The organism is Stenotrophomonas sp. 109824_Sma, assembly GCF_056480025.1.
Genome location: NZ_CM151078.1, coordinates 4,168,919 through 4,222,499, shown reverse-complemented (window position 1 = coordinate 4,222,499; position 53,581 = coordinate 4,168,919). Strand labels below are relative to the sequence as shown.

Below are 53,581 nucleotides of genomic sequence, written 5' to 3'. Positions count from 1 at the left end.
GGCCATCGCCCGGTCCAGCACCAGCTCGCGCTGATCGGCGTCGAGGATGCCGTGCTGTTCCAGGTACAGCAGGAAGCCGCGGCATTCCACGTCCAGCTTGTCCAGCTCGGGGCCATGGTAGATGCGCACGGGGCCATCGACCCGCGCCTGGGCCACGCTCGGCCGCTGCGCAGCCAGGGCATCGAGCCAGTCGAACGCCTTGTTGATCTCGGTGGGGCTGAAACCGGCCTGGATCAGGCCGTTCTGGAGCGAATCGCGGTCACGGATCAGGTCCGCATCTTCGCTGAAATAGTGTTCAAACAGGTACAGCAGTACGTCCAGGATGCTCTCTTTCATTGCCCCTCGGCCTGCGTCGCGCGACGCTGTGGAGGTGAAGAAACTAGGGAGTTCGACAGTAGCGGCCGTGTACGCACACCACGATTCCCGCCAGTTCCATGGCCAGCAGCATGGAGGACACCTGTGACGCCGTCAATCCACAGCGCGTGATCAGTGAATCCATACCGCTTGGGTTGTGGTCCAGGGCCCGCCACAAGCACTGGTAGTCAGGGTCGTCGGCCCAGCGCGCCGGCAGGAGCGCCGGCGGTGCCTGTTCAGTGGGGGTGGCCGACCGCGATTGCAAGCCCGGCAGTTGCTGGCGAAGGGCGGGGGCGAGCAGTTCCAGGACCTCCTCGGGACGCTCGACCAGCGCCGCGCCCTCACGGATCAGGCGGTGGCAGCCGGCCGCACGTGGGTTGAGCACCGACCCGGGCAGGGCACAGACCTCGCGGCCCGCCTCGGCGGCCAGGCGCGCGGTGATCAGCGCGCCCGAGCGCTGGGCGGCCTCGACTACCACCGTGGCCAGCGCCAGCCCGGCCACCAGCCGGTTGCGCGCGGGGAAGTGGCCGGGGCGGGCAGCCGTGCCCGGCAGGTACTCGCTGAGCACCACGCCTTCGGCGGCGATCCGCGCCTGCAGCCGGGCGTGGCTGTCCGGATAGGCCCGGTCAGGGCCGGTGCCGATCACCGCCACGGTGCAGCCGCCGGCCTCCAGCGTGGCCTGGTGCGCGGCCGCATCGATGCCTGCGGCCAGGCCACTGGTCACCGCCAGGCCCGCCTCGACGAAGCAGCCGGCAAAACGTGCGGCCAGTGCGCGCCCGCCCGGGGTGGGTGAGCGGCTGCCGACCAGCGCCACCGAGGGGCGCCAGGCCAGGCTGGGGTCGCCGGCCACGAACAGGGCCAGCGGCGGATTGGGTACCTCCAGCAGTGATGGCGGAAAGGCCGGATCGGTGCAGGGCAGCAGGTGATGGTTGTCCTGTTCCAGCCAGCGCCGGGCGGCTGTCCAGGCCCGGGTATCGGGGCGGTCCAGCGCGGCGCACTGCTCCGGCGTGCAACCGTGCGCGCGCCAGGTCGCAGTGCCTTGCGCGATGGCGGCTTCCGCATCGCCCGCGGCCTGCAGCAGGGCCCGTCGGGGCGCCAGTGCGCCTCCCGCCATCAGCAGGCGCAGCAGCGCCTCATATGCATGCGTGGTCATCCCCCACTATCGGCCGCACGCAACAAAGGCGCCCTAGGGCGCCTTCGCGTGTGGCTGTCAGGTTTTGCCGGAGGTGCCTGCCGGTCCGCGGCCGGCACTCCCTGCGGTGGCCGGGGCAGCCCGGCAACCGTTACTTCGCGTCCGGGTGCAGCGCGTTGTAGCCCACCCGCACCGGCTTCACGCCCTGCATCACCAGCGCGTAGCTGACGTTGTCGAAGGTGCGGAACACCATCGCATGCGCGGCGTATTCGTCCGGCAGCGAGACCCGGCCCGCGCCGGTGCTGAGCGAGTCGTCCATGCGCGAGGAGGTCGGATACTTCATGCGGTGCGCCACATGGCGGCCCGGGCGCCACAGCGAGAACACGGTGCCGTTGTCCACGCCCTGGGCGCGGCCGGCCGAGATCGCGATCACGTCGCGCGGGCCACCGGCGGTGAACATGTCGGTGACGGCCAGCACGCGCACGTCCACGCCCTCGACACCCGCGGCGGGCACGTGGGGCACGAACTGCAGGTCGTACGGCTTGGCTTCGACCGGCACCAGGCGGTCGCCGGCGCGCACTTCGCGGCCGCCGACGTTCTTGTCCAGCACCAGCGTGGAGGCCTCGACCTTGCCGCCGGCGACCTGGGTGATGGTGCCGGTGGCGACCTGGGCCAGCTCGTAGCCGAGCACGCCACGGCGGGCGTTCGGTGCGTTGTAGGCCTTCCACAGGTTGCCGCTGCCCGGGGTGACGTCGCCATTGGCGGTCAGGTCCTCGGTCGGCTTGGGCTGGGCGTAACGCACGGTCGGGCGTACCACGGCCCAGCGCTGGCCCACCTGGGCATCAGCCAGGCGCACGTAGACGGTGTCGCCGCCGGACACGCGCAGGCGGCTGTCCTCCAGGCCGACCACGTAGGGCAGCTGCTTGACGCTGTCGACAACGCTCAGCTGCTTCAGGAACGGCTCGACCTGGGCCAGCGGAATGGCGTCGATCGGGGCCTCCTGGCGCGGACCGGCCTGGGACACGGTCACCCGGTCCAGGTAGGCCAGGCTCAGCACGTCACCTGGATAGATCAGGTGCGGGTTGGCGATCTGCGGATTGGCTTGCCAGATCTCCGGCCACAGCCAAGGCTTCTGCAGGAAACGTGCGGCGATATCCCACAACGTATCCCCTTTTCGGACCACATAGGTGTCCGGGTGCCCGCCATTCACTTCCACGGCGGTAGCATAGGCAGCCACGGTCAGCATCGCCGCGGCGACGACCGTACGAAAACGAAGCAACATAGGTGTGAAGCCCTGATTCCCCAACAGGTCCGCGCACTATAGTCCAGAAACCGGGGCGCAAGGCAAGCGTTGGAGCTAGAATCTGCGACGTATGCCGGCGTGCCGGCCCCCTATCCGGAAACAGCCATGGCCCTTCTCCCCATTCTCGAGTTCCCCGATCCGCGCCTGCGTACCAAGGCTGCGTTGATCGAAGCCGCCGAAGTCACCACGCCGGCCTTCCAGGAACTGATCGACAACATGTTCCTGACCATGTACGACGCCCCGGGCATCGGCCTGGCCGCCACCCAGGTGGACGTGCACAAGCGCTTCATGGTCATCGATGTCAGCGAAGAGAAGAATGAACCGCATGTGTTCATCAACCCGGAAATCGTCGCCAAGGACGGGGGGCGGGTGTACCAGGAGGGCTGCCTGTCGGTCCCGGGCATCTTCGCCGACGTGACCCGCGCCGATACCATCACCGTGAAGTACCTGGACCGCAACGGCCAGGAGCAGCAGCTGGAGGCCGGCGAAGTGCTGGCCACCTGCATCCAGCACGAGATGGACCACCTGGACGGCAAGCTGTTCATCGACTATCTGTCGCCGCTCAAGCGCGAGATGGTCCGCAAGAAGCTGGCCAAGCAGCGCAAGCACGTGGCGTGATCGCCAATCCGGGCCGCCCTTCGGGTGGCCCGTGCCTGCGCGACGCGCGCGGGCTGTACGGCGCCGGCCGACGGCGCCGTTTTCTTTCCTGCACGAATCCATCCTGCAAGTGGGGTAGCCATGAGGATTGTCTTTGCCGGTACGCCGGAATTCGCGGTGTCGTCGCTGCGCGCTGCGGCGCGCCACCATGAGGTCGTGGCCGTCTATACCCAGCCTGATCGCCCGGCCGGCCGCGGCCGTGGCCTAGCGCCGTCGCCGGTCAAGCTCGAGGCCGTGGCCCGTGGCATTCCGGTCTACCAGCCCGAATCGCTGAAGGATGAGGCTGCCCAGCAGCAGCTGCGCGACCTGCAGCCGGACCTGATGGTGGTGGTGGCCTACGGTCTGATCCTGCCCAAGGCGGTACTGGCGATCCCGACCCACGGCTGCTGGAACGTGCATGCCTCGCTGCTGCCGCGCTGGCGCGGTGCCGCGCCGATCCAGCGCGCGATCCAGGCCGGTGATGCAAAGACCGGCGTGTGCCTGATGCAGATGGAAGCCGGCCTGGATACCGGCCCGGTGCTGCTGCACCAGGAGCTGCCGATCGCGGCCACCGATACCGGCGGCCAGCTGCATGACAAGCTGGCCGAACTGGGCGCACAGGTGCTGTCCGACGGCCTGGGCCTGCTGCGTGCCGGCATCAAGCCGATCGCGCGGCCGCAGCCCGAGCAGGGCGTGACCTACGCGCACAAGCTGGACAAGGCCGAAGCCCGCCTGGACTGGGCGCAGGACGCCGATGCACTGGCGCGCACCGTGCGTGCCTTCAATCCGTGGCCGATCGCCGAGGCCACGCTGGCCGGCGAGCGCGTGCGCATCCACGGCGCGATCGCCCTTGACCTGGCCCATGGCCAGGCGCCGGGGACGGTGCTGGCGGCCAGCCGCGATGGCATCGACATCGCCTGCGGCCAGGGCGCGCTGCGCCTGCGCACGCTGCAGCGCGAAGGCGGCAAGGCGATCACCGCCGCCGACTACCTCAATGCCCGCCGCGACCTGCACGTGGGGGCATAAGCGGTGTCGAAGCAGAATGATTTCTCCGTCGCCAAGGCGGCGCCGGGCGCGGCCACCCGCATGCTGGCCGCACGCGTGCTGGCGCAGGTGTTCACCCGTGGCCGCTCGCTGAAGGCGGAACTGGCCTGGGCGCTGCCCAAGCTGGCCGACAGCCGCGATCGTGCGCTGCTGGAAGCGCTGTGCTTTGCAGTCCTGCGCCGCCGCAGTACCTATGACGCGGCCTTGCAGTCGTGGATGCAGAAGCCGCTGTCGGCACGCGACGCCGACCTGCGCACCCTGTTGATGGTGGGCTTCGCCCAGCTGGACGTGCTGGAACTGCCGGCGCATGCGGCGCTGTCGGCCACGGTCGACGCCGCCCGCGCGCTGGGCCGTGAGCGCCAGGCCGGCCTGGTCAACGCGATCCTGCGCCGCGCGCAGCGTGAGGGATTCCCGGAACAGCCGGCGCGCGATGCCTTCCCGGAGTGGCTGGCCGATGCCGTCGAGCGCGACTGGCCGGCCCAGACCGAGGCGATCTTCGCCGCCAGCCTGCAGCCGGCGCCGTTGTGGCTGCGGGCCAACCGCCAACAGGGGGGCCGTGACAAGGCGCTGGCCACGCTGGCCGAGGCCGGCATCGCCGCCGAAGCCAGCCCGCTCAGCGCCGACGCGCTGCGCCTGGCGGCGCCCATCGCAGTGAACCAGCTGCCGGGGTTCGCCGACGGTGCGCTGTCGGTGCAGGACCTGTCGGCGCAATGTGCGGCGGACGCGCTGGCCCCGGCGTCCGGCGCCCGCGTGCTGGACGCCTGCGCGGCACCGGGTGGCAAGTCGGCGCACCTGCTGGAACGTGACCCGAGCCTGCGCCTGCTGGCGCTGGATATCGATGCGCGCCGCCTGGCGCGTGCCCGCGATACCTACACCCGCACCGGTGTGGGTGACGGCGCGCAGACCCGGGTGGCCGATGCCAGCGACCCCGGTGCCTGGTGGGATGGCACCCCGTTCGACGCCATCCTGCTGGATGCGCCGTGTTCGGCCACCGGCGTGATCCGCCGCCAGCCGGACGTGATGTTCCACCGCCGCGCCGAGGATATCGATGCGCTGGTCGGTGTGCAGGCCCGCCTGCTGGAGGCCTGCTGGTCGATGCTGCGCCCGGGCGGCGTGCTTTTGTACGCCACCTGTTCGATCCTGCGCGCCGAGAACGTCGATCAGGTGCGGGCCTTCCTGAAGTGGCATCCGGACGCGGTGGCACAGCCTCTGGATGACACATTCGGCCTGGACTGCGAGGGGATCGCGCGCCAGCGACTGCCGGGTGACAGCGATGCTGACGGTTTCTTTTACGCGCGTCTGCTAAAAACAGCCTGACCCCCGCTGACGTTCCGAGTCCCATGCTGAAATCCCGCGCGTCGCGCGAGACGTGGTTGTTCGTGGTGATGGCCCTGCTGGTGCTGGGGGCCGGGCTGGGCCTTCGTGATCCGTGGCCGTCGGACGAACCGCGCTTCGCGCTGGTGGCCAAGCAGATGTTCGACAGCGGCCACTGGCTGTTCCCGCACCGCGGGACCGAGCTGTACTCGGACAAGCCGCCGATGCTGATGTGGTGGCAGGCCACGCTGTACAGCCTGATCGGGCAGTGGCGCGTGGCCTTCCTGCTGCCCTCGCTGCTGGCGGCACTGGGCACGCTGTGGTGCGTGGTCGACCTGGGGCGGCGGCTGTGGACGCGGCGGGTGGGACTGTATGCCGGCTGGGCGCTGCTGTTCGCGCTGCAGTTCACCTTCCAGGCGAAGAAGGCGCAGATCGATCCACTGCTGCTGCTGTTCATCACCCTGGCCAACTACGGCCTGCTGCGTCACCTGCTGCTGGGGCCCGCCTGGCGCTGGTGGTGGCTGGGCTGGTTCTTCGCCGGCATCGGCGTGATCACCAAGGGCGTGGGCATGCTGGCGCTGCTGATGATCGTACCCGCGGCAATCGCCGCGGCACTGCAGTGGCCACGGGTGGGCCTGCACGCGCGCGATGCGCGCTTCTGGCTGGCGCCGCTGGCCTTCCTGCTGGCGGTGTCGTTGTGGCTGGCGCCGATGCTGCTGGCCGGCTTTGCCACCGGCTCGGACGAGTACCGCGCCTACATGGACGACATCCTGTTCCAGCAGACGGCGCAGCGCTACACCCATTCCTGGGACCACCACCAGCCCGCCTGGTACTTCCTGGCGACGATGCCGCTGATGTGGATCCCGGCGTTCCTGGCCCTGCCCTGGGCGATTCCGGCCTGGCGCCGCCGGCTGCAACGCCGCGACCCGCGCTATCTGCTGCCGCTGGCCTGGTGGCTGATGGTGGTGCTGTTCTTCTCGATTCCCGCCGGCAAGCGCGACGTCTACATCCTGCCGGCGCTGCCGATGTTCTGCCTGGTGCTGGCACCGCTGTTGCCGGGGTTGCTGAAGCGGCGCGATGTGCAGGCCGTGGTGGGGCTGTTCACCGGCCTGCTGTCACTGGGCCTGGCGGTGGCCGGCGCGATGGCGGTGCTGGGTGACCCGGCCTTCGAGCTGCGCCTGACCCACAGCCGCGGGCTGGCCCCCGGGGCCGTCGACGCGCTGGCGTGGACGATCCTGGCGATGGGCCTGTGGGGCGGATTGAGTCTGCTGGCCTGCGGCCGTCGCCGACAGCTTGCGCTGGTGTCGACCCTGGCGATGGTCTGGGTGCTGTACAGCCTGGTCGGCTACCCGCTGCTGAACGATTCCAGTTCCGCCCGTGGCCTGATGCGCACGGTCGGTACCCGTCTGGGCCCCGATGCCGAGCTGGGGCTGGTGGCCTGGAAGGAGCAGCACCTGCTGCTGGCCGACCGACCCGCGGCGACCTTCGGTTTCGAGACTGACTGGGACGAGCAGCTGGTGGCGGCCACGCGCTGGCAGCGGCTGGTGCCCGGACGTCGTTGGCTGCTGGTCCACGAGTACGCGATGCTGTCGTGCGTCGACCGCAACCGCTCTGAACTGGCCGGCGTGGCCAACCGGCGGCGCTGGTGGCTGGTGCCGGCGGCGGCGGTGACGGTGCCCTGCGTGGTCACTGCCGAGGAGCGGGAACGTGAACGGCGTTTGCAGGAACATGACTAGCCAGCACGATTTCCGCTTGTCCAGTCTGCCCAAGCGGGCCCAAAGGCAGTAAAACAGCAGGCTGGGACGGCCCCCGTTGGTCCTTCCCGTTCTTCCAGCAGATTGCAGCGATACTTCCCGACGTGCCAGCTTCACCGGACAACCTGAACTTCATGGCCGGCGACCCGCTGGGCGTTCCCGTCGGTGGGCGCCAGGGGGTTGCACACGGGCTGGCCCAGCTGGGCCTGTTCTGCCTGCCGGCACTGGTGCTGACCGTGCCGATCAACCTGTTGCCGTACGGTCTCCTGCTGCTGCTCAGCACCCTGCTGGCGCCGGAGCTGCTGTGGCGCGCGCGCGGCATGGCCGGCCAGCCAGTGAAGGTACTGGCCTGGCTGATGCTGGCGGTGCTGGCGCTCGGCGTACTGTCGGTGGTGCTGTTCGAACAGGGCCTGCGTGACGTCGACAACCGTTCGCGGTTCGTGGTGATCCCATGGATCGCGCTGTGGGTCTGCGCGCTGCGTCCCAACCTGCGGTGGCTCTGGTACGGATCATTGACCGGCCTGCTCGCCACCTTTGCGATGTCGCTGTGGCAGGTGCTGGGCGGCGCCCCGCGCGCGGAGCTGTTCACCAACGCCATCGTGCTGGCCGACATCGTGATGGTGTTGATGGTGCTGCTGGTGTTCTGCCGCCCATCGCGGCGCTGGTCGCTGGTGATCCTCGGCATGGCCGCCGGCTGCGGCACCATCGTGCTGACCGGCAGCCGCGGTGTGTTCGCCGCCTTGCTGGCGCTGCTGGTGGTGCTGGCGCTGAGCCTGCGCTGGCGCACCGGTGCGGCGCGCCTGTCGGTGCTGGCCGGCATGCTGGCGATCGGTGCGACGCTGCTGCTGTCGGTACCGGAGCTGCGCCACCAGGTCCGCCTGAGCGAGCTGCACAGCGACGTGCAGCGGATGGAGCTGGGCGACAGTGATTCTTCCGCCGGCGCCCGCGTCGAGCGCCTGCAGGTGGCCTGGCAGACCTTCCTCGATCATCCGCTGGTGGGTGTTGGCATCGGTCATTTCGACAGTGCGATGCAGCGCGTGCCGGTCTGCCGGGAGAACCCGGCAGAATTGCGCTGCCACCTGGGGCATGCACACAACGACGTGGCCGAATGGGCGGCGACCCAGGGCGTACCGGGCCTGCTGCTGTTGCTGGCGGTGTATGGCATCCCGCTGTGGTTGTTCGTGCGCCTGCATCGCCGCAGTGGACGGGCGACCTTCCGGGGGCCGGCCGCAGCCGGCGTCATGCTGGTGATCACCTACGCGCTGTGCGGGCTGACCCAGTCGATGTTCGCGCACCAGATGACGGCCAGTTTCTACGTGACCCTGGTCGGCCTGCTGACCGGCCTGTCGATCGTCGAAGGCACGCGCCACCGGGCGATCACCGGGTCGTGATGCCGCGTCGCGCCGGGCAGGGCCCGGCGATCAGCGGTTCGGCGGGTCGGCCACGGCCTGGCCGTTGCCCAGCATCCACAGCATGATGGTCTTCTGGCGCACGTAGTTGGCGCGCACATAGGCGTAGACCAGACCGTGCCAGCCGTCGCGGAAGCCACCGCGGAACACGAAGCCGCGCCAGAACCGCCAGGCCGGGGCCAGCACCAGCTTGCCCAGCGTGGCCCGCTTGCCGCGTGCGAACTCGTGCTCGGCCATCATCCGCGCGTACTTCTCGGTCTTGGCCAGCTGCTGCTGCAGGGAGCGGTACGGGTAATGGACCAGATCGCCGCGCAGGGTGCCGACACTGCCGTCGACGCTGGCCGCCTCGTGGATCTCGCGCTTGCCGCGCCAGCCGCCGCGGCGGCGGTCGAACAGGCGCATCACCCGGTCCGGGTAGGCGTTGCCATGGCGCAGGAACTTGCCGAAGTACTCCGACAGGCGCGCGAAGCGATAGCCGGCATGGCCGGCGAAGCCACCGTCGCGGGCCTGTTCGATGGCCGCGCGCAGTTCCGGGCTGATCCGCTCATCGGCATCCAGGCACAGCACCCAGTCGTGGCGGGCCTGCTCCACACAGAATGCCTTCTGGCTGCGGAAACCATCGAACGCGCGCTGCAGCACGCGGGCGCCTGCGGCCTCGGCGATGGCCACGGTGGCATCGGTGGAGCACGAGTCCACGACGATGATCTCGTCGCAGAAGGCCAGCGAGGCCAGGCAGTCGCCGATGCGGCCGGCCTCGTTGAACGCGATAATGCAGGCCGAGATGCGAGGCCGTTCGATGGGAGCGGTCGTGGAGGACATGATGGCCGGGTACCTGTTGTTTGCGACGGAGCGCTATGCGCTGCCTATTCTCGCCCCGTTGGCGCAGGCCTTGCACGCCTCCGGGCAGGAGGTGGCGGCCTGGTTCGAGGACGGCGCGGCCGGCAGCAGCCTGCCGGGTGTGCCCAACATCGGCCTGAAACAGGCCCTGGCGATGCGGCCGCGTGCCGTGTTCAGCGCCGCCAACTGGGTGCCGACCTTCCTGTCCGGCGCCAAGGTGCAGCTGTTCCATGGCTTCAACGTGGAGAAGCGGGACAGTGCGCGCGGCCACTTCCGGGTGCGCGGCATGTTCGACCTGTACTGCACGCAGGGGCCGGCCACCACCGGGCCGTTCCGTGAGATCGCCGCCCTGCAGGGCCACTTCGCGGTGGCCGAGACCGGCTGGCCGAAGCTGGACCCGTTGTTCCGCGACGACGGTGGCGAGAGCGCCGCGTTGCGCGCAGCGGCGGGCGGGCGTCCGGTGATCCTGTTCGGTTCGACCTTCACCGAGCGCCTGAGTGCAGCGCCACACCTGCATGCGCAGATCGCCGCTGACATCGCCGAGGGCAACCGCTACTGGCTGCTGACCCTGCACCCGAAGTGCCCACCGGAACTGTTCGAGCGCTACCGCGCGCTGGCCGGTGCCAATGCCCGCTTCATCGAGCCCGAGCAGGTGATGGCCGCGCAACGCGCCGCCGATGTGCTGGTGTCGGACACCTCGTCGATCGTTTCGGAGTTCATCGTCCAGCACAAGCCGGTGGTGACCTTCCGCAACCGCGTGCCCAAGCCGCACATGATCGACTTCGACGACCCGGCGCAGCTGCCGGTGATGCTGCAGCGTGCGCTGCATCCGGACGCCGCGCTGCAGGCGGAGATCGTGCGCTACGCCGACGCCATCCATCCATACCGCGATGGCCTGTCCAGCGAGCGGGTGATCGCGGCCACCGAGGATTTCCTGTCCGGTGAAATGGGTGTGTTGCGGCGCAAGCCATTCGGCAGCTGGGTGCGCGACCTGCAGATCCGCAAGGACCTGGGGTACTGGGGCCCGTCGCAGCGCTGATCGGGTTGATGTGGATCCACGCCATGCGTGGATGCACGGCCCCGCTCGCGGTAGTGCCGGCCGCTGGCCGGCAACCTCGGGAATGTCTCCGGTTGCCGGCCAGCGGCCGGCACTACCTGTATTGCTTACCAGCGCAGCTTGCGCCGTGCCAGCGCCGCCGCCAGCTGCTCCATCACGTGTTGCGCCTGCGCCTGCGGCAGGTAGTGAAGGGTCAACGCCACATCACCGTGTGCACCGGCGGTATCCAGCTGCAGGCTGCTGGTGCCGAGCAGCTTGTCCAGCGGTGAACGCTGCAGGCGCAGGCCCTGCACCTTGTCCAGCTCGGCCCAGCGCCACCAGCGCTTCCACCAGCCGCCGCGCACGGCCACGTAGTGGTCATCCAGGTACCAGCCCATGCGCGCCATCTGCCGATGTGCCACCAGCAGCGCCACCGGCAGCCATGCGAGCACGACCAGCCCCCACGATCCCCAGCGCCAGTACGCGGCCGCTGCCAGCAACGGCACCAGCACCAGCGCGCCCAGGCACAGCCGCCACCAGCCACGCTGCGGGATGGACTGCCACTGCGCCGGTGGCCACTGCAGTTGTGGCAGCAGGTGCTGCACCAGCTGCGTGCAGCGCTCCTGGGTTGCCAGCGGCGCCAGCTCGCGCAGGGCGCGATCCTCATCGCGCGAAGGGCCGCCGGCAGCGCTGTCGATGCGCAGCTGGCGCAGGCCGAACCAGCGATGCAGGGTGCTTTCGCGCAGCGTCCAGGCCTGGATGCGGCGACGCGCGACACTACTGCGGGTGCGGCTGAGCAGGCCGGCCGACACGGTCAGGCGGCGATCCTGCTCGCTGAGGGTGAAGCCGTGATAGCGCAACAGGGTCAGCACCACCGACAGCGCTCGCAGCGCCAGCCAGCCCAGCAGCAGTGCGGCAGCCAGCAGCAGGAAGGCGCCGGCCACGCCGGGATGCAGGTGGCTGGCATAGCCGAAGGCTTCCTGGCCGCCACGCTGGATGGCTGCGTCCATCACCGGCCGCGGCACGGTCTGGAACAGCACACCGAAGGCGGCGATCGCCAGTGCCCAACCGCGGTTGGAGAGCAGGCCCATGCGCACCACGTCCCAGCTCGACAGGCGCAGCAGCACCTGTTCGGCGTCGGCCCCGGCGAGCGAGGGGGCGGCGACAGCGTCAGCGGCCTGCGGTGCCTGCCCACGCTGGCGCACCAGTCGTTCCAGCGCCAGCGCCTGGTCCAGCTTCAGCACGCGCATCTCCGCTTCCGGGCGCACGCCGCCGGCCGATTCCAGGCGCAGCTCGGCCACGCCGAACAGGCGGTGCAGCGGGTTCTGCCGCACTTCCACGTTGTGGATGCGGGCGAACGGGATCTCGCGGCGGTTGCGCGCCAGCAGCCCGCTGCGCACGGTGATCGCATCGCTGCCGATGCGGTAGCGGTAGCTGAGGTACTGCAGCACCGAGACCAGCACCAGCGCGGCAATCGCAGACAGCGGAATCAGCTGCGCCCACATCGGGTCGCGGTCGCCGCGCTGGCCGAACACCAGCAGCGCCACCAGCGGCAGGAAGTAGTGGCGCAGCTGCATCAGCAGCACGAACAACCACGACCAGGGGTGCAGGCGATGGTCTTCGCCACCGGCAGGCAGCGATGCGGGCAGGGGCGGCGGCAGGCTCACAGGGCGTCGGCGTCCTGGTCGAGCTGATGGGACAGGGTGTCACGCAGGCGCTCGGCGTCGGCCTCGTCCAGGCCGCTCACGGTCACTGCGCTCATGCGGGTCCCGGCGGTGTGCACGATCAGTGTGGCCAGGCCGGCACGGCGTTCCAGCGGGCCGCGACGCAGGTCCAGATGCTGCACGCGCGAAATGGGGATGCGCGTTTCCAGCTGCCACATCAGGTCGCGGCGCAGGCCCAGGCCCTGGGCATCCAGCCGCCAGCGGGTGCGGGTCAAGCGCCGGCGGCCGAGCCAGGCGCCGAAGACGATGCCGATCAGCAGCCCAAGGGCGGCCGTCCACAGGCCGCCGGGCAGATCGAAGAACCACGCGGCCGCGGCCAGCGGCAGTCCCGGCACGAACAGGCCGCCGAAGGCGCCTTCCAGTGCAGCGAGGCGGGCAGCGCGTTGCGGCAGCGACTGCCAGGCATCGGTGGGCGGGGAGGGCAGGGGGACGTCGGTCACGCGGGCTCCGTCAGGCGGCAGGGCGGGCGATGGCGGCCGAGACCGCACCGCGCAGACGGTAGCAGGTCGGCTGCGTTACTGGGCAGCCTGGATCAGCGCATCCACATCCAGCATGTGACCTGCGCGATCAGCCTTGGTGCGCAGGTAATGCTCGTTCTCGGCGGTGATCTCGCCGGTGACCGGAATGCAGTCCAGCACCTCGATGCCAGCATTGCGCAGGCGCTGCGCCTTGGTCGGGTTGTTGCTGAGCAGGGCCACGCGCGAAATGCCCAGGCCATGCAGCATCGCCACCGCACTGCCGTAGCGGCGCTCGTCGGCACCGAAGCCCAGCTGTGCGTCGGCGTCGATGGTGTCCAGGCCGTCGTGCTGGTAGCCATAGGCGCGCATCTTGGCGGCGATGCCGGTGCCGCGGCCTTCCTGGTCCAGGTACAGCAGCACACCGCCGCCCAGTTCCTTCAGCTTGCGCAGGCCGCGCCGCAGCTGGTCGCCGCAGTCGCACTTGAGCGAGCCGAACAGGTCGCCGGTCAGGCACGAGGAGTGCACGCGCACCGGCACCACCGCCGACAGGTCCGGTTCGCCGACGATGATCGCGACCTGGTCGCGCTGGGCCACGCCGCCGCGGAACACCGCGAAGGTTGTCATGCCGACGTCGCGCAGCGGCACCGGCGAGCGCGCCACCAGTTCGTAGTCGTGGGCGGCGTGTGCGGCGCCCTCGGCCAGATCGCAAAGCGCCACTTCAGCAGCGCCATCGAAGGTGCGGTCATCGACGTCCAGGCGCACAGCCACCATCGCCGGCAGCAGCAGGCCCAGGCGGGCCAGCTCCACCGCGCCGGCATCGAAGGCGTCACCAGCGCTCCAGCCGTCCGGCATCGGGCCGGGCTCGCGCAGGTAGCCCAGCGAGGGCAGGGCATCGAAGGCGACACCGGCCAGCGGCAGGCGCGCGCCTTCCGGGGCCTCCACGCCGAGCACGCGGGCGCGGGTGGCGGTCAGGAACAGGTAGTGGCGTTCGCGCGCGGCAGCGGCGAAGGCAGCGAAGCTGCTGGCGGTGGCACTGTCCAGGGCGATCACCGCCAGGCGCTGGCCCTGGCCATCGTGGAGCAGCACCGGGCGGCCGGCACGCAGTTCGGCCACCGCGCGTTCGCAGCGGATCGCGGCGGGATCGCCGAACAGGGAAGAGGCAGCAGGCATGGCAGGACCGGGGGAGGCGGACATCGCAGTCTCTATGGGGGCGCCGGCGTCGTATTCAACGTGGTGCGGCCGCCGGTCGCAGGTGACCGGACAGCCGTCAGTGCGGATGTTCTTCGGTCGCGTACGGGTCTTCCTCGCCGCTGCCCGGTGGCCGCAGCGTATAGCGCTTGTAGGTCCACTGGTACTGCGTCGGGTCGCGGCGGGCGATGCGCTCGATGCCGGCATTGAGGGCGGTCGCCGCCACCTGCGGGTCCGGATCAGCAACAGCCGGGTCGGTCGGCTCGATGTGCAGGGCGAATTCCATGTCCGGCCCGATGCGTTCGCACCAGCCATACAGCACGGTGGCGCCGGTGCGCTCGGCCAGCCGGTTGACCAGGGTCATGGTCAGTGCCTGCACGCCGAAGAACGGCACGAACACGCCGTCGCCGGCCTTGGGCTGCTGGTCGGGCAGGATGCCGGTGGCGCCGCCGTCCTTGAGTACCTTGAACAGCTGGCGTACGGCCGGGCCCTCGGCGCGCACCTGCTGCACGTTCTGGCCGCCGCGCACCAGCTGCAGGAAGGCGTCGCTGGCCTCGTCTTCCGGCGGCTTGTAGACGATGGCGATCTGCCCGCGCGAGGCCAGCCACTGGTTCAGCAGCTCCCAGTTGCCGAAGTGCGGCGCGGCCACGATCACGCCCTTGCCGCTGGCCAGGGCCGCGTCGTACAGGGCTTCGCCGTGGCGCTGCTTCAGGTGCAGGCGCAGGTTGTCGGCCGGTTGCTGGCTCCACAGACGCAGGGTCTCGATGGCCTGCAGCGCGGTGGAGCGCAGCAGTTCGCGGTGCAGGCGGTCGCGCGCCGGACCATCCAGTTCCGGGTAGGCCAGTTCCAGATTGCGCCGGGTGACGCGGCTCTCGCGAGCATTGAGACGGACCCACGTCCACGCCAGGGCGTGCGCGAACCCCCGCAGCAGCGGCCAGGGCAGGCGGGCGAACAGGGTGGTGGCGCGGTAGACCAGCCGGGCTTTGCGTTGCGGATTCATCGGCGCCAGTTTAGCCAAGGGCGCTGCTATCGTGGCCGGCCCCGTTCATTGGAAGCCCACGATGCTCGTCCTGATCCAGCGTGTCAGCCAGGCCGCCGTCCATGTCGACGAGGAGGTGGTGGGGCAGATCGGCCCCGGCCTGCTGGCCCTGGTCGGCATGGAGCCGGGCGATACCGAGGCCCAGTTGCGGCGGATGGCCGAGCGCCTGCTGGGCTACCGGGTGTTCGCCGACGAGGCCGGGAAGATGAACCGGTCGCTGCGCGACACCGGCGGCGGCCTGCTGTTGGTCAGCCAGTTCACCCTGGCGGCCGATACCCGTTCGGGCATGCGGCCCAGCTTCACCAGCGCCGCGCCGCCGGACGAGGCTGAACGCGGGTTCAATCGATTTGTCGACATCTGCCGTGAAAATCACGCACCAGGGGTGGAAACGGGCCGGTTTGGTGCCCATATGGTCGTCAGCCTGGTCAATGACGGTCCCGTGACCTTCCTTCTCAGGCCCTGAGCCTGCGGGACCACCGCCCGGCAGGCAGGGCCCCGGGCTGGTATAATGCTACGTTCCCTATTTCTCCCTAGCCGGTGGCGCGAGCACTACATGGCCAACGAACGTCCTGCCCAATCCGAAATCAAGCAACTGATCAGCAAGGGCCTGGAACAGGGCTACCTGACCTACGCCGAAGTCAATGACCATCTGCCGGACGACATGGTCGACCCGGAACAGATCGAAGACATCATCGGCATGATCAACGGCATGGGCATCGATGTCCATGAAGTTGCGCCGGATGTGGAAACCCTGCTTCTCAACGACGGCAACACCGGTAACCGCGAAGTCGATGACACCGCGGCCGAAGAAGCCGCCGCTGCGCTGAGCGCGCTCGACACCGAAGGTGGCCGTACCACCGACCCGGTGCGCATGTACATGCGCGAAATGGGCACCGTCGAGCTGCTGACCCGCGAAGGCGAAATCGCCATCGCCAAGCGCATCGAGGAAGGCCTTTCGCAGGTCCAGGCCGCCCTCGGCCAGTTCCCGGTCTCGGTCGAGTCGCTGCTGACCGACTACGAAGCCCACAAGGAAGGCAAGAAGCGCCTGGCCGAAGTGATCGTTGGCTTCAACGACCTGGCCGACGAAGAGCCGGCGCCGCCGGCGGCTGCTGCCGATGACAGCAGCGATGCCGACGCCGAAGGCGACGAGGACGAGGACGATGATGTCGAGGGTGGCGAGGAAGAAGCCGCACCGACCGGTCCGGATCCGGAGGAAGTCGCTGCGCGCATGCAGGCGCTGAGCGATGCCTTCAATGCCTTCAAGAAGGCGGCGACCAAGGGCGACAAGAAGAACCTGCCGCGCCTGCGCGAAGAGATGTCCGCGGTGTTCGTCACCCTGAAGCTGCCGCTGCCGCTGACCGACGTGCTGACCAAGCAGCTGCGCGACACCATGGCGTCGATCAAGGCCCATGAGCGCCGCGTGCTGAACCTGGCGACCGTTACTGCCCGCATGCCGCGCAAGGACTTCATCCGCTCCTGGGAAGGCAACCAGACCAACCTGGAGTGGGTGGAAGACGCACTGAAGCGCAAGCAGAAGTGGTCTTCGGCCCTGCGCGAAGTGAAGGACCAGATCATCGCCGAACAGCAGGCGACGATCGACATCGAGAAGCTGACCCAGCTGGACCTGGAAGAGCTGAAGGAAATCAGCCGTGCCATGGCCTACGGTGAAGCCAAGGCGCGCAAGGCCAAGAAGGAAATGGTCGAGGCCAACCTGCGCCTGGTGATCTCGATCGCCAAGAAGTACACCAACCGCGGCCTGCAGTTCCTCGACCTGATCCAGGAAGGCAACATCGGCCTGATGAAGGCCGTGGACAAGTTCGAGTACCGCCGCGGTTACAAGTTCTCGACCTACGCCACCTGGTGGATCCGCCAGGCGATCACCCGCTCGATCGCCGACCAGGCGCGCACCATCCGTATTCCGGTGCACATGATCGAGACGATCAACAAGTTGAACCGCATTTCCCGCCAGATGCTCCAGCAGTACGGCCGCGAGGCTACGCCGGAGGAGCTGGCCAAGGAAATGGACATGCCGGAAGACAAGATCCGCAAGGTGATGAAGATCGCCAAGGAGCCGATCTCGATGGAAACCCCGATCGGCGACGACGAGGATTCCCATCTGGGCGACTTCATCGAGGACACCAACGTGGAGTCCCCGATCGAGAACACCACCAACATCAACCTGTCTGAAACCGTGCGCGACGTGCTGGCCGGCCTCACCCCGAGGGAAGCCAAGGTGCTGCGCATGCGCTTCGGCATCGACATGAACACCGACCACACGCTGGAAGAGGTCGGCAAGCAGTTCGACGTGACCCGCGAGCGCATCCGCCAGATCGAAGCGAAGGCCCTGCGCAAGCTGCGTCACCCGAGCCGCTCGGAGCAGCTGCGCAGCTTCCTGGATATCGATTGACGCGTATCCGCTGCACATGAAGCACCTGACAGACCCCGCGCAAGCGGGGTTTGTTTTTTGCCTGCGATCATCCGCGTTGCAGGCGACGGGATAGGATACGTGTCCTGTTTTCGCCCTGGTCAATGGAATGCCGATGAAACTGCCGATCCTGCTGCTCTCGCTGTCACCGCTGGTTGCCTGGGCGGATACTCCGCAACCACCGCCATGCAATGCCGAGAGTTTCTTCAGCAGCCAGTTCGACTATGCCGTGGGCCGCGTGGTCGACGCCGGGCAGGTGCTGCTGCTGGGCGAGGCAGAAGGCTGCCTGGACGAGGAACGGGACGGGTGCCGCAGTGGCGAGGAGATGGAACCGGGCACCGGCCTGGTGATCGGCGACCGCTGGAACAGCTACTACTGCGTGAAAGCACGTTCGCCGAGCAAGGAAGTGGTGGGCTGGGCGCCGGAATCGCGCGTGATGAAAACCAGCAACTACGTCGAGACCAGCCTGACCGACTGGGTCGCCCATTGGGAACGCAGCGACGGAAATGCCATCGACATCGCAGCCAAGGGCGACGCATTCGAACTGAGCGTGCCCGGTAGCGACGAGGGAGCGGCGCCGCGGGTTCTGGGCCGTGCTGCAGCAGAGGAGGATGAGGACGTGCTGCATCTGCATCAGGGGCGCTGCACGACGCGAGTACTGCTGCGCGGCACCGACCTGGTGGTGGCCGACAACGGACAGTGCGACGAGCGCGAGCGCAGCCTGCGCGGGGAATACCACAACCGTGCGCCGTTGGAGCGGTTGATGCAGCGCCTGGGGCAGTAATGGCGTGAGGGCCTGGGGTGGCGCGCAGTGGAATCCCGATGGCGGCCTCACTACACTGTGAGGCTGCGCAGGGCCTATAGCTCAACGGTTAGAGCAGGGGACTCATAATCCGGTTACGCCGGGATTCCCTTCTTTTCATTAGCGCGCAGAATGCCTCAAAAATACGCTATTTGAAGCGTATTCTCGGGGCTGTCAGTCATCTATGGTCGTTAGAAATTTCCAGGCTTTTCCGGCACTGTTACACCGAACTTACACCGACACCTAGGGGCAACCGATGAGCAACTACGAGCAGAAAGAAGCTGGCGCGATAATGGCAATGAAAGCGCTTCTCGCGGCAATTTTGGCGAAGTCCACCGAGAACGACAGCGACCAGGTAGCATCTATCGCCGCACTCGTTGATTCGTGCTCTCAGAAAATGCAAGAAGGCGCCTCTGCCACGACAGGCAAGACTCCCGATGCGTTTGACATCAATGTCTATCTCCAGGGATCTCAGGAAACGCTTGATTTCATCAAGAAGGCTGCTGGCTACTTCGCAGCGGGCCACTGAGTAAGCGATTCGGAGTCACCCTTGCCGCTAAGGACGGACTGAATGACGCTCATCACGTGTGGAGAATGTGGGAAGTCGGTCAGCGACCAAGCAGAGGCTTGTCCGCATTGCGGTGCACCGACGATCAGTCGCAAGGAGCGCAGGACGCGTCGGGTCATGTGGGGCATTGTCCTGGTGCTGGGCCTGCCGGTAGTGCTGTTCTTCGGGTCAGCTGTGGTCGCCGGCATCGCCGAGGGCGTGAGCGGCGGTCCTTCAGCAGCTGCCGACCGCGCCTACACCGGGAAGCTGCGCGGCAACGGCATCGAATGGGAGCTGACCTATGCCTCATCGCCTGCTGGTGGGCAATGCGACGGCTGGTACGCGGTCTCGGTCCAGAAGCCTGGCGACCCGGCCTCGGGCATGAGGGATCTCATGTGCTGGCGCAGTGCCGGTGACCAGATCGAGATGAACACGGCCACGGGGGAGGGCCGGCGCACGGACCCTCGGTCCAACTACGTGGATTGACGATACCGCCCCTGAGCCAGGGGCGGTACCGGTCGCTTCACGCCAACCACAAAGCGTAGCGACTGCCGATGTTGTTACGGACACCTCCGGCTGGTCCGGCGCGGCCCATCAAACCGCGCGGGGCATTCAGTGGTGCCTGGGCCTACCGGCCGGCGGCATCGGGGTCGGCGGGGCCTCGCGCTTCTCCATCACGCAGATGTCGAAGAGCCCGGACACGTATTCGTCGCATCGACCGTCAGTCCACTCACCGCCCATGACTGCGGTCACTGCACGCCGACGGATACTCTCGGCGCTCTCGTCGTCTTGGATGTCCACGCCCGGCGCCATGCGGGCGGCATCGATGATCAGGCGGGCCCGGCTCAAGCGTGCCACCCTGCGTGTGCGGCAGCTCGTGCTTCATCGAGGTTGACGCCGAGGTTGTCGATGTGGATGTCGGGACGCCCAACGAGCGCGCCCCGGTTCCTTTGGGATCGATGGCTGAGTGCAAGCAGTCGCCTCACCACGTCCGGCTTTGCACCCGCCTTGGGGAGGCCTGCGCTGTGGGCGAGGCCCAAGGCCTGGAATACTTCGACGTATGCCTCTTGAACGCTGTCAAGCGAGCACTCCAGCTCCTGAGCCTTCTCTTCCGCGTGCGTGATGCTGGCCTCCAGCTTCTCCTGCAGGCCCGGCAGCGCCTCGCTGGCTTCCTTGACGGCCATTTCCTGCCGGATCCTGTGCAGGGTGTCGTGGATCGACCTCACGCGGTCCCGATCGACCGAGAGCCGGTCGAATTCTTGCTGCAGCGCGGCCACCTCTTCGTGGGTGCCGCTGGCCAGGGCCTTCTTGTAGACGGGACCATGGTTGCTACTGCGCGGGCCGGCGACAGCGATCTCTGACCAACGTGTATTGATGCTCGCCATCTCTGGCGCAAGCTTCAGCAACAGCAGCTTGGCCTCCGTTGAGGTGAGGGGCGTGCCGCGGTTCATCTCCGCACGGATCTCTTCGATAATGCTCATGTGGTCTCCTGATGGATGATGGGCGCCGAGGGCCCGGCGCCATAAATGGTCTATTAGCGGTACTTCATCGAGCGCAAGACGCCGCCATCGCGCATGTCCTTCAACTGTAGTTCTCGATACTTCGTCTCTGCGATTCGCCCCATCGCTTGCCCAAACTGCTGCAGTGCCGGGCTGTCTGCCTGGACATCGGAGTTGCCATTTCCGTCGATGGTGATCGACACATAGACAGGGGCTGGTACGTTCGATGCGGTCCCGCCACTTGACGCTGCTGGTGCCGCCGGGATGACGTTGCCGTCGTTGCCCGGGATCAAATACGTCCTGCCCCTCTGTTGGAACAACTCCGGCCGGCCACCTTCGCCCACTTCGTAAAGCGTCGAACCACGCACGGGGCCACCATTGGCCCTGCCGCCGCCGAAGTTGGAAAAGTTGTTGCCGAAGCCGCCAATAGAGCCTGCGCCGGTGCCGTTGCCGGTGTAGTTGCCAGCGCCGGCACCGCCACCCCATGCGCCAGCCACCGCATTGATGATGCCCACCGCCGCCTGCTTCGCAGCGATGCGTGCCAGATCCGCAACGATGGCGTTGGCCATGTCGCGGAACGACAGCTTTCCTGTCTGTGCGAACCGCACCCAGGCATCCTCCCAGCCGCTCAGAGCGGTGGTCATCACTGAGCCCGCCTGGTCGTAGGCATTGGCTGCTGCGAAGGCATAGTCCTTCCAGGCGTGGGAGACCCCAAGGCGCCAGTTGGTCAGCGCTGCCATCCGGTACTGCTGGTAGTTGCGTTCGACGTTCAACGAGTCGGCCAGACTGACCTTCAGGGCTGCCGTGTCCTGAGCGTACTGAGCCTGGCGCACCGCCATTGCTTCTGCACTGAGCGTGTTGCGATCTCGGTTATAGGCCTTGTCCAGCTTCTCCTGTTCGTCCAGATACTGGCGCTCGATGTCCAGCTTGCGCTGCATCACTTGGGTCTCATCCGTCCCCAAGCCGAGGCCCATCAGGTCGATGGCCGCTTGCTTCTTCCGCTGGCTCTCCAGCTGCGCCAGGCGCTCCGTGAGGGCGATGCTAGCCTGCATCCCCCGCTGGCGCTCCACCTCGGCCTCTGCCTGAGCGTCGGTCGCCTGCAGTTGCGGCACCAGCGCCTGCAACAGGCTCCGGGATGCCGCTGTCATTGTGTTGGTCTTGTCGGCCAACATCTGCCGCGCCTGGATCACCATGCGATCGCTGGCTGTCACCTTGCTGCCGCTCTCGGCCAGCTGCTGGTTCGCCGAGATCTGGCGCTGGATGTTGGCGATGAAGGCCTGGGTCGAGGTATCGTCGGCGTTCTTCCTGCCGACACCCTCTTGGCGATTGAAGCGCTTGTCCACCTCCGCCTCAGCGTTGGCGATCAGCCGCTGCATCGACCCGTCGAAGTGCCGGGCATCGTTGTCGGCCAGCTTGTTGTAGGCCGCGATGATCTTGTTTCGTGCGAGGAGCTTGGCCGAAACACGGTCCAGGCCGGCGAGCTGCAGGCTGATGGAATCGGAGGCGGCCGCGGCCTCAGCCTTGGCTGCCGCTTGGACGTCGATCACCTCTCGCTCTTGACGCCGCTTGCGCTCTTCAGCCCACTCCTTGTCCTGCATGTTCATTCGCTCGCCGAGCAGGCGGGAAACCTCGGCGCGGGCCTTCATGTAGCGTTCGGACTGCAGCGGATCACCGAACGTGGTGGCACGGACGTTGTGCAGGTTCCAGATGGCCTCTTGAAGGCGCTGCTCGATGTCGGTGCGTCCGATGTTCTTGAATGCCTGGATCGTGTCGAGGATCTCCCCCTTGACCCCTCGCCACGCTCTCTCCAGCGTGCCGGCGGATTCCCGCATGCTGCGCACGCGGTCGTTCTGGGCACGCTCCAGCTCCACCAGTGCGAGCTGCAGTGCGGCCGTTTCGCCCTTCTCGCTTCGCACCGCCTCAATGTGGTTGAAGCTGGCGACGGTCAGGAATCCGTATTGCCGATTGAGCTTTGCCAGCGCATCCGTGCCGCCGTCAGCGAGGTCCATGATGCTGGAGGTGACGCTGGCGATCGACTGCCCAGTGAGGGACGCGATGCTGGTAGCCGCGGAGGCAATGCTGGCGGCATTGTCGCTGAGTACCCTCCCGCTCTGGATCACCTGGTTGATGGCCGAGGACGCGCCTTGGTAGTCCCCGGTCATCCGGCCAATCTCGTTCCTGGCATTGGAGAGGCTGCCGGTCAGTGCCCCGGCGGATCCACCCATGCCGATGAGGAGGCGGTCCAGGTCGCGCATCTCCATGTAGCCCTTGGCAGCTGCCACGCCGATTGCGGCGATTGCGGCTACCGTGCCACCGACCGCAACGCCGGTCGCGGTGAACGCACCCCCCAGTGCCCCCGTTCGGGCGGTGAGCGAGGTGATTGATGACTGAGCGCTCATCACGTCGCCGCTGGCCAGGCTGCGGAGCAGCGTGGCGATGCTCTGCTGGGTCTCGATGGTGTGGAGGTTGAGCCTCCCGAGGGATCCACCCAGTACGCCGGACGACCGCGAAACCTCGAGTGTCTTCGCGCGGGTCATATCCAACATGTTCTGGTACTGCTGCCACACCTGCGGCTGCAGCAGCCCAAGATCGCGCGCGCGGGCTAGGCGGTCCTCCTGTTCCGCAAGCTTGTTCAGGGCCGCGACCGTCGGATTGATCTGCCCCAGCAACTTCTGCAGGTTCAGTTCGTGCGCCTCCGTGGCAGTGGCAGCTTGGCGCGTGGCCACCGCAGCCCTCTGCTCGATCCGCTCCATCTCCTGCACGCGGGCGTTGATCTTGGCCTGCTCGTTGGCCCAGTAGGACGCCGTCTTGCTGGCACCCTTCTGCGATTTTTCCAAGCGCTCGGCAGCGGTGCCGGCCTTCTCAGCGGCTGCCGCGTTGTCGTCCAGCGCCTTCGTGCCTTCGACCAGACCGCTCGAGTCCACGCGATAGCCAAGTTCGGCGATATCAACCATGGCGATCTCCTGTTATCGGGCGCCGCCGTGCTGCAGCTGCGCGCACATCTCGTTGTAGGCAGCAGCGGCAGGGTTTGCTGCAGCGTCGATGACGCTGCGGGTGCTGTAGCGCTGGGCGTGGTCTCGGGCTGCCGCAGCGTCTTGCGAGGCATTCGCCAGCATGCGCTGGCCGGCAGCAGCATTGGCTGCAAGCTGGATCGCCAGCGGTTCGGCCTCTGCTGCGCTCAGCCCGCCGTCCGTCAGCTGCTTCAGGAAGGTCGCCGCCTGGTCGGGCGCAGAATCGATCTGGAGCTGGCTGCCTCCCCGTGCCACGTCGACCAGCGAGAGGTGGTTGTTGGAGATTTTCCGCTGTACCGCGTCGTATACCTGGCCATCTGGCGTGGTGCCGCTCTCGAAGTGGATCTCGGCGTTGTAGCCCATCGACAGCTGGCGCTTGCCGGTTTCCCAGGCTGCGATGGTGGCCTTGTCCATCAGTACCAGCTGGACGCGGACGAACTCGCCATCGCGGACCACCTCGGCACCGGTCTGGCCCACCGCGTACTTCTTCCAGTTGTCTGCGGTGACGTGCTCCGGCGGATGATCGTTGGTCATGGGGCGGTGCGCGAAGCTCTTCATGGTCGCGTCCGAGAAGACTTCCTCGGCCGGGCGGTAGACCCGCACCACTGCCATGTCAGGCCGGCCCACCTCGCTGCCCAGGTACTCCTGAACGCCGGTGCGGGCCACCTTGGCATCGGCCACGAGGTAGCCATCGGCGGTTCTGCGTGCTGCTCCCACGGTGACTCGGTCGGTAAATGCGGTGGATGTGCTCACTGGTATCTCCTTCGGGTGCCGCTGAGTGCGGCGGTGGTGCTGGTGATCCAGGCCAGCGGGGTTAAGCGCGTCGGCGCGAGGTGGCCGGTCGGGTGGCGCCATCGCGCTCTGCCCAGAACTCGGAGGCGCGCCAGAATTCGGCAGCTGCATCCGGGTCCACGGCTTCGATGGCCTCCAGGAAGTCCACGACCACGCCTGCGGCTTCTCTCGCCGTGGTGGCGTCGCGGATGCAGCCATCGCCGATCTGCTCCTTAAAGCGGGAATCCACCAGGTGACCGTGAGAATCCATCAGCAGCTCGATGGCGGCCCAGGTGGCGATGTCTCCGGCGGTGGGCGTCGCAGTCACCACACGGGCCTCCAGCATCGCCAAGCGGCGGGAGCGATCAGCTCGCATGCTTGCCCTCCAGGGCGCGCAGGCGCGCATCGAAGTCGGCCAGTTCGTGGGCACGCGCGAAGGTCTCTACGCAGCGGCCCAGCTTCTCCGCCTCGGTGGCAGTGATCGTTCCGTCGGCAGCGGCGGCCAGAATGGCGCGCATGGTGGCCGGCACATCGGCGGGAGTCTCAGGGATCGGCAGTTCCACCTGGATCACGCGCTCGCGCGTGGGAGGGACCAATCGCTCCATGCACAGACGCATCGCCGCTGCATCGCCGGCCAGTGCCATCTGGATGGCCTTCTGCGTGAGGCGCTTGGAATCCTTGTCCAGCAAGGCCATTGCCGCCAGCGTGGTCTTGTTGCGGGAGCCAGGCCGGCGGCCTGCGTTGCCCTGTCCGAAGCGCCCACGGCTATCGCGGGGTGCCGTAGCGGCACCGTTGTTACGGTCAGTGTTGGTCGGTGCGGTTCCGTTGTCCATGCGGGCATTGGACCGGAGCAAAGTTCCATGTGCTTACTTCATGGAACTGGCGGCTATTCGATCAGTCCGTGCTTCCTCAGAACGCGCCGAGCCGTGCTCTTCGAAACACCCTTCCCCAGATAGGAGAAGCCTCCGCAGATGATGCCGACCAACTCCCTCTTGTCCCTCCCGTTTCTGAGAGCGGTCTGGGCCACGGCGATCATGCGGCGATCTCGATCGGCACAATCCTCCCGAACATGCTTTGCCCGCTGCCGACCTCCCTTAGATTGCCCCTTTGCCCATGCACACCCTGCGGCGAGTCGCGGTGCGAGCTGCGCGCGTTCCAACACCACGGCCGCGGACTGCCGGTGCAATAACCATGTTGGGTCATCGCCGGTGGCCACCTGATTGCCGATGGAGAGTTCCAGCGCATCCATGGATTCGACGTGTCGCTGCAGGTCTCGGCGATAGGCTTCCAGTACAGCAGGATCCAGGTGCCACGCACGCTCCACCTCCGCAAACTCCCGCCAGAGCACGGCAGACAGCAGTTCGCCTGGCTGGTAGCAATGCACCCGTTCCCACCGAGCCTGGTCACTGGCATCGGTCAGGTTGTAGGTGGTGGCCGGCGCGTGCCTTCTCATGGACGCGGAAAGCCTTGGCGAAAGCCTTCCGGGAAGCCTTCGGCGGAGCCCCTTCGAAGGGGTGGGGTAGGGGGCAGTGAGGCCTCAGTGATTCCGCAGTGAGCGGGCCTGCTACTAGCAGAGTATCCGGTGCTACTAGCACTGCATAGCACCTCTGGCAGCGTGCTCAGTATCGTCGCGGCACCTGCCGATCCGGTGGCGAGCGCTCGGCGAGGCCTCGGCGAATGCGAACCGCCGAGCGCCGGAATCGGGTTTTCGCCATTTGCAGTGCAGGTGCCCAGGAAGCGGTGATGCACGGCAGCAGCAGACGCCCGTGCGCTGCCGCTTGGTAGATATATATAAGGGACCACCCTGAGGGGGGTAAAAGGACACTGCGAAATAGCCCAGATACCCCCTTGAGGGGTGTAAAAGCATGCCGTCATGCTGCCTTTACCTCCCTGAGGGGGGTAATGAGCCCCCCTGAGGGGGGTAATGGATCTGTTTTTCGCCAGTCGTTGCGGGCTGGGCCGGGCCCTATTTCAAGCCCTTTGCCCGGGCATTCATCGATCCCATACCAGGTGAGCGCGTAGAGACTGCACATCCGTTTGATACCGTGCCGGGTCTTGACGATGAAGCCAGCGTCTTCCAGCTCTTGTAGTAGGGCATGCACCTTGCTGGGCGTGCAGACTCCAGCTGTCCGAACCATGCTCTCGGTAGCGCTCAGGTCGCCGTTGTTCTTGCCGTTGTACTGCCCGGCCAGGAACAGCAGCAGCTTCACCGCGGCGCCGCCTAGCCTGTAGAACTGCTGCGACTGAATCATGTGGTGCGGCATCTGGACGAAGGAATGCCCCTTGCCGCGCCCAGTGTGCTTGGCGCGCTTCCGCTCGGGGATTCTGTAGGACATCGAGATCCGCCCTTCAGGCCAGTACGCGGGACAGCTGCTTGGTCAGCAACTTGCGGTTGTGCTCGCAGACGGCGCGATCGTTGGCGTACTGGGGCGCGGTGCACCCCATCGCGATCAGCGTGTCCAGAGCGCCCTCTGCGGTCTTGGTGCTGTCCAACCAGCGCTGGAGGTGCGTGCGCGGGACGCCGCGTAGCTGCCGGGCCGTGAGGCAGCGAATCGGTTGGTAGGACATCAGTTCACCTCCTGGACAAGACCGGCGCGGATCAGCGCCTGGCGGTACCTGCAGGCCGAGGCCCGAGACATGCCCCAGCGTTCCACGATCTCAGCGATGGTCGGCGCGCGTCGCCGCCGGGTGGCCCATGCGGCGAACTGGAAGATCGCCTCGGTGTGGCTGGCCACGCCGGCAATGCGCTCCGAGTAGGAAGGGCTGCGCCGGCTCATGCGGTCCCCCTACTGGTGGTGCGGGCGGGTACGGCATCGAGCTGTTGCATCCTCCGGGCAAAGGCGCTTCCCGGGTCGTTACCCATACGGATCAGGCGTGCAAGCGCTGCATCAAGCCCCGACGGCATTTCGGGCATTTCTCGTCGGCCGCCTGCTACCGGGAAGGGGATGACATTTGAGGCACTCATCGGGCACCCTCTTTGACGCTCCAGACACCAGGCCCTTCGCGAAGCTCGAACATCGTGTTCTCTGCCTGCATCAAAAGCAGCTCAATGCTGTTATGCAAGTCTTCGACGTCGCTTCCTATGAGGCCTCCTGGGCCTGATTCGCGTACGCCATCCCACCATTCAGAGTTGCGTTCGTCATTGAGCAGGATCCGGTGTAGGCCGGTCACTGCCTGCAGCACCCTGTCGAGGCTGCCGAGACGGCTGGAGATGCCGTCTTCCAACTTCTTTGCACGCCAGACTTGATCGGACCAATGAACGGTGTGGCGGGGGGCTTTTGCATTCGGAGGCGGTTCGGTGACGGTCTGGACGGCCTTCAGGAACTTGGGCTGTGCGGTCGCTTTCATGCGTTGAACCCTCCGGCGATTGCGACGATCTCAGCCATAGCCACGCGGGCTGCAGGCAGGTTCGGGGAGCTGGTGTAGGCCTTGCGCCAGGCCTGCCGGAGTCGACGCTCGGTGCGGAGCACCACCAGCGAGAGCATCAGGTCATCGAGGGGGAGGGCATCCAGGACATTCGGGATGCGCTTAAGCGATTGGGCCGGCCGGGTTGCAGTGGCGGCGGGGGTGAGTACCATGTTCATGGTCGCTTCGTTCCTGTGAGAGGGTACGGGGATGGCTCAACGGCTCGTTCCGGGTGCAACCGGGCGGGCCGTTCTCTTTTCAGCCGGCACGGGATCGGCTATCCGTCGTCTCAACAACGGCGGCGTCCAAGTAAGCGTCAAGGTCGGACTGGCGGTAAAAGACCCTACCTCCAACCTTCAGGTAACGTGGGCCGCGGCCGGTGTGACGCATCTTCTCCAGAGTGCTGTGGCTCAGGCCGAGGTAGGCCGCTGCGTCTTGGCCCTTCAGGCGTGAGCTTGGGAGGTCGGTGGGCTCGGTAGTCATAGGCTCGGTTGTCATTTGAAAGGGGGGTGTTGATATTTGCGTTCATATCGAACGCAATCAAGGCTATTACGGTCTTTTCTGGATTGCAAGACTTTTTTGCGTTATCTTGCGTTCGCCATAAGGACACCGCCCCCAATGCCGAGCACGACCCCTAAGCGTCCAGGCCGCCCCCCCAAGCCAGAGGCGGAGAAGACTGGTAATTTCAGCGTCCGGATGCCCCAAGGGCTCCGCGCAAAGCTGGAGGAGGCTGCTCAAGGGGCTGGGCGCTCAACCAATGCCGAGATTGTTTACCGCCTGCAGGGCACCATTGATGGCTTGGACAACTCGCCGAAGCGGCAGGTGGTCCTTGATGCGCTATTGGAAGCGGTCAGTGAGGTATGCCGGTGGGCAGAGCATGTGGAACATGCGCCGGACGATGACGCGCAGCGTTGGCTAACGGAAGCCCTGGACGACCTAGGCATGTGGTATTCACGCCTCCAGCGGCTTGACTCAGGCAAGTGACCAGTTTCACGAAGCTCACCCGAACGGGCATGCGTGGCCTAAAGCCTGGCCAGTCCCTCAGCGAGCACGGGATTACCTACACCCGCACTGCCGCCGGCGACGGGCGCTGGTCGGTCAACGTCATGGTGGCCAGGCGCCGGCACCACCAAGTGGTGGGGCTGGAGTCGGAGGGGTACACCCGCACGCAGGCAGAGGAACTGGTTGCCACGCTGAAGGCTGCCAAGCGCAGCGCTGGGCACGGCGTGCAGGGGAGCAAGGCAAACGCCTCGCAGACCGTTGCACAGGCAGCGGACGACTACCTGGCCTATCTGCGGGTGCACGACGGCAAGGACATCGAGACGAAGGAACGGCGGTTCCGTGATCACATCAAGCCGCACCTCGGGCGCCGGTCGGTGGCCAGGCTGACCGACGATGACTGGCTCGCCTATGTGGCCACGCGAAAAGGAGAGGGTGCCAGCCCCGGCACGATCAACCGTGAGCGTTCTGCGCTGCTGCACATGCTCAACACGATGCGGCGGCGGAAGATCCTCGCTGCAGCACCGCTGCTGGCCCGTCAGCGCGAGCCGCAGGGCAAGCTGGTCTACTTGACCCCGGAAGAGTCGCAGCGGCTGCTGCTGGCCGCACAGGAGGATCTGTCGCCATTGGCACACCGGTTCGTGATGGTGACCCTCTACACCGGGCTGCGGCACAGCGCTGCTCTCAACCTGCGCGCCGGTGATGTCGACGTGCAGCGGCGGATCCTGTGGATCGGCAAGGACAAGGCAGGCCGGCGCGAGCAGCCTATGCCGCAGGTGCTGGCCGAGTACCTGGCCAAGGTCATCAAAGGTCTACAGGCCGACGACTTTCTGTTCCCGTCCGCACGCGCTGGCAGCGGACGCGCGTACCAGATGAACTCCGTGTTCGCGCGATGCGTGCGCGCCGCTGGCATCACCAAGCACGTCACGCCGCACACTATGCGCCACACCGCGGCGACCAACGCTGCGCATGCTGGGCTTGATGCGGCCACCATCCAGGCAATGGGCGGCTGGAAGACAAGAGCTATGGCCGAACGGTACACTCACGCGGCTTCGATGCAGGACGCGATGGCGGCCCTACAGAAACAGCTCTCAGGCAGCGCGGTTACACCGAAATTACAACGGCGATCGCGCAAATCGGCCTGAAACCCTTATAGGGCCTATAGCTCAACGGTTAGAGCAGGGGACTCATAATCCCTTGGTTCCAGGTTCGAATCCTGGTGGGCCCACCAACTCATCCAGTGGCTTACATCATTTCAAAGGCACCGCTATGCGGTGCCTTTTGCGTTCGATGCCTATGCGGTGTCTACATTTCAGTTGGTACCGATGCCGGTGCCTGGGAAGGGTCATTCGTTGCGCATCCACTGCTGCACATCCGGGGCGCCTCGATGCTGGATCCGGTCGTCGCGCTTCCACTACTTCTCGCCGTTGCAGGATCAATGCTGATGTTCATGCAAGCGGGAGGTGCTGTTCCCGCTTGCCTGATCTGTTCTGCGCTTCCAATGTTACTTCGGGCGAATAGGAGTAATCGGTTTGATCGTTACCCTTCCGCTGCCGCTGCCTCCGCAGTTGCCGTGGCAGCCTCCACCCAGGTTGGCTCCGCCCGTGCCACCACTACCTCCTCCGCTGCCGCCGCCAGCGCCGCCGCGACTGGAGGGCGGACGCGTGATGGGCTCCTGGTTGGTTCCGTTCCAGTCATTGCTGTCTGTCAACTCGTAGGTGGCGCAGTGCGTCGCGTTGCAGACGATGACTTTGGAACCTGCCTGAATTGAGAATTCGAATCCCCCCTTTCTCTGCTCGTTCGTTACATCTCTGTATCTATTCAGGAACGCCTTCGTGGCGTTGTCTGGAATTCGAGCCTGCAACTGACACGTACTACAGTTGACTGGGCCAAAGACGGTGGGGGCAGGATCAAAGGGCCAAATCGCATAAGCCATGGGAAGGGCTGAAATTGCGACCACCAGGGAAGTTGCAATCAACCATTTCTTCGAAATCATTGCTTTCATCGTGCGCCATGTTGGGTGAGTAGGAAACTTTTGTTGGATTACAAGCAGCAGGATCTGTATATAGCCTCAGACATCTCGTTGGATCGCTCTATCTGGTTGGGCTGTAACAGTTTGGAGAGCCTCGCAATGGACGCCGCCGATTGGCTGTTGGGTTGCGCGCGCTGATATGCGAGCCAGTATGCAAGGCTCTTTTCAGGGGATTTATCGGCAATGATCCCTCGGTCATGGATGTCAGCAAGGGCTTCAATCGAGTCGACGCTTCCCAGTGATACCGACTCACTCAGATAATCAATCGCATCCCTTCGATAATTGGTTATCCGCTCCGGATCCTTGAGCGCCTCAGTCAAGTCGCCAATGATGGCTTTCGGGTCTTTGGCGAAAATCAGTCTCGCTTCGACCGATCCTTGGGCGGCAGCAAGAGAGAGCCAATTCTCATCTCCGATTTCCGTTCGCCCTATCAGTCCTTGGCAGTGGTCAATCTCCTGTTCGATCTTCCTTGAGTACTGCTCCCCCAGGCCCACTGATGCGTAGGCCTTGTACTCATCGGCATCACCTGAGTTAAGCGCCCGCTTGCAGCTGGCAATGCGGTTGTGGATCTCATAGCTCGACTGGGCATCGCCCGCCCGTGCAGCCGCGATGCGCCTGTCAATGTATTCCGAGGCATCGCCTTCGTAGTGAGGTGCTTCGATCTTGAGCAGAAATGCCTTCCCACTCAAAGCCACTTTTGATTCGATGGATTGGGGTGGAGAACGCAAGGATTGATGAATGCTTGATTCAGATGCGACATCCGTTGGCGAAGTGCTTTTTTCACTGCGAGGAGCCTCATGCCCTTTGCTTCCTGTGACATCGGATGGTCTGCAGGCCAGCCAGGAAATGGTTGCGACTACGCCGATGACGACCATTCCATATCCGAGACTTCTACTCATCTTCACCTGATTCCTTTCCCTTGTCGTGGCAGAGCTTTGCGATGGGCTGGACCTCGGGCCGTGGTGATAACGGATTTTGGCGCTGATCCCCTGCCTCTCGATTCCCGCGGTTTCATATTGCGGGTTGATATTCACTGTCAACCAGAAATTTGTTGTGGCTGGCCACACTTGCTTCTTGCGTGTTCTCAGTCACGCATCACTGGACGTAAAGCGACAAATGCCCTTCTTCGGGAGGCGAGTGCATGAGTGGCAAAATGGCCATTCCGTGCCGCGGTAGCACTTGGCTTCGTTCGCTCGTTCGCCCGGCGGCGGCCGCCGCAGTTGCGATCTCATCGCGAAGGTTGCGCCCTCACTTCTGGTGCGGCCGCGACGCGATCGCGTTGACCGTTGGCCTTGGTGTATCTGTAGCGGAACTTCAGCCCACCGCCGGCGAGCTTCCGCACATCCGGGCAGCCCACACCATGCGACGCTGGATCCGAGGCCCATTTGACGATCGGCAAAGTGGCCAGTCCGTTCTCTCTGAGCATTCCCTTCATTGCGCCCATTGGCGATCGCTCGGCGGCCTTCTGTCAGCGGAAAGAGGTAGACAATGATGAGCGAAGATGGTCGCGCGGCCTGGGAAAATCAGCCGCTTGGTTTACAGCCGGAACGTCTGTGGTGACGCGTGGAGGCCCTGTAGAATCCTCAAAATGCTTCGGTTCCAGGTTCCAATCCTGGTGCGACCAGAAAATGGAAGACACTTGGGCTTCGGTCTCAGTGCCTTTTTTGTGCCGCCGGCAGAATTCACGTGGCGCAGAAGCGCGTGGCTGCCAGTGGTGTAGTCGAACATGATCGTCGATAACGCCATGAGGAATGGCTCAATCACTATGGCAACGATTCACCTGGTCGAAGGGCCCGTCGGTGCGGGCAAATCCACGTTTGTTGCCGAGCTGCGAAGTCTGCACACGGCGGCAGGATTCATTCTGGACGCGTGGTTCGTACGGCTGTACAGCCCGGACCGTCCCGCCGCCAACCTGATGGAATGGTATGCCGCAAGGAAGGCGCGTTGCATGGCGCAGATATGGATCACAGCCTGCGAAGTGCTCGATACGGGTCGCGACGTTGTACTCGAGCTGGGCCTGGTGGAGAGAGCCAGCCGCGAGAGCTTCTACGCGCAGGTCAGGGAGGCGGGCTACGATCTGGCCGTGTATCTCCTGGATGCCCCACGTGACGTTCGTCGTGATCGCGTCCGCCAGCGCAATCGGGAGAAAGGCCCAACGTTTTCCATGGATGTGCCGGATGCCTTCTTTGAGTTGGCGAGCGACCATTGGGAGCCCATGGACCAAACCGAATGCGAGATCTACGACGTCCAGGTAGTCACCTGGAATCCAGGGTCTGCTTCTGGTGGATGAGGGATATCAAGGCTGCCGGGCGCTTCAGGAGCGATGTGATGGCGTGTCATCTGCCCCGCAGCCGCGATTCTGGTTCAAGGAGGGCGACAGCGGCAGCCGCTACGCGACTGCCGCTCATGTGGACGTCCTGCTGCGTGCAGCTACTTCGGCATCAACACGGTGTCGATCACGTGGATCACGCCATTGGACTGGCCGACATCGGCAATGCTGATGCCCGCCTTGCCGCCCTTGGCATCGATGACCCACAGCTTGCCATCGTGCAGAGCGACGGTGAGCGATTCACCTTCAACGGTCTTCAGCATGGCCTTGCCGCCGTGCTTCCTGGCATCGGCCATCAGCTGCGCGGAACTGTAGTTGCCCGGCACTACGTGGTAGGTCAGGATCTTGGTCAGTTGTGCCTTGTTTTCAGGCTTCACCAGCGTATCGACCGTGCCGGCAGGCAGCTTGTTGAAGGCCGCATTGGTGGGCGCGAAAACGGTGAAGGGGCCGGCTCCATTGAGTGTATCGACCAGGCCTGCGGCCTTGACTGCCGCAACCAGGGTCGTGTGGTCCTTGGAGTTGATGGCGTTCTGGACGATGGTCCTGGTGGGATACATCTCCGCTCCGCCGACCATCACGGTGTTGGCGGCGAAGCTGGCTGAAGTGGCTGAAACGAGTACGGCGAAGCTTACGGTGGCGGCTATCCGCTGAAGAGCTTTCACGGCGTGTTCCTCTATGGGAGGCCCGCAAGGCGCGGGCATCCTACATACGCGCTGGCGCGGCCGTTGGATGCAGGTAGATGCGTCCGGGGCTTCCTGGCCTGGAGTGGCGATGCGTTGTAAAAGCCGAGTGAACGTCTGCTTCTGCCGGTTCGCTACGCAGTACGAGCCCGGTGTCCTTCAGCGGCGCGGATGGCGGATGTCCGATGGGCAGATCGAAAGGCGCGCGTTGCTGATGGCCTGGCGGACACCACAGGTGCGGCATGAGAGCACGGTTCCACCGGCAACGTGTTCCATCTCATGCTCGCCCCAGATGCTCGTGGATCCGCACGCAGTGCAGGTGGCGACGATCTGCAGTGCGCGGGCCAGCGTGCCCTGCTCTCCAGGCGTGTAGGTGAGATCGGTGATCTGAAAAATGCCGGTATGACTCATGGGAATGCCGGGATGGTGCCTGTTGACGAACGATAGAGCCAACCAGGTATCGGTCGTGTCGGTGCCGCGTTGATGGATGGTTGAAGTGCAGGCTATTCGTCGTTGCGTCGGTTGAGCTCTTCAAGCCGTGCGCGGCTGACTGACTGGTGATTGCCGCAGGTGGGGCAGCTGAGGGCCGCCGCACCGTCGAGATCGACCAGGCCATGGTTGGGAATGGCCCTGAATTGCCAGGAACACTTGATGCAGGAGCAATCGATCCGGGTGACCTGCAGCAGGGTGCCGTCCGCCCGCGTCACTCCCTCGACGCTGATTACGTAGAACTGTCCGATGTCACGCATGAAGATGAACGAAGCCCCTGAATCCGTAGGGCGCCCATCATGCTGTTTTGAGGGCCATCTGGGACAAAGGTGGTTTGATCGAATTCTGAAGAATTAAGAATTCGAGTGGCGGTGCGGACTTGTTCCCGGTGCTAGGGTATGAATAGGTGCCGTCCCGGCACATCCTTCAAGGCAGAAGCCATGCCCCTTCGGGCTGTTGTTTACGCAAGTCAGGTTGCCGCGGATCTCTCCGCGGAACGTTTGGAGTCGTTGGTAGCAGATGCCGCCAGGTTCAACAGGATGGCCGGGGTTACCGGTGTCCTGCTGCACGACGGAGATCGATTCGTGCAGTACTTCGAAGGGCCTGAAGACGGCGTTGCGAGTGTCTACGAGCGTGTGATGCAGTCGACGAGTCACACCGGCATCGTTGAGCTGGCGCGAGGTCGTGTGTCTTCGCGACAGTTCCCCTATTGGGCGATGCATCGGCTGCCCGCAGATCAACTGCTGGTGGGGAAGCTGGCGAGGGCGGATTGGTCGCGCTTCAAGAAGAGCGGGCCAGACGACATCGCCGGCTCAATGCGGGGAATCGACGTGCTGGCCGTTGCAGTAGCACCGTACGTTGAGGCCGCGTAGGGACTGAGCTGGTTCCAGAGATGGGAAGGCTCACGTCGCAGTGGGACAAGCAATCCAACGCCGCCCGAGTGAGAGTTGGGATACGAGGACTGAGCGCCTTCCGCACGGCGTTCCAGGGCGTTATCAGCATGTCCCCGTCCGCTTGCCGGGATCATTTCCGTATCCGGCGGCGTGCGCAGGAGTGAATACAGACCGCGGGGGGGGCGTGGTTGACGGCATGGTGTCGATCCATCGCCAGCACGCCCGTGTCACCGCGAGGGGGGGCGTCGACCACAGGTATGCTGGGCGTGCAGATGTTGATTCCGATCCCGACAGGAGACCGCATGATGCACAGTACTTGTACGTTCTTCCTTCTGGTTGCATTGCAATGCGTTCCGGCATTCGCGTCCGACGCTGGCGAATCACCCAAGCGCCCGTCTGTTGAAACCTTGAAACGCCTGATTGTCGACAAGGCACCGCAGACGCGCGTGCAGACACCGGACCATGAGCGGATCACTGCACGGCGCATCGACATCATCGATGACACGGGCGTGATCCGCATGACGCTGTCCGGCAAGACGCCGGCGCCGATCATCGATGGCCTGCAGTACAAGCGCGCCTTCAACGTGGCCGGCATGGTGCTGTATGACGATAAGGGCAGCGAGCGCGGTGGCTTCGGTACTGCCGATGTCGACGGTGGAATGGCGGTGCTGGCACTGGATCATCCGGCGATGGATGCGATCGGCTGGCGGGTCTCGCCGGACGGGGCGGTGAGTTTTTCGATCAACCAGGCGCCAAAGCTGATCCGCGAGCCTGCGCTGGGCAACAAGCTGATTCCCGGCGTGCAGGCACCGACCCGAATCGGCCTGGTGGTCGGCTCTGACGGCACGCCGGCCATTGCGTTGAATGACAAGGCCGACCGTACGCGGTTGCGGCTGACCGTCACTGCGGAAGGCTATGGTGCGATCGAGTTTCTGGATGCGCAGGGCAAGGTGATCCACACGCTGGCGCCAGAGGCCGAACTTCGCCGCTAGCGCGTGCCGACCACGGATCGACGCTTACCCGCGCCGCCCTCTGCCATCAACGCTGTAGCGCCCGGCCCCGGTGCAGGCCAGCAGCAGGAACCCACCGGCCAGCCCCAGGTTCTTCAGGAACATGATCTGCTGGGTCTGGTCGGCGAGGTTGTGGTGGAAGATGAAAGCGGTGACCAGGCTGAATCCCACCAGCACGATCGACACCAGCCGGGTCTGAAAGCCAAGCAGGATGCACAGGCCGCTGCCGATCTCGAAGGCGATGGTCGGCCACAGCAGGATGCCGGGCACGCCCATCGCTTCCATGTAGCCCTGGGTGCCGCTGAGATCGCCGAGCTTGCCCAGCCCGGAGACCAGGAACAGCGCCATCAGCAGGATGCGTGCAAGCAGGTAGGCGAGCGAATGCGATGAAGTGCTCAAAGGGATGTCCTCGGGGATGGCCGACGCAGGCGATCGGAGCCCACCGGCGGTGAAGCCCGTGTCTACGCGGAGGCAAGCCGCCTTGACACGGGCCGCGCGGCAGTAGACCTTTCCAGCATGACGATCGATATTGAATCGCTCAGCCTTCGGGAGCTGGGCGCCTTGGTGGTTGCCGCTGAACAGCGGAAACAGCTCATTTCCAACCGCCGTCCAGCCAGCGCGGTGCGGCGGATGTTGAAGGCCGCCGCGGCCGAAGCGGGGTATACCCTCGAAGAGCTGTTCGGTGGAGAGGCCATCGAAGCGGACGCACCCAGCCGGAAACCGGCACGGCGCAGAACCGGGAAAGTAGCCGCCAAATACCGTGATCCGGAGTACAAGCGACTGACCTGGTCCGGCCGTGGGCGCATGCCGCGCTGGCTGGCCTCCAAGGTCCAGAAGGGCTACAAGGTCACCGACTTCCTGATTCCCGGCCTGGCCCGGCCCACGGCGCGCAAGAGCAGTCCGATCGGCAAGCGTACGGTCTTCAAGAAGGATTGAGCCTGCCACGCTGCTACCCTGCCGGGGTCTTTGAACGAAGGAGCACGGGATGGCACACGATGGCAGCATGATGGTCTCGCCCAGAGTCCTCTACATCGCGGCAGGCGCTGCGGTGCTGGTCAGCGTGCTGGCCTGGGCGGTGGAATGGAGCGGAATGGCCTATGTCTGCCCGTACTGCCGCGTGCAGCGCACGGTCATCGGCGTGCTGGGTCTGCTGACGCTGTTCGCGCGCCCGGGCGGTCTCATCGTGCCCTGGTTGTCGTACACCGCAGGTGGCTTCGCGTTCGTGGTCGCGGCGATGCAGCACTTCAACGGCTGGAAGCGCATATCGGCGGGCGACTTCAGTTTCAACGATCAGTGGTACATCGATCCCTGGCTGTTGTCGGGCTGTGCGATGCTGATCCTGGTGGCACAGCTGACGCTGGTGCAGGCCGCCTGCCGGCGCAGGCGGCACTGAAGACCCCGCGCGGGGCGGAGCGCTAGGCGTTCTGGAATACCGCCAGCTGCGCGGCGAAGGCGCGCTGGTAGGCGGGCCGCTGCGTGGCCCGGGCCACATAGGCGGCCACCTGCGGGTACTCGTCGAGCAGGCCGCTGCTCTTCAGGCGCAGCAGTACCGAGACCATCATCAGGTCGCCGACGCTGAACTCGCCGTCCAGCCATTCCGCCCTGGCCAGCCACGTCGACAGCTGTGCCAGCCGCGTCCGGACCCGCTCATCGAGCATCACCTGCCGCTGCCCATACCAGGGTTGCTCGCGCTCAAGCACCCAGGCCATGGAGCGCTCGACGATGGGGGGCTCTACCGTGCTCAGTGCAGCGAACAGCCACATGATCGCGCGCATGCGGGCGTCCGGGTCGCGCGGCAGCAGGCCGGCATGCTGCTCAGCCAGATGCAGGACGATGGCGCCGGATTCGAACAGGGTCCGGTCGCCCTCCTGCCAGGTGGGAATCTGCCCGAACGGATTCCGTGCCAGGTGCGCGGGCTGCTTCAGCTCGGCGAAGCTGAGCAGTTGCACGTCATAGGCTACGGCCAGTTCCTCCAGTGCCCAGCGCACGCGCATGTCGCGGGCCAGGCCCTGGCCGCGGTCGGGGGAAGTAGCGAAGGCGGTGAGGATCGGGGGCATTGGAGCGCTCCTGCAGGCAGAGGGGCCTGCTTTTCCTGTTCCGACGAACAACGGGGCGGGAATTCGACACTCGAGTCTGTGCCCGTGTGCAGGTCACGCCTACAATTGCCAGCTTCCTTCACCGGCAGGATGCCATGCGCGGTCATTCCCGTTTACCACCCTTCTGGATGCTGGCCTCGGCGCAACTGCTGATCGCGGTGATCCTGGCCTCATCGTGGTTCTACGTGAATGCGAAGGCTGTCCTGGCGGGTCCGCCGAACCCCGATCAGTACGTGAACACCTGGGACTTTCAGATTGCGGTGTTCCTGTTCTACTGGCTACCCGCAGTGCTTCTGTTCATGGGCATTCTGCTGGGCATCGAACGGTTGGCGCTGGCGCCTCGGTATGCACGCCAGAAGGCCGCTGCCAGGCAGGATGCCAACTGACGCCACCTCTACCCGGCCCGATGTTGCTTCCGATACTGGTCGGGTGTGCACTGCGCGTGCCGCTTGAACATTTCGGCAAACGCGCTGACGCCTGAATAGCCCAGCTCCTCGGCGATGCGGCTGATCGGTTTGCGTGTGCACAGCGCCTCGGTGGCGCGCACGAACTTCACCCGCCCACGCCAGTCGCCGAGTGACATGCCCAGTTCACTGCGCGCCATGCGCTCCAGCTTGCGCACGCTCATGTGATGCCGCTGCGCGATCTCGGCCACGGATTCGGCCGTGGACAGGTGTTTCTCCACGTATGCCATCACCTGCTTCAGTGCATCACTGCTGGCGATCGGCAGGAAGCTGGGCAGAACGGCGGCGTTGATGATCTGGTCGATCACCACCGCGGCCATGCGCCGTTGGCCAGGCGTCTGCGGATCGGTCACGCCCTGGCGCGCCAGTTCGTGCAGCAGTTCACGCAGAAGGGGCGTGACCTCCAGCGCCCGGCAGCGCGTGGGCAAGCGGCGCGACAACGCTGGCGACAGGTAAGCCGATCGATAGGCCAGCACCGATCGGTTGCGCGAGTAGTGGGCCACGCCAGGCGGAATCCAGAGCGCATAGTGCGGCGGGGACACCATCCAATCGCCCTCGATCTTCATTTCCATCACGCCCTGCGCAACGAAGTTGAACTGTCCCCAGGGATGGCTGTGCGTGCCCCAGTCGGTGGGTTCCATCGCACCCTGCCGGAAGTAGATCGGGCCGGGCAGCTGGCGGAAGGTGGGGATGGGTTCCAACGGTTGCCGCAAGCCTGGGTCGGAGTGGCGCATTTTCGGGATGTCCTTGATATGCGCCAAGCGTACGCTGGCCATTCCCCCGCGTACACCTGCCGTCTTGAACTATCTCTTCCCGATCCTCGCCTGCCTGCTGTGGGGCGCCAACACGATTGTCACCAAGCTGGCCTCCGGCTCGGTCGGTCCCATCGACATCGGCTTCTTCCGCTGGCTGGTGGCCGCGATCATCCTGCTGCCCTTCGCATGGCCACGGCTGCGCGGCCATCTACCGATCGTGCGCGCCAATCTGGGGCGCTTCCTGGTGCTGGGCTGCCTGGGCGGGGTGATGTACCAGTGCCTGGCGTACTATGCGGCGCACTTCACCTCGGCCACCAACATGGGCGTGATCCAGGCGCTGATTCCGTTGATCGCGCTGGCGCTGTCACGTCTTTTCATGGGCCATCCGGTGCGCGGTGCCGCCATCGTCGGTGCGGTGATCTCCACGGTCGGTGTGGTGGCTGTGGTGTCGCAGGGCGACCTGGCGCGGCTGGCGGTGCACGGCCTGAACCGCGGTGATGCGATCATGCTGATCGGCGCGTTGGCATTTGCCGCCTACAACGTGCTCATGCAGCGCTGGAAGATTCCGCTGTCGGTGCTGGAGTCACTGTTCCTGCAGGCCACGGCCGCATCGCTGATCCTGTTGCCACTGCAGCTGCTGGTCGGCAGCGGGGTGAACAACCTGACCGCTGTGGGCTGTATCGGTTTCGCTGCCGTATGTGCGTCGATCCTTGCACCCCTGACCTGGATGACCGGTCTTTCGCGGTTGGGTGCGGCGCGCGTTTCGGGCTTCTTCAACCTGGTGCCGATCGTGACGGCCGCACTGGCGGTGCTGCTGCTGGGCGAGTCACTCAGCGGATGGGTGCTGGGTGGCGGCCTGCTGGCGGTGTCGGGTGTGGTATTTGCTGAGTTCAGTGCCAAGCGCGCGACGCAGGCCACGGCGGAATCGCAGGCGTAGGCTGAAATGGGCGATCAGGCGTGCTGCGCGGTCGCCAGTGCCTGTTCGATCCGCAATTCCAGGGTATCGCTGTCGTGGCCGCGCTTGCCCTGCAGGCTGAGGTACAGCGACAGCGGGTCGATCACCGCGCCGACGCCGGTGAACGCCGGTGGATAGGCCCATATCTGCAACCGCACCTGCTGCGCGCAACCGGGGGCGACCGCCGGCTGCGCAGCAAGCGCGCGCCAGGCATCGATATGCAGTGCACGGGTGGTCACCACCGCTGGCGATCCGTCCGCGTCCAGTGCATCCCGACCTGCACGCGGCGCGGGTTGGCGCGCATCGGCCAGCAGGGTACCTACCAGGTCCCAGCAGACATCGACTTCTTTCAGTACCGGTGAGCGCAGGAAGGGTTGCGCCCTGGCCCAGACATCACGGCGATCGCCTGCCAGGCGCAGGAAACGTTCGCGGCCGCCCGTGGAGCGTTCGGCCAGGCCGCGCCCGACCAGCTCGGCGGACAACCGCGATGCGGTCATCGAGGTATAGCCTGCGGTGGCACTGATCTCGCGGGGCGACCACCAGCGCGGCTGCCCGGACAACAGTACGTGGATCAGCACGGCCTGCGCCGAAGGCAGCAGCGAGATCGCCTTCTTCTCGTGGTCGGGCGCGTCGCGGAACTCGATGGCCAGGCTCGGTGCGAACAGCTGTGCGTGCGGCACCACGAAGTCGATGTGGTTCTCGACCAGGAAGCGTCGCTGTGTCGGGGTGAGGTAGGGCGAGACATACAGCACCAATGCGTTTGCTGCCGAGCGCAGGCTGCGTACGTCCTGGATGACGCGGCTGCTGGACTCGCCCGGCTCGCGGGCCACGGCGAGCATGGCAGGGGTTTCACCGTACAGGGTCAGCTCGGCGATGTGGTAGCGCGACGCCATCGCGCGCGGAATGGCGTGTGCCACCGTGACCGGATGCACCGCCGAGGCAAGCCCCGGCAGGACCCTGCGCAGGTAGCGCTGCGCGTCAGCGACCAGGTCGGCCAGGCCGGTGCGAACTGCCGTTGTCATCTCGTACTTCCCTAGCAACGGTCTGACCGGCATTGACGCACCGGGCCGTACCATTGCATGCAGTGGTGAACCTGGAGACGGGCATGCAGCATCGGTGCGCGTGGCCATCCATGCGGTCCAGCTCCCTTGCCGTCATGACATCAGTGTTGCCGGAAACCTTGGAGATTCCGTCGAAGAACGATGGAGATTGGGTGGAGGAAGTGTGCAGCGTGGCCGGTGGACTCCCCTTCCGCCGGCCACGCGCACGGCCCGTTCAGGTCAGAAGCGCTGCGAGTACTTCACGTACACGGTGCGGCCGATATCGAACCCTCCGTAGTAGGGGAAGGAGCTGGACGGCTTGGAGAACATGATCGGTCCCTGGTGGTTGAACACGTTGTTCGAACCCAGCGCCACGGTGCCGTCCCACGGCAGCTTGTAGCTGACCTGGATGTCATGGAAGGCGTTGCCACCCACCCTGCGCTGCGCATCCGGTTCGCCATAGGCGTAGCGGTCGGGCAGGGTGCAGGGGCGATTCGGCACGCAGCTCTCCACCATGCCGGAGTAGTAGCGCAGGGTGTACTGGGTAGTGAAGTTGCCCAGCTGCCAGTTCACGCCGAGATTGGAGCGCAGGCGGAAGATGCCCGGCTGGCCGACGCGGCCCATCATGATCGTTTCGCCGGCCGAGTTCTGGTTCTGCTCGTCGTAGCTGGAGACGTAGCTGTTCTGGAGGTCGAGGGTGAAACGGCCGAACGAGAATTCCGGCAGCCGGTAGCGGATGCCCAGGTCCCAGCCTTCGGTTTCCATGGCGCCGAGATTGGCCAGGCCATAGAACATGCTGGTGATATGACCGTCGCCCGCGCGCTTGACGCTGCCGCAGCGCGGCGCATTGCCGAGCACGTAGCAGTCACGCAGGATGCGGTCGACGCTGTCCTGGATGATCATGTTGGTGATCTTGTAGCTGTACCAGTCCAGGTTGATGTCCAGCCCGTCGACCCAGCGCGGGCTCCAGACCACACCCACCGTCTTGCTCTTGGACTCTTCCGGGCGCAGCTTCGGGTTGGAGCCGGTGGTGAACTCGTCGGGGGTGGCACACGGGTAGCTGGCGCAGGGCTTGAGACTCTGGTTCAGCTGCTGGTAGCCCAGCGGAACGCCGGCCGCATTGCATGCCGCATTGCCGTTGACGCTGTTGGTGGCTCCCGTGCCACAGGGATCGACGTAGGTCTGGAAGCTGGTACCCAGCCCACCGTAGAGGTCGGAGATGCTCGGTGCACGGAAGCCCTCGGCGAAGGTGCCGCGGATCATCAGCTCCTCGATCGGGCGCCAGGCAAAGCTCGCCTTGGAGTTGGTGGTGCTGCCGAAGTTGCTGTAGTCGGAATAGCGCGTGGCCAGGTTCACGGTCAGCTCCCTGGCGAACGGCAGGTCGCGCAGCACCGGCACGTTCACTTCGGCAAAGAATTCATTGAGGCTGTAGTCGCCGGCGGTGGTTGATGCGCCCAGCGCGGTGCTCTGGCGCGACTGTGCGAAGGCGTCGGGCACGAAGCGCCCTTCTTCCTTGCGGTACTGGTAGCCCAGCGCCACCGACAGCTCGCCGGCGGGCAGGTCGATCACCGGGCCGGAGATGTTGGCGAAGTAGCTGCGGGTCTTGGTGATGCCGGTATCGGTGAAGGTGGGGAACAAGAAGCGCTGCAATTCGGGGTCGGAGAGAGAGCCTGCCCCCGCGACACCGAATGGCAGCAAAGGATTCCAGGCCAGGCAGCCGGAGACCGGCGATGCCGCCGTGCCACACCGTGCCACGCCGTTGGCATCGAGGTAGGAAGCCCCCAATGCCTGCCGGGAAGCGATCAGGCTCATGTCGCCACGGCCTGTTTTTGTGACTTCATTGCGGTTGAACAGAGCGCCCACTTCCCAGTCGTAGGCCTTGGTGGCCAGCTCGAAATAGCCGGACAGGCTGGGGGCGATGCGCAGTGACTTCAGCTTGCTTTCGGTGGTGCGCGGCAGCTCCCACAGGCGGCGGTTGAACTCGACGTTGCGCCCGACCGGGTTGAACACGCTGCCGGCCGACAGCGGCGTGCCGAACTTGGTGGACTGGTACGGGTAGCCTGCGATCTGCTGGTCGGTGATGCGCTCGTTGTAGCCGATGTCGGTGCTGAACTTGATCTGGTCGGTCAGCGCATAGTCGGTGCTGAGGAACAACGAGCGGCGCTCGATGCCGGTCTGCAGGTGCATCTGATCGTTGCCATTGGCGAACTCGGCCGGGGTGATCGGGTGGTAGTCGTTGGGGTTCTTCGGGTTGCCGCCAGGGTTGAGCGTCTTGAACACGGCATCGCCGGTGTTGCACTTGTAGAGCGCGGGGTCGCACCAGGAACCGTTCTGGCTGATGTTGCTCCAGTCCGCGCCGGGATAGTCGGGGCCGGCACCGCCATACTTCGAGAATGAACGGTCGCGCGCGAACACGGGATCGGACTTCTGGTACTCCAGGGCCAGCGTGTAGCCACCGCGCTCGCCGCGTGCGCCGGTAACCAGCGAGAACGTGCTGTCCTTGCCGTCGCCCTGGCTGAACTGGCCGTGCTGCACGGAGACTTCCAGGCCGTCGTAGTCCTTGCGGGTGATGATGTTGACCACGCCGGCGATGGCATCGGAGCCGTACAGTGCGGAGGCGCCGTCCTTCAGGACATCGATGCGCTCGACCGCACTCATCGGGATCTGGCTCAGGTCCTGCAGGCCGCCGGTGGTTGCCCCCAATCGCTTGCCGTTGACCAGTACCAGCGTGCGGGTGGCGCCGAGGTTGCGGATGTCGGCGTAGTAGCCGCCGACATTCTCGCCGGACGCCAGCGCACGCGCGCGGGAGATGGCCGGTGAGCCGGTGGATGTCAGGTTCTGCAGCAGGTCGGCAATGGTGGTGAAGCCCTGGTGCTCGATCATCGAACGGGTGATGGCGATGATCGGCTGTTGGGTTTCGATGTCCACGCTGCGGATGGCCGAGCCGGTGACCTGGATGCGGTCGAGGTTCTTCGGTGTCTTGTCGCCGTCGGTCTGTGCGTGCGCGGCCGGTGCCCAGGCAGCGGCCAGCGCGGTGCCCACTGCCAGCGAAAGCAGGGTGTACGAGTGATGCATTTGGCTCTCTCCAAATCCAGTTGTATGGGCTCCGCACATCGCTGTGTCGAAACCGATCTGAAACTCCGCTATGCGGAATCGAGAGGAACCTAACATTCCGTTTACACGTCAATTACGTTATGGACGCGTTATCGTCAGCGCGCCGCGCCGTTGGTCGTGCACGAGGCATCCACGCTCCGTCCACGGGACGGGATGCTGCTCTGCATCAGTCTGCCTCTGAACCCATAAACGATGAAGGAGACGTTGCATGAATACCCCGGGAAAACCGAAGCCCAGTTGGCGGCAGTGGCACGTTCTGCTTCTCGTTCTGGCGATCGTGCTGGTGATCGCATTGCTCGTCGTCACCGCGCCCTGGTGAATGCCGGACTGTTTGCTCAGTTCCCGCGAACGTTGTCGGGTCCGTGCATGAAGAAGTCAGTAAGTGTTGTGGATGGTGACGCGCGGATCAATCGGCGCTCACCCTGGGCCCACATCCCCAACGCCACAGTGGACACGCAGGCAACGCAGATGCGTTTGCCGGTTTCCCACAGAATTTCAAGCGAACAGGAGTGATTTCCATGAGCACCCAGTCCACCATCGAGCATCGCCTCAACGACCTGATTGAAATCGCCCGCGATGGCAAGTCCTTCTATGAAGAAGCCGCCACCAAGGTCAAGGATGCCGAGCTGTCGGCACTGTTCACCCGCATTGCTGGCGTCAAGGGCCGCATCGTGGCGGCGCTGAGCGGCTCGGTGGCCGCCAGCGGTGGCAAGCCGGCCGAGCATGGCACTGTGGTCGGTTCGATGCAGCAGTTCTATGGCAAGGTGCGTGCTGCCTTCGGTGACACCAACTATGGCTACGTGGCCGAGCTGGAAGAATCGGAGGACCGCCTGCTGGGCGCGTTCAAGGACGTGTTGAAGGACAACGAGCTTCCGCCGGCGGTACGCCAGGAAGTGACCCAGTTGCTGCCCGAAGTGCAGGAGTGCCACAACGTCATGCGTGCGCGGAAGCATGCGATGCAGGCTGCCTGACGGTTGAAGGCGGCCTTCTCCCCGGGGCCGCCGCGGCCGGGGCAGTACGCTGCCCCGGCCACCTTTCCCGGTGTGGCATAAAAAAGGGGCGGCCGTGAGGCCGCCCCAACGCTTCAAGCGCACACTGCTTCGGAATCAGAAGCGCACGGACCAGCGTGCGTTTGCACCGTGGTCGCGACTTTCGCTGCCGAACTGGCCGCTGTAGCCCAGCTCCAGCTGCTGTCGCGGTGTCAGCCAGGCTGACAGGCCGAGCTCTGCCACCACCGCGTTGTCGGCGATCGGTGCGCCGCTGACGGCGAAGGCGGTGCCGCCGTTGGCGAAGGCGAGGTTGGCAACCTGGCTGCGATCCCCCGAGGCACGGCGATAGCCGACGCCACCGCGCAGGTGCAGCCAGCTATCCTGCTGGAACGAAGCCTTAAGCCCCTTGTCGAAGCGCACGCCGGCGGTGGCGATCGTGGTTCCGGTGTCGTCCACCTTGCCCTGCAGCGCCGCCGCTCCGCCGCGTTCGTTGATGCGCTTGAGGTCCACTTCCACGCGCGCCACCTGCAGGTACGGTTCCAGCCCCGCTTCCGGGCCACCGAAGCGGTAACCGGCTTCGATGAAGGCCTGGCGGGTACGGGCGTCGTAGCGCGCGCTCAGGCTGTCACTGAAACCTGCGAAGGCGACATCACGCGTACTCTTCACCTCGTGCTTGCTCCACGCCACACCACCGCGCAAGCCGAAGCCGCCCCAGTTGTGGCTGGCATAGGCACCGAAGTGCGTGTTGTCGATCTTGGACTTGGCGCGGCGGTCCTGCTGCTTCACGTCGGTACGGCCGGTGCCGGCCAGAACGCCAACCTGCCAGCCGGAGAACTCGCGGTCGATGCCGACCAGCAGGCCGTTGCTGTTGGCTTCGGTGCGGGCGGTATTGAAGTCACCGTCCAGCTTGCTGTTGCCACCGATGGCCTGCACCCATGCACCCGTCGCATCACCCGCGTCGGTGCCGGGGGCCGCAGCGCCGGCACGGCGTGACAACGCGGCATCGCGCACGTAGCGGCTGCCCTCGACCAGGGCGATGGCCGTGGCCGGATGCAGCTCGCCGCTGAGACCGTCGAGCACGCCACCCACCTGCTGCGGGAACAGCTGGGTCAGCGGCTTGGGCAGGCCCTGGGCGATCGGCAGCAGGTCAGCCACCGCCGCCACTGCACGCTGGTTGGGCGTATTGGCAGCCGTGGTCAGCGAGGCGCCACGGGCGACATCGATACGCGTGCCATTGGCCCCGTAGGCCAGGCTGAACTGCAGGAAGGGCGAGAACGCGCTGAAGTCGGTCTTGGCGAACTGGCCGCTGATGCCGCCGTCGGCACGCAGGAAGTTGAACTGTTCGCCGAGGTAGTACACGCCCGGTTCCGGCAGCGCGACCAGGGTGCCGCCGAGAGTGGCGGTGCCGGTCACATGCAGCTGGTCACTGCGGCCACCCGGTGCCAGCTCCGCTGCATAGACGCCGGTGGCGCCCTGCACGTAGTTGCCGTTGATGGTCAGCGTGCCGATCGAGTTGCCCGGCGCGATGATGCCGTCCACGCGGGTGTTGCCGAGCGTGCCGACGCCCTTCAACAGGCCATTGGCGCCTACCGTGGTGGTGCCACCGGTCTGCGTGCCGTTGAAGGACACCACGCCGCCGTTGACCACCAGGTTGCTGTTGTTCAGTACGCCGCTGGCGCTGACCGTGCTGACGCCACCGGTGCTGGTCAGGGCGGTGGAGACCAGGCTGCCGTTGAGCAGGAACCGGCCACCCTGGACCTCGACCGCCGACGTGAGCGTGTTGGCGCCGTTCAACTCCAGCGTACCGTCCTGCACCACGGCGCCGTTGAAGCTGTTGTTGCCGCTCAGACGCAGCCAGCCGATGCCGGATTTGGTCAGTTTGCCGGGGCCGCCGATATCATTGGTCCAGTTGTCCCAGGCATCACCTTCCCAGACCTTCAGGCCGCCGGCCTTCTGGTTCATCACCACGTTGGTATCCACGCGCAGCGAGCCATAGCCTTCGATGGCCTTGCGCAGGTCGACCATGCCCCAGCCGTAGATCGCGTCGATACCCGGCGCGCCGAGATCGCGTGCGGTGGTCAGCAGCACGTCGCGGACCTGGGCGTTGTCCAGGTACGGGAAGCGCTCCATCAGCAGGCCGAGAGCGCCGGTGATGTGGGGCGCGGCCATCGACGTGCCGGTCTTGGTGCCGTAGACGTAGTTGGTGTTCTCGCTGTCGATGATCAGCCGCACGTAGGCGGAGGTGTTCTCGATGCGGCCCTGGATATCGCCGGAGACGATAGTGCTGACGATGTCGGTGCCGGGGGCCGATATGCACCAGTTGGCGGCAACGCCGCAGATGCTGGAACTGCCATCGATCACGTAGTCGGTTTCACCTGCGGCGGCATTGGGCCTGCGGACGTTGGCGACCGCCAGCCAGTACGGTTCCAGTTCGGGCTTCCAGCGCGGCATCGAGGCGGTGATGCCGGCAACCGCACCGCTGCCGTTGCCGGCCGACCACACCTGGATGAGGGTGGAAGCCGGGGTATCGCCGTTGCTGGTGTAGATGCTGCCGTACACGCCGTAGTCGGCACCGATGCTGGCGTACTGCTGGTCCAGCGCGGCGGCGGTCATGTTGCGGGTGGAAATGCCCCAGCTGTGGTTGATGGCGCGTACACCCTGCGCCTGGATCTGCGCATACATGTCCAACGTGGCGGCGTCATCCGGATCGGTGCGGTACACCGCGCGCGGGCGATAGAAATTGTCGGGGTCCAGGCGCCACTCATAGTAGGTGTCACCGAACACGCGGGCGGCGGTGAGATCTGCACCAAAGGCCACGCCATGCATGCCGGTGCCATTGCGGTTGGCGCCGATGGTGCCAAGCACATGCGTTCCATGGTCGGCGTAGCTGAAGCCATAGGGCTGGCCGGCGGCGATCAGGCGTGCCGCGAGTGCGGCCGGAACGCCGGCGCCGAGTCCGTAGTAGTTGTAGCCGGGCTGTTCGCCGCGGGTCTGCCCGCAGGCACCGGTACCTGCGACGACACCTGGCGTCGCGCAGTCGGCACCGATGGTGATGCTGGAGGTATTGCGTCCTGCAAACTCTGGATGCGCAAGTGCGGAGCCCGAGTCGAACAGCGCCAGGCGCACGCCCTTGCCGGTCAGGCCGCGTGCATAGGCGTAGTCGGCGCCCATCGCACCCAGGCCCCAATCGGCGTTGAATTCATCGCTGCGCCAGCTGGCCGGATCGCCCGGGTTGCCGAGAACGGCGGTGCTGCTGGCGGCAGGTGCAGTGGCCGTGGCTGCAGGTGCCGTGCTGGCAGCGGGCTGCGCCCACGCAGCCTGCAGCTGGCGTTGCTGCTGCCAGGCATCAAGTGATTCGCTGGCCATGGCCGGCAATGCGGCGGCCAGCAGCAGCGAACTGGCGACGGCAAGCGCCAGCGGGCGGTGCGACAGGGAGCGGGACGAACGGCCGTACAGCGGGTGATTCATCGGACAACTTCCTTGGTTGACGGACAACAAGGCCGTTAACGCCAAGGCATGGCGAGATCCCCCAGTAATGTGAAGGGATTTTTATGAACGTGTTAATGTTTTGTGATTGGTGCGTGGCGTGGCTCCGCCATACAGAGCACCGTGATCTTTCCTTCCGAGGCCCTGGAACCGTCCATGCGTACTGAATTCCGTAAACCACAGTTGGCGATATTGGGTAGTGCCGATCCTGGCAGCGACGCGTTCCAACGGGCAGCTGAAGCAGGGCGTTTCCTGGCCATCCAGGGCATCACGGTCGTCAGTGGCTGTGGCAGCGCCGCTACGCGCGTGGCTGCCGAGCAGGCGATCGCCGCCGGTGGCCAGGTGCTCAGCGTCATTCCGGAAAGCAGCATGCCGCCGGCCGATTGGCCGGCCACGGTGGTGGTGCCCTGTGGCATGGGGGATGCGCGCAACCTCATCATGGCCCTGGCCGGTGATGCCTGCATCGTGATCGGCGGGCGTGCCGGCACGATCTCGGAGGTTTGCCTGGCCTGGCTGCACAAGCGGCCGCTGCTGCCGCTTGTGGGGACGGGTGGCTGGTCCGACGCGCTGCCGGACAACCCACCGGACGAGCGTGGCAATTCGCCGATCCTGCCGTGGCGCAACATTGATGAGCTGGCCGAGCAACTGCGTGTCCTGGGGTTGCTGCAACGCTGAGTCGAGCCGCATCTGCCTTCACCCAACGCCCCGTGTGCAGCGCTAAGGTGGCCGGGCCTGGGCTCACCAGGCTTATCAAGGAGCGATGTCGATGCGTACTTTCAGGAAAGTGATCGCCGGTGCCGTGTTCGCGTTGGCCTGCAGCGGCTCGGTGGCCGTGGCCGGACCGATTCCGCCCTGCGATCTGCCCTGCTGGAAGGCCTATCAGGCGTGTGTATCCGGCGGTGGTGATGCCATGGAATGCCAGTACGAATACGATCGATGTGTCATGGAGCGCTGCGGCGCGGTGTAAGCCCAGCCATGATCGGCTGATGACGGGCCCCGTCGGTGACGGGGCTCTTCTGTTTGCGCGCAGGGTCGGGCACTCTCGACGCATTCTTCATGGTGGAATGGAACATGGCCGTCAAGCGCGTCGTCGCCAACATCGCCACCCCCGACCCCGTGCGTGCCGCTGCGTTCTACGGCGAACTGCTTGGCATGCCGGTGGTGATGGACCATGGCTGGATCGTCACCCATGGCGGGCAGGGCAGTGCGCTGGCGCAGGTCAGCTTCGCCAGCGAAGGGGGTTCCGGCACACCGGTGCCGGACCTGTCGATCGAAGTGGACAACCTGCAGGAGGTGCTGGAGCGCATGCGCGCGGCCGGCATCGGGCTGGAATATGGCCCGGCCGACGAGCCTTGGGGCGTGCGGCGCTTCTTCGTCCGCGACCCGTTTGGTCGGTTGTTGAACATCCTCGCCCACGCCTGAGCGACGGCCAGCGCTTCAGCGCCGCGTGCCGCCACGCTTCGGGGCCGGCGACACGCCGACCATGCGCAGGCAATCGGCCACCACCGCCGCAATGAAGGTGTCGGCGTCCTGTGCTGGTGCAGCGATCAGATCGTCGGTGGCGCCGTGCACGCCGGCATAGATCAGCGAGGCTGTGACCTGCGGTGCCGGCAGCTGCCAAAGGCCCGCGTTGACACCTGCTTCGAGGATGCCGAGCAACTGCTGCTGGATCGCGTTGCGCTCGGCATTGCCGCGCTGGTGGTGGTGATGGTTGGCATACACGACGTCGTGCAGCGCGTGCGTGCGGACGTAGGTCACGATGTTGGCGCGGATCCAGGCGCGCAGGCGCGCCACGCCATCGTGGGCAGGCTGCTGCTGCACGGCGTGGTCGACCTCGGCCATGAACTGCTGCGTGTAGCGCTGTGCCAGCGCCTGCAGGATCTCGGTGCGCGAGGCGAAGTAGGTATAGAACGTGCCCTTGGCCACGTCGGCGGCGGCCACGATGTCGCTGATGGTGGTCGCTTCCACGCCCTGTGACAGGAACAGCGCCTGCGCGGCGTCCATCAGCTCTTCCTGGCGGGTTTCAGCGGGTTTGGTACGGGGCCTGGCGGCAGCGGGGATCTGCATGGGGCGGGGTCCGGGTGCGACGGTGCTCATTCTAGCCGTCCTCCCGCATTGACTGACCGCCAGTCATTGACCGACGGTCAGTCAGTCAACTACGATGCGCCCACATCCTCCCCCGGGATCTGTACATGCAACGCTTCCGACGGCCGGCTTTGGTGCTGGCGGCCTATCTGGGCACCTTCCTTGCTTCGCTGGACATCAGCATCGTCAACGTCGCGCTGCCGACACTGCAGCAGGCACTGCACACCGACATGGCGGGACTGCAGTGGGTGATCAATGCCTATGCCATCGCCCTGTCGGCGGTGATGCTGTCGGCGGGACCACTGGGTGACCGCTACGGCCACCGCCGCATGTGGTTGCTCAGCGTGGCGACCTTCATCGCAGGCTCGCTGCTGTGTGCCTGCGCTGGCAGCCTGCCGGCACTGGTGGCGGGGCGGGCGGTGCAGGGTGTGGCCGGTGCCCTGCTGATTCCCAGTGCGATGCCGATCCTCAGCCATGCATTTCCCGAAGCACGCCCGCGTGCACGCGCGATCGGTGGCTGGTCGGCGTTCAGCGCGCTGGCGCTGGTGCTGGGGCCGCTGCTGGGCGGTGAACTGGTGCAGCGCGCCGGTTGGCCCAGCATCTTCCTGATCAACCTGCCGCTGGGCCTGCTTGCATTGGCGTTGGGGGCCTGGGGCATTCCGGAGCGGCGGCATCCGCAGCACGCCGCGCTGGACCCGGTCGGGCAGCTGCTCAGCATTGTCGCGCTGGGTGCGCTCAGCTATGGCCTGATCGCGATCGGCGAGCGCGGGCCGCTGGCGTTTGCGACGCTGCTGGCACTCGGCATCGCGGTATTGGGCCTGGCGCTGTTTGCGTCGGTCGAGCGTCGCGTGATGCGGCCGCTGCTGCCGCTGGACCTGTTGGCGATGCCTGGCTTTGGCATGCTCAACCTGGCCTCGTTCGTCCTTGGATTCACCGCCTATGCCAGCCTGTTCTTCCTGTCGCTGTTCTTCCAGCAGGCGCAGGGCCACGATGCGGCGCAGGCGGGCTCGCAGCTGGTACCGCAGTTCCTGCTGATGGGCGTGGTGTCATTGTTGTTCGGCCGTCTGGTGGCACGCATCGGGCTGCATACCGCGCTGGTGTCGGGGTATGTACTGACCGGCGTGGCCCTGTGTGCGATCGCCACGTTTGCGCCGGGCACGGGACGTGGCCACGCCAGCGCCCTGCTGATGCTGCTCGGCGTTGGCATGGGCCTGGCGGTGCCGGCGACCGGTATGGCGGTGATGGCCTGTGTCCCCGTGGAGCGGGCTGGCATTGCGTCGGCCACGATGAACGCGCTGCGCCAGGCGGGCATGAGCCTGGGCATTGCACTGCTGGGCAGCCTGATGGGCCTGCGCGCGGTGCGACAGTTCGCTGCGGCCGCGCAGGCGGCAGGGCAACCCGCAGTGGCCGCACAGGCGCGCGCGCTGATCCTGCAGCCGTCGTCATTGCTGCCAGGGGCGCAGACGCTGGCCTGGTACCGCGGCGCCATGGCCAGCGGTTTCGGCTGGGCGATGGCCGTCGCCGGCGTGCTGGCCCTGCTGGCGGCGCTGGGTCTGTACCGCCAGCGCCAGCGCGCTTGAGCCCGCCGCAGTCAGCCCTGCTGGCGTTGCGCCCCCTCCTCCGTGGTTGGCGAAGGTTCGGCCACGTGCTGCTGTTGCTGCTGCCGTGCATTGGCGTGGCGCGCGTGCCCGCCTTCGCGGCCGATCGCTGCCATGTGCTGGCGATTGCGGCTGATCGCCTCGCCGCCCTTGCGGCCTGCCACGCGTGCCTCGGCCGGGCTGAACTCATGTGCATTGCCGGACGCATGCGCGGCGCGTCCACCCTTTGCGGCGATCGCGCGCTGCTTGTCCTGGTCCATCGAAGCGAAGCCGCGATGGGAGGTGCCGTGATGCTGGTCAGCCATGTGAAGGCTCCCGGTGCATGGAAGGGAAGCTCATCCTTGCGCGTGCCCGGCTAAGGGAGTGTCCGCGCCGGCGGCGCGGGCTTCACGCCACACCGCACTGCCTTTCACGGCGCAGCTACACTGCTGCGAGGCGGGCGCGGCTTGGCTAGGATGGGCCGGCATGCCGGATGGCAACCCAGACAGGAAAGGACACCATGAACAGATTCGGATGGCTCGCACTGCTGGCCTGCGCTGCGCCGGCCCATGCGGACAACGTATTGCTGAGCGGTAGTTTCGTCCACTTCGGTTACTCGTCCACCGATGAGCAGTTGCCGGCGGCACAGTTGCCGATGTTCCTCGATGAACTGCAGGACCTGGGCAACGACACGCTCATCATCGGCCAGACCCGCGCCACGCGTGCCGGCGCGGGCTGCGCCAGCAGCGCGCAGGATTTCGAATGGATCGCCGGCTTCCCGGCCAAGCTGGGAACGGTACTGGACGCCGCCGCGGCGCGCGGGATGAAGGTCGTGGTCGGCACCACCTACAGTTCGGGCCAGTGCGCGACGTTCTGGCAGGGGGCGAACGCCGCAGCGGT

General features: G+C 65.8%; 60 protein-coding genes and 1 tRNA gene (2 of these 61 cut by a window edge). 27 read left to right on the top strand and 34 right to left on the bottom strand.

Annotated elements, in window-relative coordinates:
* The 3 genes from ACZK1G_RS19800 to ACZK1G_RS19790 form a co-directional block, all read right to left on the bottom strand.
* Window positions 1-336, bottom strand: the 5' portion of a protein-coding gene (locus ACZK1G_RS19800) for a DUF494 family protein (RefSeq protein ID WP_005419622.1). It extends 138 nt beyond the left edge of the window; the window shows 336 of its 474 coding nt (coding positions 1-336); the start codon lies at window positions 334-336; its stop codon lies off the left edge, out of view.
* A 43-nt stretch (window positions 337-379) separates the two neighbouring features.
* On the bottom strand, window positions 380-1,507 hold the full coding sequence (gene dprA, locus ACZK1G_RS19795; RefSeq protein WP_101766147.1) for a DNA-processing protein DprA: 1,128 nt from the start codon (window positions 1,505-1,507) through the stop codon (window positions 380-382).
* A 130-nt stretch (window positions 1,508-1,637) separates the two neighbouring features.
* Window positions 1,638-2,768, bottom strand: coding sequence for a LysM peptidoglycan-binding domain-containing protein (locus ACZK1G_RS19790; RefSeq protein ID WP_101766146.1), 1,131 nt, complete (start codon window positions 2,766-2,768; stop codon window positions 1,638-1,640).
* Between the two features lie 126 nt (window positions 2,769-2,894).
* On the opposite strand from ACZK1G_RS19790, the gene def reads away from it, so the two are divergent.
* The 5 genes from def (at window position 2,895) to ACZK1G_RS19765 (ending at window position 8,928) form a co-directional block, all read left to right on the top strand.
* A complete protein-coding gene (def, locus tag ACZK1G_RS19785) occupies window positions 2,895-3,407 on the top strand; it encodes a peptide deformylase (RefSeq protein WP_008267110.1) in 513 nt (170 codons plus the stop codon).
* 120 nt (window positions 3,408-3,527) lie between these two features.
* Window positions 3,528-4,451, top strand: coding sequence for a methionyl-tRNA formyltransferase (fmt, locus tag ACZK1G_RS19780; protein WP_101766145.1), 924 nt, complete (start codon window positions 3,528-3,530; stop codon window positions 4,449-4,451).
* Window positions 4,452-4,454: 3 nt separating this feature from the next.
* Entirely contained in the window at window positions 4,455-5,786 is a 1,332-nt protein-coding gene (gene rsmB, locus ACZK1G_RS19775) for a 16S rRNA (cytosine(967)-C(5))-methyltransferase RsmB (protein ID WP_101766144.1), read from the top strand.
* A gap of 23 nt (window positions 5,787-5,809) precedes the next feature.
* Window positions 5,810-7,519: an ArnT family glycosyltransferase gene (locus ACZK1G_RS19770; RefSeq protein WP_049443286.1), complete on the top strand. Its 1,710-nt coding sequence runs from the start codon at window positions 5,810-5,812 to the stop codon at window positions 7,517-7,519.
* Window positions 7,520-7,671: 152 nt separating this feature from the next.
* Window positions 7,672-8,928, top strand: a complete 1,257-nt coding sequence (locus tag ACZK1G_RS19765; protein WP_101766143.1) for an O-antigen ligase family protein — start codon at window positions 7,672-7,674, stop codon at window positions 8,926-8,928.
* Window positions 8,929-8,958: 30 nt separating this feature from the next.
* Here the strand turns inward: ACZK1G_RS19765 and ACZK1G_RS19760 are convergent, their stop codons facing one another.
* Window positions 8,959-9,765: a glycosyltransferase family 2 protein gene (locus tag ACZK1G_RS19760; protein WP_101766142.1), complete on the bottom strand. Its 807-nt coding sequence runs from the start codon at window positions 9,763-9,765 to the stop codon at window positions 8,959-8,961.
* Here ACZK1G_RS19760 and ACZK1G_RS19755 point away from each other — a divergent pair.
* Complete coding sequence (locus ACZK1G_RS19755; protein ID WP_101766141.1) at window positions 9,764-10,822, top strand: CDP-glycerol glycerophosphotransferase family protein; 1,059 nt, start codon at window positions 9,764-9,766, stop codon at window positions 10,820-10,822. The two genes, ACZK1G_RS19760 and ACZK1G_RS19755, sit on opposite strands and share 2 nt — an antisense overlap.
* 125 nt (window positions 10,823-10,947) lie before the next feature.
* On the opposite strand, the gene ACZK1G_RS19750 is transcribed toward ACZK1G_RS19755, so the two are convergent.
* From ACZK1G_RS19750 to ACZK1G_RS19735, 4 genes are all read right to left on the bottom strand, one after another.
* Window positions 10,948-12,486 (bottom strand): PH domain-containing protein, encoded by a 1,539-nt coding sequence (locus tag ACZK1G_RS19750; RefSeq protein ID WP_101766140.1) that lies wholly within the window; start codon window positions 12,484-12,486, stop codon window positions 10,948-10,950.
* The gene (locus ACZK1G_RS19745; protein WP_075676088.1) at window positions 12,483-12,983 is read right to left on the bottom strand and encodes a PH domain-containing protein; all 501 of its coding nucleotides are present in this window, start codon (window positions 12,981-12,983) and stop codon (window positions 12,483-12,485) included. The genes ACZK1G_RS19750 and ACZK1G_RS19745 overlap by 4 nt, the downstream gene beginning before the upstream one ends.
* A 75-nt stretch (window positions 12,984-13,058) precedes the next feature.
* Window positions 13,059-14,195, bottom strand: a complete 1,137-nt coding sequence (ribA, locus tag ACZK1G_RS19740) for a GTP cyclohydrolase II RibA (protein ID WP_101766139.1) — start codon at window positions 14,193-14,195, stop codon at window positions 13,059-13,061.
* Between the two features lie 73 nt (window positions 14,196-14,268).
* Window positions 14,269-15,189: a lauroyl acyltransferase gene (locus tag ACZK1G_RS19735; protein WP_101766138.1), complete on the bottom strand. Its 921-nt coding sequence runs from the start codon at window positions 15,187-15,189 to the stop codon at window positions 14,269-14,271.
* A gap of 61 nt (window positions 15,190-15,250) precedes the next feature.
* Between ACZK1G_RS19735 and dtd the strand changes: the two genes are divergently transcribed.
* The 5 genes from dtd to ACZK1G_RS19710 all read left to right on the top strand — a co-directional run bounded on the left by dtd (window position 15,251) and on the right by ACZK1G_RS19710 (window position 19,488).
* A complete protein-coding gene (gene dtd, locus ACZK1G_RS19730) occupies window positions 15,251-15,691 on the top strand; it encodes a D-aminoacyl-tRNA deacylase (protein WP_049443291.1) in 441 nt (146 codons plus the stop codon).
* Window positions 15,692-15,781: 90 nt separating this feature from the next.
* Window positions 15,782-17,635 (top strand): RNA polymerase sigma factor RpoD, encoded by a 1,854-nt coding sequence (gene rpoD / locus ACZK1G_RS19725; protein ID WP_014038623.1) that lies wholly within the window; start codon window positions 15,782-15,784, stop codon window positions 17,633-17,635.
* Window positions 17,636-17,768: 133 nt separating this feature from the next.
* The gene (locus tag ACZK1G_RS19720) at window positions 17,769-18,437 is read left to right on the top strand and encodes a hypothetical protein (protein ID WP_030002860.1); all 669 of its coding nucleotides are present in this window, start codon (window positions 17,769-17,771) and stop codon (window positions 18,435-18,437) included.
* 274 nt (window positions 18,438-18,711) lie between these two features.
* Window positions 18,712-18,984: a hypothetical protein gene (locus tag ACZK1G_RS19715; RefSeq protein WP_279935131.1), complete on the top strand. Its 273-nt coding sequence runs from the start codon at window positions 18,712-18,714 to the stop codon at window positions 18,982-18,984.
* A gap of 156 nt (window positions 18,985-19,140) precedes the next feature.
* On the top strand, window positions 19,141-19,488 hold the full coding sequence (locus tag ACZK1G_RS19710) for a hypothetical protein (RefSeq protein ID WP_279935129.1): 348 nt from the start codon (window positions 19,141-19,143) through the stop codon (window positions 19,486-19,488).
* Window positions 19,489-19,614: 126 nt separating this feature from the next.
* On the opposite strand, the gene ACZK1G_RS19705 is transcribed toward ACZK1G_RS19710, so the two are convergent.
* The 13 genes from ACZK1G_RS19705 to ACZK1G_RS19645 all read right to left on the bottom strand — a co-directional run bounded on the left by ACZK1G_RS19705 (window position 19,615) and on the right by ACZK1G_RS19645 (window position 28,078).
* On the bottom strand, window positions 19,615-19,851 hold the full coding sequence (locus tag ACZK1G_RS19705) for a hypothetical protein (protein ID WP_478447822.1): 237 nt from the start codon (window positions 19,849-19,851) through the stop codon (window positions 19,615-19,617).
* Window positions 19,848-20,483, bottom strand: coding sequence for a hypothetical protein (locus ACZK1G_RS19700; RefSeq protein WP_478447820.1), 636 nt, complete (start codon window positions 20,481-20,483; stop codon window positions 19,848-19,850). Before ACZK1G_RS19700 ends, ACZK1G_RS19705 begins: the two co-directional genes overlap by 4 nt.
* A 53-nt stretch (window positions 20,484-20,536) precedes the next feature.
* The gene (locus tag ACZK1G_RS19695; RefSeq protein ID WP_478447819.1) at window positions 20,537-23,455 is read right to left on the bottom strand and encodes a phage tail tape measure protein; all 2,919 of its coding nucleotides are present in this window, start codon (window positions 23,453-23,455) and stop codon (window positions 20,537-20,539) included.
* Between the two features lie 12 nt (window positions 23,456-23,467).
* On the bottom strand, window positions 23,468-24,265 hold the full coding sequence (locus ACZK1G_RS19690; protein WP_478447817.1) for a DUF2213 domain-containing protein: 798 nt from the start codon (window positions 24,263-24,265) through the stop codon (window positions 23,468-23,470).
* 61 nt (window positions 24,266-24,326) lie between these two features.
* Window positions 24,327-24,659 (bottom strand): hypothetical protein, encoded by a 333-nt coding sequence (locus tag ACZK1G_RS19685; protein ID WP_478447816.1) that lies wholly within the window; start codon window positions 24,657-24,659, stop codon window positions 24,327-24,329.
* Entirely contained in the window at window positions 24,649-25,116 is a 468-nt protein-coding gene (locus ACZK1G_RS19680) for a hypothetical protein (RefSeq protein WP_478447814.1), read from the bottom strand. The genes ACZK1G_RS19685 and ACZK1G_RS19680 overlap by 11 nt, the downstream gene beginning before the upstream one ends.
* A 53-nt stretch (window positions 25,117-25,169) precedes the next feature.
* Window positions 25,170-25,736 carry a hypothetical protein gene (locus ACZK1G_RS19675; protein WP_478447812.1) on the bottom strand — a complete coding sequence of 189 codons (567 nt, stop codon included), beginning with the start codon at window positions 25,734-25,736 and terminating at the stop codon, window positions 25,170-25,172.
* 418 nt (window positions 25,737-26,154) lie between these two features.
* Entirely contained in the window at window positions 26,155-26,619 is a 465-nt protein-coding gene (locus ACZK1G_RS19670) for a hypothetical protein (protein ID WP_478447810.1), read from the bottom strand.
* 13 nt (window positions 26,620-26,632) lie between these two features.
* The gene (locus ACZK1G_RS19665; protein WP_478447809.1) at window positions 26,633-26,851 is read right to left on the bottom strand and encodes a hypothetical protein; all 219 of its coding nucleotides are present in this window, start codon (window positions 26,849-26,851) and stop codon (window positions 26,633-26,635) included.
* Window positions 26,851-27,060: a helix-turn-helix domain-containing protein gene (locus ACZK1G_RS19660; protein ID WP_478447808.1), complete on the bottom strand. Its 210-nt coding sequence runs from the start codon at window positions 27,058-27,060 to the stop codon at window positions 26,851-26,853. The genes ACZK1G_RS19665 and ACZK1G_RS19660 overlap by 1 nt, the downstream gene beginning before the upstream one ends.
* 184 nt (window positions 27,061-27,244) lie before the next feature.
* Window positions 27,245-27,631: a hypothetical protein gene (locus ACZK1G_RS19655; protein ID WP_478447807.1), complete on the bottom strand. Its 387-nt coding sequence runs from the start codon at window positions 27,629-27,631 to the stop codon at window positions 27,245-27,247.
* The gene (locus ACZK1G_RS19650; protein WP_478447805.1) at window positions 27,628-27,867 is read right to left on the bottom strand and encodes a hypothetical protein; all 240 of its coding nucleotides are present in this window, start codon (window positions 27,865-27,867) and stop codon (window positions 27,628-27,630) included. Before ACZK1G_RS19650 ends, ACZK1G_RS19655 begins: the two co-directional genes overlap by 4 nt.
* 79 nt (window positions 27,868-27,946) lie before the next feature.
* A complete protein-coding gene (locus ACZK1G_RS19645) occupies window positions 27,947-28,078 on the bottom strand; it encodes a hypothetical protein (RefSeq protein ID WP_478448402.1) in 132 nt (43 codons plus the stop codon).
* A gap of 228 nt (window positions 28,079-28,306) precedes the next feature.
* Between ACZK1G_RS19645 and ACZK1G_RS19640 the strand changes: the two genes are divergently transcribed.
* The 3 genes from ACZK1G_RS19640 (at window position 28,307) to ACZK1G_RS19630 (ending at window position 29,918) form a co-directional block, all read left to right on the top strand.
* Complete coding sequence (locus tag ACZK1G_RS19640) at window positions 28,307-28,672, top strand: Arc family DNA-binding protein (protein ID WP_478447803.1); 366 nt, start codon at window positions 28,307-28,309, stop codon at window positions 28,670-28,672.
* Entirely contained in the window at window positions 28,669-29,832 is a 1,164-nt protein-coding gene (locus ACZK1G_RS19635; protein ID WP_478447801.1) for a tyrosine-type recombinase/integrase, read from the top strand. The genes ACZK1G_RS19640 and ACZK1G_RS19635 overlap by 4 nt, the downstream gene beginning before the upstream one ends.
* Before the next feature lie 10 nt (window positions 29,833-29,842).
* Window positions 29,843-29,918: transfer RNA gene (locus ACZK1G_RS19630), tRNA-Ile, on the top strand.
* Window positions 29,919-30,191: 273 nt separating this feature from the next.
* Here ACZK1G_RS19630 and ACZK1G_RS19625 read toward each other — a convergent pair.
* Entirely contained in the window at window positions 30,192-30,692 is a 501-nt protein-coding gene (locus tag ACZK1G_RS19625) for a hypothetical protein (protein WP_036144985.1), read from the bottom strand.
* A 38-nt stretch (window positions 30,693-30,730) separates the two neighbouring features.
* Window positions 30,731-31,753 (bottom strand): hypothetical protein, encoded by a 1,023-nt coding sequence (locus ACZK1G_RS19620; protein ID WP_158298012.1) that lies wholly within the window; start codon window positions 31,751-31,753, stop codon window positions 30,731-30,733.
* A gap of 692 nt (window positions 31,754-32,445) precedes the next feature.
* Here ACZK1G_RS19620 and ACZK1G_RS19615 point away from each other — a divergent pair.
* A complete protein-coding gene (locus ACZK1G_RS19615) occupies window positions 32,446-33,009 on the top strand; it encodes a P-loop nucleotide/nucleoside kinase family protein (protein ID WP_233490802.1) in 564 nt (187 codons plus the stop codon).
* 140 nt (window positions 33,010-33,149) lie between these two features.
* Here the strand turns inward: ACZK1G_RS19615 and ACZK1G_RS19610 are convergent, their stop codons facing one another.
* From ACZK1G_RS19610 to ACZK1G_RS19600, 3 genes are all read right to left on the bottom strand, one after another.
* A complete protein-coding gene (locus ACZK1G_RS19610; RefSeq protein WP_030002864.1) occupies window positions 33,150-33,710 on the bottom strand; it encodes a fasciclin domain-containing protein in 561 nt (186 codons plus the stop codon).
* A gap of 177 nt (window positions 33,711-33,887) precedes the next feature.
* Window positions 33,888-34,139, bottom strand: coding sequence for a hypothetical protein (locus ACZK1G_RS19605; protein WP_030002865.1), 252 nt, complete (start codon window positions 34,137-34,139; stop codon window positions 33,888-33,890).
* Between the two features lie 92 nt (window positions 34,140-34,231).
* Entirely contained in the window at window positions 34,232-34,477 is a 246-nt protein-coding gene (locus tag ACZK1G_RS19600; protein ID WP_030002866.1) for a hypothetical protein, read from the bottom strand.
* Window positions 34,478-34,657: 180 nt separating this feature from the next.
* Between ACZK1G_RS19600 and ACZK1G_RS19595 the strand changes: the two genes are divergently transcribed.
* Window positions 34,658-35,089: a BLUF domain-containing protein gene (locus tag ACZK1G_RS19595; RefSeq protein WP_030002867.1), complete on the top strand. Its 432-nt coding sequence runs from the start codon at window positions 34,658-34,660 to the stop codon at window positions 35,087-35,089.
* A 293-nt stretch (window positions 35,090-35,382) separates the two neighbouring features.
* The gene (locus tag ACZK1G_RS19590) at window positions 35,383-36,102 is read left to right on the top strand and encodes a hypothetical protein (RefSeq protein ID WP_233490880.1); all 720 of its coding nucleotides are present in this window, start codon (window positions 35,383-35,385) and stop codon (window positions 36,100-36,102) included.
* A gap of 24 nt (window positions 36,103-36,126) precedes the next feature.
* Here ACZK1G_RS19590 and ACZK1G_RS19585 read toward each other — a convergent pair whose 3' ends face one another.
* Complete coding sequence (locus tag ACZK1G_RS19585) at window positions 36,127-36,519, bottom strand: DoxX family protein (RefSeq protein ID WP_030002869.1); 393 nt, start codon at window positions 36,517-36,519, stop codon at window positions 36,127-36,129.
* A gap of 117 nt (window positions 36,520-36,636) precedes the next feature.
* Here ACZK1G_RS19585 and ACZK1G_RS19580 point away from each other — a divergent pair, with 117 nt between their 5' ends.
* Both ACZK1G_RS19580 and ACZK1G_RS19575 read left to right on the top strand, forming a co-directional pair.
* A complete protein-coding gene (locus ACZK1G_RS19580; RefSeq protein WP_030002870.1) occupies window positions 36,637-37,056 on the top strand; it encodes an H-NS histone family protein in 420 nt (139 codons plus the stop codon).
* Window positions 37,057-37,105: 49 nt separating this feature from the next.
* Window positions 37,106-37,513: a hypothetical protein gene (locus tag ACZK1G_RS19575; RefSeq protein ID WP_049443294.1), complete on the top strand. Its 408-nt coding sequence runs from the start codon at window positions 37,106-37,108 to the stop codon at window positions 37,511-37,513.
* Between the two features lie 22 nt (window positions 37,514-37,535).
* Here ACZK1G_RS19575 and ACZK1G_RS19570 read toward each other — a convergent pair whose 3' ends face one another.
* A complete protein-coding gene (locus ACZK1G_RS19570; protein WP_049443295.1) occupies window positions 37,536-38,177 on the bottom strand; it encodes a glutathione S-transferase family protein in 642 nt (213 codons plus the stop codon).
* A gap of 134 nt (window positions 38,178-38,311) precedes the next feature.
* Between ACZK1G_RS19570 and ACZK1G_RS19565 the strand changes: the two genes are divergently transcribed.
* On the top strand, window positions 38,312-38,602 hold the full coding sequence (locus tag ACZK1G_RS19565; RefSeq protein ID WP_049443296.1) for a hypothetical protein: 291 nt from the start codon (window positions 38,312-38,314) through the stop codon (window positions 38,600-38,602).
* A gap of 8 nt (window positions 38,603-38,610) precedes the next feature.
* Here ACZK1G_RS19565 and ACZK1G_RS19560 read toward each other — a convergent pair whose 3' ends face one another.
* Window positions 38,611-39,414 carry an AraC family transcriptional regulator gene (locus ACZK1G_RS19560; protein ID WP_197622022.1) on the bottom strand — a complete coding sequence of 268 codons (804 nt, stop codon included), beginning with the start codon at window positions 39,412-39,414 and terminating at the stop codon, window positions 38,611-38,613.
* Window positions 39,415-39,421: 7 nt separating this feature from the next.
* On the opposite strand from ACZK1G_RS19560, the gene ACZK1G_RS19555 reads away from it, so the two are divergent.
* Window positions 39,422-40,372 carry a DMT family transporter gene (locus ACZK1G_RS19555; RefSeq protein ID WP_182474400.1) on the top strand — a complete coding sequence of 317 codons (951 nt, stop codon included), beginning with the start codon at window positions 39,422-39,424 and terminating at the stop codon, window positions 40,370-40,372.
* Window positions 40,373-40,386: 14 nt separating this feature from the next.
* Here the strand turns inward: ACZK1G_RS19555 and ACZK1G_RS19550 are convergent, their stop codons facing one another.
* Window positions 40,387-41,412 carry an IclR family transcriptional regulator gene (locus ACZK1G_RS19550; protein WP_101766136.1) on the bottom strand — a complete coding sequence of 342 codons (1,026 nt, stop codon included), beginning with the start codon at window positions 41,410-41,412 and terminating at the stop codon, window positions 40,387-40,389.
* A 258-nt stretch (window positions 41,413-41,670) separates the two neighbouring features.
* Window positions 41,671-44,505 (bottom strand): TonB-dependent receptor domain-containing protein, encoded by a 2,835-nt coding sequence (locus ACZK1G_RS19545; RefSeq protein WP_049443299.1) that lies wholly within the window; start codon window positions 44,503-44,505, stop codon window positions 41,671-41,673.
* A 557-nt stretch (window positions 44,506-45,062) separates the two neighbouring features.
* Here ACZK1G_RS19545 and ACZK1G_RS19540 point away from each other — a divergent pair.
* Window positions 45,063-45,515: a PA2169 family four-helix-bundle protein gene (locus tag ACZK1G_RS19540; RefSeq protein WP_101766135.1), complete on the top strand. Its 453-nt coding sequence runs from the start codon at window positions 45,063-45,065 to the stop codon at window positions 45,513-45,515.
* Window positions 45,516-45,650: 135 nt separating this feature from the next.
* On the opposite strand, the gene ACZK1G_RS19535 is transcribed toward ACZK1G_RS19540, so the two are convergent.
* The gene (locus ACZK1G_RS19535; protein ID WP_197622023.1) at window positions 45,651-49,001 is read right to left on the bottom strand and encodes an autotransporter domain-containing protein; all 3,351 of its coding nucleotides are present in this window, start codon (window positions 48,999-49,001) and stop codon (window positions 45,651-45,653) included.
* A gap of 174 nt (window positions 49,002-49,175) precedes the next feature.
* Between ACZK1G_RS19535 and ACZK1G_RS19530 the strand changes: the two genes are divergently transcribed.
* The 3 genes from ACZK1G_RS19530 to ACZK1G_RS19520 all read left to right on the top strand — a co-directional run bounded on the left by ACZK1G_RS19530 (window position 49,176) and on the right by ACZK1G_RS19520 (window position 50,441).
* Complete coding sequence (locus tag ACZK1G_RS19530) at window positions 49,176-49,694, top strand: SLOG cluster 4 domain-containing protein (RefSeq protein ID WP_049443301.1); 519 nt, start codon at window positions 49,176-49,178, stop codon at window positions 49,692-49,694.
* Between the two features lie 91 nt (window positions 49,695-49,785).
* Window positions 49,786-49,986 (top strand): hypothetical protein, encoded by a 201-nt coding sequence (locus ACZK1G_RS19525; protein WP_049443328.1) that lies wholly within the window; start codon window positions 49,786-49,788, stop codon window positions 49,984-49,986.
* Between the two features lie 104 nt (window positions 49,987-50,090).
* Entirely contained in the window at window positions 50,091-50,441 is a 351-nt protein-coding gene (locus tag ACZK1G_RS19520; protein ID WP_049443329.1) for a VOC family protein, read from the top strand.
* A gap of 15 nt (window positions 50,442-50,456) precedes the next feature.
* Here the strand turns inward: ACZK1G_RS19520 and ACZK1G_RS19515 are convergent, their stop codons facing one another.
* Window positions 50,457-51,086: a TetR/AcrR family transcriptional regulator gene (locus ACZK1G_RS19515; protein ID WP_101766133.1), complete on the bottom strand. Its 630-nt coding sequence runs from the start codon at window positions 51,084-51,086 to the stop codon at window positions 50,457-50,459.
* Window positions 51,087-51,211: 125 nt separating this feature from the next.
* Here ACZK1G_RS19515 and ACZK1G_RS19510 point away from each other — a divergent pair, with 125 nt between their 5' ends.
* On the top strand, window positions 51,212-52,684 hold the full coding sequence (locus tag ACZK1G_RS19510; protein WP_101766132.1) for an MFS transporter: 1,473 nt from the start codon (window positions 51,212-51,214) through the stop codon (window positions 52,682-52,684).
* A gap of 11 nt (window positions 52,685-52,695) precedes the next feature.
* On the opposite strand, the gene ACZK1G_RS19505 is transcribed toward ACZK1G_RS19510, so the two are convergent.
* On the bottom strand, window positions 52,696-53,007 hold the full coding sequence (locus ACZK1G_RS19505; RefSeq protein ID WP_049443304.1) for a KGG domain-containing protein: 312 nt from the start codon (window positions 53,005-53,007) through the stop codon (window positions 52,696-52,698).
* A gap of 194 nt (window positions 53,008-53,201) precedes the next feature.
* Here ACZK1G_RS19505 and ACZK1G_RS19500 point away from each other — a divergent pair, with 194 nt between their 5' ends.
* Window positions 53,202-53,581, top strand: the 5' end (the start) of a protein-coding gene (locus tag ACZK1G_RS19500) for a DUF4434 domain-containing protein (protein ID WP_101766131.1). Its footprint extends 1,105 nt past the window's final position; the window shows 380 of its 1,485 coding nt (coding positions 1-380); the start codon lies at window positions 53,202-53,204; its stop codon lies off the right edge, out of view.

Coding starts and splice junctions, on each gene's coding strand:
- dprA (WP_101766147.1), bottom strand. CDS start 1,507: ATGACCACGCATGCATATGAGGCGCTGCTGCGCCTGCTGATGGCGGGA.
- ACZK1G_RS19790 (WP_101766146.1), bottom strand. CDS start 2,768: ATGTTGCTTCGTTTTCGTACGGTCGTCGCCGCGGCGATGCTGACCGTG.
- def (WP_008267110.1), top strand. CDS start 2,895: ATGGCCCTTCTCCCCATTCTCGAGTTCCCCGATCCGCGCCTGCGTACC.
- fmt (WP_101766145.1), top strand. CDS start 3,528: ATGAGGATTGTCTTTGCCGGTACGCCGGAATTCGCGGTGTCGTCGCTG.
- ACZK1G_RS19770 (WP_049443286.1), top strand. CDS start 5,810: ATGCTGAAATCCCGCGCGTCGCGCGAGACGTGGTTGTTCGTGGTGATG.
- ACZK1G_RS19765 (WP_101766143.1), top strand. CDS start 7,672: ATGGCCGGCGACCCGCTGGGCGTTCCCGTCGGTGGGCGCCAGGGGGTT.
- ACZK1G_RS19755 (WP_101766141.1), top strand. CDS start 9,764: ATGATGGCCGGGTACCTGTTGTTTGCGACGGAGCGCTATGCGCTGCCT.
- ACZK1G_RS19760 (WP_101766142.1), bottom strand. CDS start 9,765: ATGTCCTCCACGACCGCTCCCATCGAACGGCCTCGCATCTCGGCCTGC.
- ribA (WP_101766139.1), bottom strand. CDS start 14,195: ATGTCCGCCTCCCCCGGTCCTGCCATGCCTGCTGCCTCTTCCCTGTTC.
- ACZK1G_RS19735 (WP_101766138.1), bottom strand. CDS start 15,189: ATGAATCCGCAACGCAAAGCCCGGCTGGTCTACCGCGCCACCACCCTG.
- dtd (WP_049443291.1), top strand. CDS start 15,251: ATGCTCGTCCTGATCCAGCGTGTCAGCCAGGCCGCCGTCCATGTCGAC.
- rpoD (WP_014038623.1), top strand. CDS start 15,782: ATGGCCAACGAACGTCCTGCCCAATCCGAAATCAAGCAACTGATCAGC.
- ACZK1G_RS19720 (WP_030002860.1), top strand. CDS start 17,769: ATGAAACTGCCGATCCTGCTGCTCTCGCTGTCACCGCTGGTTGCCTGG.
- ACZK1G_RS19715 (WP_279935131.1), top strand. CDS start 18,712: ATGAGCAACTACGAGCAGAAAGAAGCTGGCGCGATAATGGCAATGAAA.
- ACZK1G_RS19710 (WP_279935129.1), top strand. CDS start 19,141: ATGTGGGGCATTGTCCTGGTGCTGGGCCTGCCGGTAGTGCTGTTCTTC.
- ACZK1G_RS19700 (WP_478447820.1), bottom strand. CDS start 20,483: ATGAGCATTATCGAAGAGATCCGTGCGGAGATGAACCGCGGCACGCCC.
- ACZK1G_RS19695 (WP_478447819.1), bottom strand. CDS start 23,455: ATGGTTGATATCGCCGAACTTGGCTATCGCGTGGACTCGAGCGGTCTG.
- ACZK1G_RS19685 (WP_478447816.1), bottom strand. CDS start 24,659: ATGCGAGCTGATCGCTCCCGCCGCTTGGCGATGCTGGAGGCCCGTGTG.
- ACZK1G_RS19680 (WP_478447814.1), bottom strand. CDS start 25,116: ATGGACAACGGAACCGCACCGACCAACACTGACCGTAACAACGGTGCC.
- ACZK1G_RS19675 (WP_478447812.1), bottom strand. CDS start 25,736: ATGAGAAGGCACGCGCCGGCCACCACCTACAACCTGACCGATGCCAGT.
- ACZK1G_RS19670 (WP_478447810.1), bottom strand. CDS start 26,619: ATGTCCTACAGAATCCCCGAGCGGAAGCGCGCCAAGCACACTGGGCGC.
- ACZK1G_RS19665 (WP_478447809.1), bottom strand. CDS start 26,851: ATGTCCTACCAACCGATTCGCTGCCTCACGGCCCGGCAGCTACGCGGC.
- ACZK1G_RS19660 (WP_478447808.1), bottom strand. CDS start 27,060: ATGAGCCGGCGCAGCCCTTCCTACTCGGAGCGCATTGCCGGCGTGGCC.
- ACZK1G_RS19655 (WP_478447807.1), bottom strand. CDS start 27,631: ATGAAAGCGACCGCACAGCCCAAGTTCCTGAAGGCCGTCCAGACCGTC.
- ACZK1G_RS19650 (WP_478447805.1), bottom strand. CDS start 27,867: ATGAACATGGTACTCACCCCCGCCGCCACTGCAACCCGGCCGGCCCAA.
- ACZK1G_RS19645 (WP_478448402.1), bottom strand. CDS start 28,078: ATGCGTCACACCGGCCGCGGCCCACGTTACCTGAAGGTTGGAGGTAGG.
- ACZK1G_RS19640 (WP_478447803.1), top strand. CDS start 28,307: ATGCCGAGCACGACCCCTAAGCGTCCAGGCCGCCCCCCCAAGCCAGAG.
- ACZK1G_RS19625 (WP_036144985.1), bottom strand. CDS start 30,692: ATGAAAGCAATGATTTCGAAGAAATGGTTGATTGCAACTTCCCTGGTG.
- ACZK1G_RS19615 (WP_233490802.1), top strand. CDS start 32,446: ATGATCGTCGATAACGCCATGAGGAATGGCTCAATCACTATGGCAACG.
- ACZK1G_RS19605 (WP_030002865.1), bottom strand. CDS start 34,139: ATGAGTCATACCGGCATTTTTCAGATCACCGATCTCACCTACACGCCT.
- ACZK1G_RS19600 (WP_030002866.1), bottom strand. CDS start 34,477: ATGCGTGACATCGGACAGTTCTACGTAATCAGCGTCGAGGGAGTGACG.
- ACZK1G_RS19595 (WP_030002867.1), top strand. CDS start 34,658: ATGCCCCTTCGGGCTGTTGTTTACGCAAGTCAGGTTGCCGCGGATCTC.
- ACZK1G_RS19590 (WP_233490880.1), top strand. CDS start 35,383: ATGTTGATTCCGATCCCGACAGGAGACCGCATGATGCACAGTACTTGT.
- ACZK1G_RS19580 (WP_030002870.1), top strand. CDS start 36,637: ATGACGATCGATATTGAATCGCTCAGCCTTCGGGAGCTGGGCGCCTTG.
- ACZK1G_RS19575 (WP_049443294.1), top strand. CDS start 37,106: ATGGCACACGATGGCAGCATGATGGTCTCGCCCAGAGTCCTCTACATC.
- ACZK1G_RS19570 (WP_049443295.1), bottom strand. CDS start 38,177: ATGCCCCCGATCCTCACCGCCTTCGCTACTTCCCCCGACCGCGGCCAG.
- ACZK1G_RS19565 (WP_049443296.1), top strand. CDS start 38,312: ATGCGCGGTCATTCCCGTTTACCACCCTTCTGGATGCTGGCCTCGGCG.
- ACZK1G_RS19560 (WP_197622022.1), bottom strand. CDS start 39,414: ATGCGCCACTCCGACCCAGGCTTGCGGCAACCGTTGGAACCCATCCCC.
- ACZK1G_RS19555 (WP_182474400.1), top strand. CDS start 39,422: ATGTCCTTGATATGCGCCAAGCGTACGCTGGCCATTCCCCCGCGTACA.
- ACZK1G_RS19550 (WP_101766136.1), bottom strand. CDS start 41,412: ATGACAACGGCAGTTCGCACCGGCCTGGCCGACCTGGTCGCTGACGCG.
- ACZK1G_RS19545 (WP_049443299.1), bottom strand. CDS start 44,505: ATGCATCACTCGTACACCCTGCTTTCGCTGGCAGTGGGCACCGCGCTG.
- ACZK1G_RS19540 (WP_101766135.1), top strand. CDS start 45,063: ATGAGCACCCAGTCCACCATCGAGCATCGCCTCAACGACCTGATTGAA.
- ACZK1G_RS19535 (WP_197622023.1), bottom strand. CDS start 49,001: ATGAATCACCCGCTGTACGGCCGTTCGTCCCGCTCCCTGTCGCACCGC.
- ACZK1G_RS19530 (WP_049443301.1), top strand. CDS start 49,176: ATGCGTACTGAATTCCGTAAACCACAGTTGGCGATATTGGGTAGTGCC.
- ACZK1G_RS19525 (WP_049443328.1), top strand. CDS start 49,786: ATGCGTACTTTCAGGAAAGTGATCGCCGGTGCCGTGTTCGCGTTGGCC.
- ACZK1G_RS19520 (WP_049443329.1), top strand. CDS start 50,091: ATGGCCGTCAAGCGCGTCGTCGCCAACATCGCCACCCCCGACCCCGTG.
- ACZK1G_RS19515 (WP_101766133.1), bottom strand. CDS start 51,086: ATGCAGATCCCCGCTGCCGCCAGGCCCCGTACCAAACCCGCTGAAACC.
- ACZK1G_RS19510 (WP_101766132.1), top strand. CDS start 51,212: ATGCAACGCTTCCGACGGCCGGCTTTGGTGCTGGCGGCCTATCTGGGC.
- ACZK1G_RS19505 (WP_049443304.1), bottom strand. CDS start 53,007: ATGGCTGACCAGCATCACGGCACCTCCCATCGCGGCTTCGCTTCGATG.